45 protein-coding genes, 1 tRNA gene and 1 riboswitch are annotated in these 57671 nt (G+C 47.8%); of the genes, 34 read left to right on the forward strand and 12 right to left on the reverse strand.

The window, feature by feature from the left end:
• The 3 genes from VLX91_08925 to VLX91_08935 all read left to right on the forward strand — a co-directional run.
• Positions 1 to 945 (forward strand): hypothetical protein (locus VLX91_08925; GenBank protein ID HUI30328.1); only part of this gene is annotated, 945 nt, incomplete at its 5' end.
• Positions 946 to 953: 8 nt separating this feature from the next.
• Positions 954 to 1934, forward strand: a complete 981-nt coding sequence (locus tag VLX91_08930; GenBank protein ID HUI30329.1) for a hypothetical protein — start codon at positions 954 to 956, stop codon at positions 1932 to 1934.
• Between the two features lie 144 nt (positions 1935 to 2078).
• Complete coding sequence (locus tag VLX91_08935) at positions 2079 to 2570, forward strand: hypothetical protein (GenBank protein ID HUI30330.1); 492 nt, start codon at positions 2079 to 2081, stop codon at positions 2568 to 2570.
• 147 nt (positions 2571 to 2717) lie between these two features.
• On the opposite strand, the gene VLX91_08940 is transcribed toward VLX91_08935, so the two are convergent.
• Together VLX91_08940 and VLX91_08945 are read right to left on the reverse strand one after the other, a co-directional pair.
• Positions 2718 to 3662 carry a hypothetical protein gene (locus VLX91_08940; protein ID HUI30331.1) on the reverse strand — a complete coding sequence of 315 codons (945 nt, stop codon included), beginning with the start codon at positions 3660 to 3662 and terminating at the stop codon, positions 2718 to 2720.
• Between the two features lie 151 nt (positions 3663 to 3813).
• A complete protein-coding gene (locus VLX91_08945) occupies positions 3814 to 4107 on the reverse strand; it encodes a hypothetical protein (protein HUI30332.1) in 294 nt (97 codons plus the stop codon).
• Between the two features lie 241 nt (positions 4108 to 4348).
• Here VLX91_08945 and VLX91_08950 point away from each other — a divergent pair, with 241 nt between their 5' ends.
• On the forward strand, positions 4349 to 5353 hold the full coding sequence (locus VLX91_08950; GenBank protein ID HUI30333.1) for a methyltransferase: 1005 nt from the start codon (positions 4349 to 4351) through the stop codon (positions 5351 to 5353).
• A gap of 79 nt (positions 5354 to 5432) precedes the next feature.
• On the opposite strand, the gene VLX91_08955 is transcribed toward VLX91_08950, so the two are convergent.
• From VLX91_08955 to VLX91_08970, 4 genes are all read right to left on the reverse strand, one after another.
• The gene (locus VLX91_08955) at positions 5433 to 5723 is read right to left on the reverse strand and encodes a muconolactone Delta-isomerase family protein (GenBank protein HUI30334.1); all 291 of its coding nucleotides are present in this window, start codon (positions 5721 to 5723) and stop codon (positions 5433 to 5435) included.
• 204 nt (positions 5724 to 5927) lie between these two features.
• A complete protein-coding gene (locus VLX91_08960; protein HUI30335.1) occupies positions 5928 to 6488 on the reverse strand; it encodes a hypothetical protein in 561 nt (186 codons plus the stop codon).
• 299 nt (positions 6489 to 6787) lie between these two features.
• Positions 6788 to 7270, reverse strand: a complete 483-nt coding sequence (locus VLX91_08965) for an MgtC/SapB family protein (GenBank protein HUI30336.1) — start codon at positions 7268 to 7270, stop codon at positions 6788 to 6790.
• Between the two features lie 24 nt (positions 7271 to 7294).
• Positions 7295 to 7429, reverse strand: coding sequence for a hypothetical protein (locus VLX91_08970; protein HUI30337.1), 135 nt, complete (start codon positions 7427 to 7429; stop codon positions 7295 to 7297).
• 203 nt (positions 7430 to 7632) lie between these two features.
• Between VLX91_08970 and VLX91_08975 the strand changes: the two genes are divergently transcribed.
• The 6 genes from VLX91_08975 to VLX91_09000 all read left to right on the forward strand — a co-directional run bounded on the left by VLX91_08975 (position 7633) and on the right by VLX91_09000 (position 14945).
• Positions 7633 to 7704 (forward strand) — tRNA-Thr (locus VLX91_08975).
• Between the two features lie 167 nt (positions 7705 to 7871).
• Positions 7872 to 8852 carry a YpdA family putative bacillithiol disulfide reductase gene (locus tag VLX91_08980; GenBank protein HUI30338.1) on the forward strand — a complete coding sequence of 327 codons (981 nt, stop codon included), beginning with the start codon at positions 7872 to 7874 and terminating at the stop codon, positions 8850 to 8852.
• Between the two features lie 82 nt (positions 8853 to 8934).
• On the forward strand, positions 8935 to 10068 hold the full coding sequence (gene rlmN / locus VLX91_08985; protein ID HUI30339.1) for a 23S rRNA (adenine(2503)-C(2))-methyltransferase RlmN: 1134 nt from the start codon (positions 8935 to 8937) through the stop codon (positions 10066 to 10068).
• A gap of 155 nt (positions 10069 to 10223) precedes the next feature.
• Positions 10224 to 10862 (forward strand): adenylate kinase, encoded by a 639-nt coding sequence (locus VLX91_08990; protein ID HUI30340.1) that lies wholly within the window; start codon positions 10224 to 10226, stop codon positions 10860 to 10862.
• A gap of 99 nt (positions 10863 to 10961) precedes the next feature.
• A complete protein-coding gene (locus VLX91_08995) occupies positions 10962 to 11927 on the forward strand; it encodes a DUF6588 family protein (protein ID HUI30341.1) in 966 nt (321 codons plus the stop codon).
• A gap of 108 nt (positions 11928 to 12035) precedes the next feature.
• Complete coding sequence (locus tag VLX91_09000) at positions 12036 to 14945, forward strand: S8 family serine peptidase (GenBank protein HUI30342.1); 2910 nt, start codon at positions 12036 to 12038, stop codon at positions 14943 to 14945.
• Between the two features lie 61 nt (positions 14946 to 15006).
• Here the strand turns inward: VLX91_09000 and VLX91_09005 are convergent, their stop codons facing one another.
• Positions 15007 to 15480 carry a hypothetical protein gene (locus VLX91_09005; protein HUI30343.1) on the reverse strand — a complete coding sequence of 158 codons (474 nt, stop codon included), beginning with the start codon at positions 15478 to 15480 and terminating at the stop codon, positions 15007 to 15009.
• Between the two features lie 150 nt (positions 15481 to 15630).
• Positions 15631 to 15751, forward strand: a riboswitch (SAM riboswitch).
• Positions 15752 to 15856: 105 nt separating this feature from the next.
• Between VLX91_09005 and VLX91_09010 the strand changes: the two genes are divergently transcribed.
• From VLX91_09010 to VLX91_09055, 10 genes are all read left to right on the forward strand, one after another.
• Entirely contained in the window at positions 15857 to 17191 is a 1335-nt protein-coding gene (locus VLX91_09010) for an O-acetylhomoserine aminocarboxypropyltransferase/cysteine synthase (GenBank protein HUI30344.1), read from the forward strand.
• A gap of 15 nt (positions 17192 to 17206) precedes the next feature.
• A complete protein-coding gene (gene metX, locus VLX91_09015) occupies positions 17207 to 18325 on the forward strand; it encodes a homoserine O-acetyltransferase (GenBank protein ID HUI30345.1) in 1119 nt (372 codons plus the stop codon).
• A 149-nt stretch (positions 18326 to 18474) separates the two neighbouring features.
• A complete protein-coding gene (locus VLX91_09020; GenBank protein ID HUI30346.1) occupies positions 18475 to 20016 on the forward strand; it encodes a response regulator in 1542 nt (513 codons plus the stop codon).
• Entirely contained in the window at positions 20016 to 21410 is a 1395-nt protein-coding gene (locus VLX91_09025) for a sigma-54 dependent transcriptional regulator (protein ID HUI30347.1), read from the forward strand. Before VLX91_09020 ends, VLX91_09025 begins: the two co-directional genes overlap by 1 nt.
• Positions 21411 to 21515: 105 nt before the next feature.
• Positions 21516 to 22958, forward strand: coding sequence for a glutamate--tRNA ligase (gene gltX, locus VLX91_09030; protein ID HUI30348.1), 1443 nt, complete (start codon positions 21516 to 21518; stop codon positions 22956 to 22958).
• Between the two features lie 5 nt (positions 22959 to 22963).
• Entirely contained in the window at positions 22964 to 24664 is a 1701-nt protein-coding gene (locus VLX91_09035) for a glutamine--tRNA ligase/YqeY domain fusion protein (GenBank protein ID HUI30349.1), read from the forward strand.
• 92 nt (positions 24665 to 24756) lie between these two features.
• Positions 24757 to 26301, forward strand: a complete 1545-nt coding sequence (locus tag VLX91_09040; protein HUI30350.1) for a YifB family Mg chelatase-like AAA ATPase — start codon at positions 24757 to 24759, stop codon at positions 26299 to 26301.
• A 144-nt stretch (positions 26302 to 26445) separates the two neighbouring features.
• Positions 26446 to 27690 carry an ATP-binding protein gene (locus tag VLX91_09045; protein HUI30351.1) on the forward strand — a complete coding sequence of 415 codons (1245 nt, stop codon included), beginning with the start codon at positions 26446 to 26448 and terminating at the stop codon, positions 27688 to 27690.
• Positions 27687 to 29081 carry a sigma-54 dependent transcriptional regulator gene (locus VLX91_09050; GenBank protein ID HUI30352.1) on the forward strand — a complete coding sequence of 465 codons (1395 nt, stop codon included), beginning with the start codon at positions 27687 to 27689 and terminating at the stop codon, positions 29079 to 29081. The genes VLX91_09045 and VLX91_09050 overlap by 4 nt, the downstream gene beginning before the upstream one ends.
• 484 nt (positions 29082 to 29565) lie before the next feature.
• Positions 29566 to 30501, forward strand: a complete 936-nt coding sequence (locus VLX91_09055; GenBank protein HUI30353.1) for a sigma-54 dependent transcriptional regulator — start codon at positions 29566 to 29568, stop codon at positions 30499 to 30501.
• A 276-nt stretch (positions 30502 to 30777) separates the two neighbouring features.
• On the opposite strand, the gene VLX91_09060 is transcribed toward VLX91_09055, so the two are convergent.
• On the reverse strand, positions 30778 to 32331 hold the full coding sequence (locus tag VLX91_09060; GenBank protein HUI30354.1) for a PqqD family peptide modification chaperone: 1554 nt from the start codon (positions 32329 to 32331) through the stop codon (positions 30778 to 30780).
• 309 nt (positions 32332 to 32640) lie between these two features.
• Positions 32641 to 34476, reverse strand: coding sequence for an ABC transporter ATP-binding protein (locus VLX91_09065; GenBank protein HUI30355.1), 1836 nt, complete (start codon positions 34474 to 34476; stop codon positions 32641 to 32643).
• Between the two features lie 385 nt (positions 34477 to 34861).
• Between VLX91_09065 and VLX91_09070 the strand changes: the two genes are divergently transcribed.
• The 5 genes from VLX91_09070 to VLX91_09090 all read left to right on the forward strand — a co-directional run bounded on the left by VLX91_09070 (position 34862) and on the right by VLX91_09090 (position 44583).
• Complete coding sequence (locus VLX91_09070; GenBank protein ID HUI30356.1) at positions 34862 to 36337, forward strand: ABC transporter permease subunit; 1476 nt, start codon at positions 34862 to 34864, stop codon at positions 36335 to 36337.
• Complete coding sequence (locus tag VLX91_09075; protein HUI30357.1) at positions 36327 to 37118, forward strand: ABC transporter ATP-binding protein; 792 nt, start codon at positions 36327 to 36329, stop codon at positions 37116 to 37118. The genes VLX91_09070 and VLX91_09075 overlap by 11 nt, the downstream gene beginning before the upstream one ends.
• A 138-nt stretch (positions 37119 to 37256) precedes the next feature.
• Entirely contained in the window at positions 37257 to 38735 is a 1479-nt protein-coding gene (locus VLX91_09080) for an NEW3 domain-containing protein (GenBank protein ID HUI30358.1), read from the forward strand.
• A gap of 86 nt (positions 38736 to 38821) precedes the next feature.
• On the forward strand, positions 38822 to 41431 hold the full coding sequence (locus VLX91_09085; GenBank protein HUI30359.1) for a PAS domain S-box protein: 2610 nt from the start codon (positions 38822 to 38824) through the stop codon (positions 41429 to 41431).
• Positions 41432 to 41898: 467 nt separating this feature from the next.
• The gene (locus VLX91_09090; protein HUI30360.1) at positions 41899 to 44583 is read left to right on the forward strand and encodes a C1 family peptidase; all 2685 of its coding nucleotides are present in this window, start codon (positions 41899 to 41901) and stop codon (positions 44581 to 44583) included.
• 117 nt (positions 44584 to 44700) lie between these two features.
• Here the strand turns inward: VLX91_09090 and VLX91_09095 are convergent, their stop codons facing one another.
• Entirely contained in the window at positions 44701 to 45054 is a 354-nt protein-coding gene (locus tag VLX91_09095; protein ID HUI30361.1) for a GIY-YIG nuclease family protein, read from the reverse strand.
• A 142-nt stretch (positions 45055 to 45196) separates the two neighbouring features.
• Here VLX91_09095 and VLX91_09100 point away from each other — a divergent pair, with 142 nt between their 5' ends.
• Positions 45197 to 47227, forward strand: a complete 2031-nt coding sequence (locus VLX91_09100) for an alpha-L-fucosidase (protein ID HUI30362.1) — start codon at positions 45197 to 45199, stop codon at positions 47225 to 47227.
• A gap of 153 nt (positions 47228 to 47380) precedes the next feature.
• On the opposite strand, the gene VLX91_09105 is transcribed toward VLX91_09100, so the two are convergent.
• Together VLX91_09105 and VLX91_09110 are read right to left on the reverse strand one after the other, a co-directional pair.
• A complete protein-coding gene (locus VLX91_09105; GenBank protein HUI30363.1) occupies positions 47381 to 47824 on the reverse strand; it encodes a VOC family protein in 444 nt (147 codons plus the stop codon).
• Positions 47825 to 48095: 271 nt separating this feature from the next.
• Positions 48096 to 49505 carry a M20/M25/M40 family metallo-hydrolase gene (locus tag VLX91_09110; protein HUI30364.1) on the reverse strand — a complete coding sequence of 470 codons (1410 nt, stop codon included), beginning with the start codon at positions 49503 to 49505 and terminating at the stop codon, positions 48096 to 48098.
• Between the two features lie 194 nt (positions 49506 to 49699).
• Between VLX91_09110 and VLX91_09115 the strand changes: the two genes are divergently transcribed.
• The 8 genes from VLX91_09115 (at position 49700) to VLX91_09150 (ending at position 57584) form a co-directional block, all read left to right on the forward strand.
• The gene (locus tag VLX91_09115) at positions 49700 to 51217 is read left to right on the forward strand and encodes an amino acid permease (protein HUI30365.1); all 1518 of its coding nucleotides are present in this window, start codon (positions 49700 to 49702) and stop codon (positions 51215 to 51217) included.
• A gap of 43 nt (positions 51218 to 51260) precedes the next feature.
• Positions 51261 to 52232 (forward strand): isoaspartyl peptidase/L-asparaginase, encoded by a 972-nt coding sequence (locus VLX91_09120; protein ID HUI30366.1) that lies wholly within the window; start codon positions 51261 to 51263, stop codon positions 52230 to 52232.
• Between the two features lie 160 nt (positions 52233 to 52392).
• Positions 52393 to 52890, forward strand: a complete 498-nt coding sequence (locus tag VLX91_09125) for a hypothetical protein (GenBank protein ID HUI30367.1) — start codon at positions 52393 to 52395, stop codon at positions 52888 to 52890.
• A 149-nt stretch (positions 52891 to 53039) separates the two neighbouring features.
• Positions 53040 to 53378 (forward strand): hypothetical protein, encoded by a 339-nt coding sequence (locus VLX91_09130; GenBank protein ID HUI30368.1) that lies wholly within the window; start codon positions 53040 to 53042, stop codon positions 53376 to 53378.
• Positions 53379 to 53581: 203 nt separating this feature from the next.
• Positions 53582 to 54271: a hypothetical protein gene (locus VLX91_09135; protein HUI30369.1), complete on the forward strand. Its 690-nt coding sequence runs from the start codon at positions 53582 to 53584 to the stop codon at positions 54269 to 54271.
• A 167-nt stretch (positions 54272 to 54438) separates the two neighbouring features.
• Positions 54439 to 55005, forward strand: coding sequence for a hypothetical protein (locus VLX91_09140; protein HUI30370.1), 567 nt, complete (start codon positions 54439 to 54441; stop codon positions 55003 to 55005).
• Positions 55006 to 55007: 2 nt separating this feature from the next.
• On the forward strand, positions 55008 to 55385 hold the full coding sequence (locus tag VLX91_09145; protein ID HUI30371.1) for a hypothetical protein: 378 nt from the start codon (positions 55008 to 55010) through the stop codon (positions 55383 to 55385).
• Positions 55386 to 55697: 312 nt separating this feature from the next.
• Complete coding sequence (locus VLX91_09150; GenBank protein HUI30372.1) at positions 55698 to 57584, forward strand: hypothetical protein; 1887 nt, start codon at positions 55698 to 55700, stop codon at positions 57582 to 57584.
• The last annotated feature ends 87 nt before the right edge of the window (positions 57585 to 57671 follow it).

Here is a 57671-nt window from a genome sequence, read left to right on the forward strand (position 1 = left end):
CCTCAGCTGCAATTGAGACAAAACAAATCTGCTAATATAAAGAGCAAGAGTTCTCCGGTGAAATCATCGTCGTCGATAGCGAATTCAGGTAATCGCAAGAAAGTTTCTTTTTATCAGGGCGATTACGGCATCGGATGGGTGGAGATAAAAAATGTGGAAATAAAAGTCACGGCCGCAGACTCAACTTTGACGCCGCTCGGGGACGATGATAATACCGGCAAACCAAATGCGAGAGTTATAGATTGGACAAAGAGGAACACAACCGATGTCACTGTTACTGTGACCGACATCGAGAATAATCCAGTGCCTGACTATCCATTTACACTAAGTGCGTTTGTTCGTCCAAATTCCGGTGGGCATGACCATAACACAAATCGGCCGACAGGAAAGTTCGTAACGCCGAACAATGACACCCTAGCGACTTTTCAAGGAAGTACGAACGGCGACGGGAAAGCGACCTATGCTTATATTTGTAGCGGCTTCGGAGGAGTGGATTCGATTTTCGTAAAGGGGAAAACCGCCAGAGATATTTCAACTGCAACGATTCTGCTGCAGTTCCCGGGTTTGCAAGAACTAACTGAGGGAGATCACTACGTTCTTGTCGGAAGGACTTCTACCCATGAGATAAATCATTACGGAACGTCGACTACGATATCGAGGTTGAAAGAGTTGGCCGATTCTGCGTATGCTGATTCATCCTGGGTCTTGCAGTACAATGATATGAGCTTGATTAACGGGGGACCATTTGATTATAAGGCAAACTGGAACACGCCGCATCAATTTCATAGAGAAGGGAAGAATACTGATATGCGAATAACAAGTACCGACGGCGATCTCATTTCATCACAATGGTTGCGCGATTTCTTTAAAATCAACAAATATGGAACAGTAGTTGACGAAGACAAAACCACTTCCAATCATCATTTTCATTTAACATTTCAGTGAGGTGAGTAATGGATAAGATTAGAATTGTTGGAATTATTTTATGGTTATGCTCGAATGCATCTCCTTTGTTTTCACAGACTTTTGAGCCGGGCAATAAAATCAAAGTAATTGTCACAGCAACGACGCAACGGGATTCCAGCGCTCAATTGCGGTACTCATATATTGTAACCAGTTTGCCACAAAGTCAACAAAAAGTATGGCAGTTCTATATAATTTCAAGAGTTCCAAGGATTAACATCACCCACAGTCACAACCCCGCAAGATGGAAGTTGGGTTTGCCTGAAGAGAATAGTATTGTTGAGTTGCGATGGGGGACCCCGGGTGGAAATGAAATCCTTCCTGGAAAAAGTCTTTCGGGTTTTCAATTCGATGCTAACGGACTCCCCGGGGTTATCGATTATTATTCTGAAGGATATGCTCCTCCACCAGCCTGGCCAGGAGATGTAGAAGAAGAAAGCATCCCCGGCTACGATGACCTCACGCCATACGGACCCGGTATTGTCGGCAAAACAATTGGGCCAGTCAATCCACCGTCGCCATTTGTTCCTCTTGATTTCCTGGACACCCTCATTTCCTACAAGCATCAATCCGTCACACTCGGCTGGCTGAAGGAGGACAAGACTCACAAGCAAGACTGTGACGAAATAATGAACGGCAGAGACTGGTACAAGAAAGGGGACTTCGAAAAGTTTGGCAAATGGAATCCAGCTAATGACTGGGACTTCGACCATGATTGGAATAACGGAATAGTCAGTGTATTGGATAAGAGATTAGGTAAGGCGAGGGATGATCTCGCTAAGAAAGATTCCGTGAAGGCAAGAAGGGATTTGCAGATATTTGTGATGGAAGTAGAACTGTTGAATAGTCTGAGCAAGAAGCTTGAGGATAGGAAACAGAATCCGATCATGACAAGCAAGGCTTATGCGCTGTTGAAGTATAATGCAGAGTATTTAATAGACAAGTTGCCGGAAGGAAGAGGTAAGAAGTAGAAGGTCATAAGTCAAAATCATGAGAGATCTGCTCCGCAAGTTGACAGCGAGGCGGGCAGACATCTCTACCGATCCATCCCCATGACGTTGCGGAGTGTACCAGGAAACCTTATATTAATACATCACCAACAAAAGGAGTGTTCCATGAAAGCAAAGATCATGCAAGCAATTCTTGCGATTACTTTTGCCGCAATCGTTCTCCCATCCACCGGCGCGGCTCAAAGCGTCCCGATCAACATCGCCTTGTTCAATCCGGTCCAGATATTTTCGGAAAGCCATACGGTAACAGGCCTGCGAATAGACCTTATATACGGCAAGAACGCAGGCATCGCCGGACTTGATTGGGGACTGGTCAACGGGGTCGGTTCTGGCGGCGTTTCCGGACTGCAGTGGGGATTCGTAAACTCAAACGACGGAGATTTCTTCGGCCTCCAGGGCGGGTTCATTAACCTGAGCGATGGAGACGTGCACGGGGTGCAATATGGCTTCTATAATTATGGAGGACATGTGAGCGGCCTCCAGCTCGGCTTCATCAACAATGCCGGGAGCATGAAAGGGATTCAGATAGGACTCATAAACATTATCAAGACCGGCGGATTTATGCCGGTGTTCCCGATCATCAATTGGTCGTTCTAAGATTTATTTGTGGTTGTGTCACAGGCCCCGTCATTGGTGCGGGGCTTTTTTATTTTGGCGGATTCCATGATGCCCTCTTTTTCATGAGAGAGATTGGCAGGAATGCTCTCACATAGATTGAGAGGAAGTCAGCCCTGGAAGTCAAATCTACAATGAATAGCCCAGGGTCACTTCGAACAACGCAGGAGCGACAAGCTGGTATCCCGTCACGTGAGTGAACAAGGGGATTCTCAAGTTTGCGTACAACTGTATTCCCTGGAACAGGTTTGCTTCGATACCCGGAGAAATGTAAATCCTGTCATAACCTGTGTTCGCCGGGTCGGCAGACGGCCCGCTGTCCGAGCTGCGAATTGAAGCTTCAAGCTGCAGCATCGGAACGATCCTGTAAGTCTGCTGAAGGTTGTCGTAGTGGACTCCGACGGTTACATCGAAGCTGTCTCCGGGTCTGTATTCATCCCGATAATTGAACGCATGTTCCCAGAGTACCTGGCCGAACCATCCCCACGTGTCGAGCTGTCTCATCTGGTATGCGCCGAGGAGCAGATCGGTGGTCCCGCTTCCGATCTGTGTGTCTCTGTCCAGCAGGGATTGGTTGAAAGGACCGGTTGGAAGCTTCAGTCCAAACTGGATGGCGGTGGACATGTCTTCGGAGATGCCGGTGTACATCCCCATCACGCGAACGTCGGCAGGCGAAATGTGTTTGACGGAAGCCAGGCCTCCTCCGTCGTCTGTTGTTTCAAAGTAGCGGTTCCAAACGGGAGCTTCGATGATGATTCCCCAATCGCGGCTCAACATGTCCTGCACGCCGAGTGTGTAGAAGCCCGATCTGATCAGCCGATCGTCATTTAGATCCGGTGCGACACTATGCCAGCCGTTCCAATTGTCGTATTGATCCATATAGTCGTAAGTCAGGAAAGCCCGAAGTCCCTCGGAAGTTGCCATCATCCATCTCGCTCCAACGGAGAAGACACTGCATCCGCAAGCGCACGCTGACGAGGGTGCGGGAGACAGCAGTGTCACGATCGCGCCGAAAAGGAGGAGACGTCTCAACTCTTGCGGGAGACGGAATGGTTTGGCCAGGGAAATTTTCATTGCATAATTTCTAACAATCGCATTAAGAATAGGTTCCAATGGAAAGTTAAGAGAGATTCATTTACTCAGCTTGTCCTGTCGGGACGGGATTCTCCTTGGGCAACTTAGGCCACTTTAAATTCAGGGATACGCAAAGCGGTGAAGATTGTTTTCACCACGTCCTGTAAATTTCACGGCTTCCCGAAACATACATGTCCTGAAAACCTTCCATCTTCTTCATGGCTTCCTGCATTTCCTTGCTCGGGTTCTTCATTGACTCCATCTCCTTTTCAAATTCGGCCAGGCTTTCGTATTGTGACACCATGATGACACGGTGGTATTGACCGGTCACGTCGGTCATGACGCTTACTGCGTACGGGTTTGGCGCCATGGCCTCTTTGAACATCTTTGCCACTCTGGAAGCGTTACCCGGTTTGCAGACGAAAATATCGTGTACGATGATCATCTCTTTTGTTTCTCCCTGCTTTTTTTGTGAACAGGTGCTTCAATAGTGAACCCTATTTGATCTCCGTGAGTTCAATTTCCAGGAGTAAGCCGAGGTGTCTCTCTGGAAGACGATACGCAATATTTACTGTCAGATCTCTCTGTTCCTGCCGCCGTATTTAGAGTAACGCATACCTGAGAAGGCAAATTGATTTTGCCCAAATGAATCTGTAAGTTGAAAAAAGGATCCGTGTTTTAGAATCATGAAGAAAAATTTTCGTACCACAAAACCTTCCTCTCAGAAAATCACCGATTCTGTCTACGCTTTTCGCGAGGCTCGCGTTCTCCTTACGGCGTATGAGCTCGGCCTCTTTACTATCATCGGTGATGAACCGAGGCCGTCGGAAGAGATCGCAAGACTGGCAGGAACAAATCCAAGAGCGACCGACAGACTTCTGAATGCACTTTGCGCTTCAGGATATCTGCAGAAGAAAGCAGGCTCGTTCTCAAATACTCCGCTTTCGTCCCGTTTCCTCGTTCGCGGAAAGCCCAACTATTTAGGGGGGCTAATGCATCAGGTTCATCTCTGGAATACTTGGAGCCAGCTGACCGGAGTTATTCGTCGTGGTACGCGTGCGGCCGGGCGAGAACCGGCGAGCGGTGCAGAGTGGCTGGAAGCTTTCATAGCGGCGATGCACATGAGGGCGAAACACCAGGCCTCTCCGATTGTGAAGCTGATCGACCTAAAAGGTGTCAGCCACGTCCTCGATGTCGGCGGCGGCTCGGGAGCGTTTTCATTTGCATTCGTCCGCGCAAAGAGAGAGCTCACCGCGACGGTCTTCGATCTGCCCGGTGTAGTACCTCTCACGCGGGGCTACATTGAAATGGAGGATCTCGGGGATTTGGTATCCGTTGTCGCGGGTGATTACACCGTTGACGCTCTCGGGAAGAATTTCGATCTCGTGTTCATGTCGGCGATCATCCACAGCAACTCCGCACGAACGAACAGGGAGCTATTCCACAAGGCGTTCGAAGCGTTGAATGCCGGCGGGAGGCTGGTCGTTTCAGATTACATGATGAACAATGATCGGACGTCACCTGCAGCGGGCGCGTACTTCTCATTGAACATGCTGGTCGGCACGACCGAAGGCGATACTTACACCGAATCGGAGGTGCGCGGATGGATGGAGGAAGCCGGATTCAGGAAGGTGCGTAGAACGAACACTAACATGGGAGCAGACCTGATGATCGGGACGAAGCCATCGTGATTGCGTTCCATCACAAATAATAATCGAAGGTCGTGGTTCGCGCTATTAGGCGTTCGTCTACGCGAGGCATGCAATGTCACTATTGAAAGAGGCGCTGAAATCCCGTATATGCCTTCAGTGGTATAATCTCAAAGTCGATCAGTCCTTCTTTCACTAGGGGTAAAGTTGATAGGATGGATTGAGCTTGATCTGCACTCGCACATTCGAGGATCAGCACGGCTGAAACTCGATCCGTTCGGAAGTACAATTCCCTTATGACTCCCGCTTGATGAAGCTCCCACGCATGTTCAGCTTCCTTTTTCAATAGCTGATCCGTAAATGAACTGTCCGGAATTCCTTCAACTTCCTTTTCGAGAGCCAAAATCTTCATAAGTTTACAAGGCTTGCTTTATTCCTAAGACTGATACTACGTCCGCCAGAGAGAAGTCCCGCCATGCATCTACATTGTTCCCATGAGCGCGGCATAAAGCGAACCATGGTAGCCTGTCCCGATATGCTCCCGATCGGGAAGCGACCTTTTTCCGCATCTTATGCGACCTTCACAACCTATACGGGAAAAGAAATATCAAGGAGATCATGGGTGCGCTTTCTGCTGTTGATTTGGTAAAGCTTGATGAAATAACATTTGACGTGTGGTGTCTGGTTTTGAGCTTGACTGTGATTGCTGCATTGTCGGCGTTTGCTGATACAGTATTATCTCACTTGGTCGGGGTGCTTTGATCCACGCAACCAGGACGGCAAAGAGGGCTACAAGAACACTTGCCACGCCCGATATTTTTACAAACCGACTCGTTCCAATTACAGAGCGACTCACCATTTGTGAAAGGTCTCGTTCTTCATCTTGCCGCTCAGCAAGACCATCATATCCATGACGTTTCGCAAAAACTCTGCCTGCGCCGGTCAATCTATAATTATTTCCATATTTGTGAAGATAGCTGTCTTTGCAGAGCTCTGCAATTGCCGGTTCAACTGCCTGTCGTCCAGCCTCCACGGATCCCAGAGTGGATGGGTCGCCATCTGCAAGTTGATTTGCAAAATGATGAACAAGATCAAAGTCCATTCCCTTCATTGCGGGAGCGCGGTTAAGACAAAACTCGAGTATTTCATTTGAAAGATTGTCTACGTCTGCATTCATTTTCTTACCTCCTAAGCGAATGTCGCATGACCGCTATGATTATGTTTACGTTATTACCTCCAGTGGTGCACAAAAGAAGTATTACACTTTTCATGTGTTATTATGTGCCCATTTGACTTCCAAATTTATTCCCTGTTTTCGAGAAGTGCAAATATGTTGAACGGTGCCTCGGCGTTATTCCTCAGGGATAACTGGGTATTCGGGTTTTCATTGATTACCGGAAAAATGATGAAAGAAAGGACGGTCAGAGAAAGGCAATACCGCAAGCTATCGATCACATCGAAATAGCAGCGGATCTCCTACGTGTGCTCCTTCTCTTTTTCCTCCGCTCTCTCAATCAAAAGCGGGAAGTTCAATCTTCTGAGTATCAATAGAAGAACTACCACTGAACCTGTTGCGATTGCAGCAAATCCCAGGAGCCCGACACCGCAAAGAACCCCGACTGCAGCAACGAACCAAACCGTGGCAGCTGTCGTCACACCGCGCACGTGGACTCCTCGCTTCACTATTATCCCCGCACCGAGAAACCCGATGCCTACGACCACGTTCGCGATGACAGCAAGGAATCCGCTGTTTCTGGCTACCACGTCGGATAGATTGCCTACAGCTACTATGTAAGGCAGCGAAAGCCCGACTATGGAAAATATGGCTGCGCCAGCCGCAACCAGCATGTCGGTTCGCACGCCCGCTTCCTTGCCGATCGATTCACGCTCCAATCCGATGAGGAGACCTAATAGAATGGCCGCTCCGAATCTAATGAGCATCTCACCTAACGTAAGCATAGATCAATTATAAAATTTCAAGGCTCAAATTCCAATAGTAAATCTGTGATAGAGATGAACTTCCATCAGAGATCCGCCTTTGAGAAGTCTCAAGTGGAAATATTTCAGCTCGTTCGTGGTACAGGTCCCAACTGCAGGAGAAGCGAACTGAGATTTCATCTCTGCTACGATCTCGATTCAAAACAGTGTATCCACAATTGATTGCATGATGTACGTCGGTTTTGTATTTTGTTACCGCAATTTAAATCATTCAAAGCTTCCGGTTCTCGAACAGGATCAGGATGATTCCAATTCGGTGAATTTCGCGGCATCGGAAGCGCCCGAAAGACGCCTTACGGTGAGAATGAAATGAATTGACATATGCTGGAGTAGCTCAGCGGTAGAGCAGCGGTTTCGTAAACCGCAGGTCGTGGGTTCGAATCCCACCTTCAGCTCAACAGATAGAAAGAAGAAACAATACGCGTTGAATTCCAAATCCCAAACACTCTCTGACGATTAATAACCAAGGTGCAGAGAGCTTTCGTTTGTGATTTTATGTCCTGAGTTTTGAATCTGTGCGGAATTTCCGGATTAGAATTTAGAGTTTATCATCGGGTGTTAAATGAAGTATGATGTGGTTGTCATCGGTGCAGGACCTGCCGGTCTCTCTGCCGCAATCGAAGCGAAGGGGAAAAATTTTTCCGTCCTCGTTCTTGATAAAGGCGCCATTGTTAATTCGATTCAAAATTTCCCGACAAACATGACCTTCTTTTCGACCGCGGAGCTTCTCGAGATTGGTGGAATCCCGTTCGTGGCGGGCTCGCCGCACCCGACACGCGTCGAGGCGGTGAACTACTATTCCCGGACCGCAAAGTTTTTCGGAATCGAATTCCGGTTTAGCTCGAGAGTTATTTCTATTTGCAGATCGCGTGATGACTCTGCTTGCTTCACAATAGAAATCAAAAATGAAATCTCTTCGCAGCTTAATTTTATTTCGGCGGATAGGATTATCGTGGCGACCGGCTTCTACGACAATCCGAATATGTTAAATGTGCCCGGCGAAAATCTTCCCAGCGTCTCACATTATTACAAAGAGCCTGGCATCCACTTCGGCGAAAAAGTTATCGTAATCGGTGGGAATAATAGCGCGGTGGAGGCAGCTTTGGACCTGCATAGGCATGACGTCAATGTTACGTTGATTCATCGCAGAGAATGGTTCGGCAAGGGTGTGAAGTATTGGGTCTTGCCGGATATCGAGAACCGAATAAAAAGTGGCGTGATCTCAGCGTATTTCAACTCTCGAGTGGCGGAAATAAAGCCTGATAAAATCATTATCGAGCAGGATGGAACGCGGCATGAAATCGCGAGTGATTTCGTGTATGTGTTGACTGGTTATCATCCGGCGGTGAATTTCCTCAGAGAGGTTGGAATTGAAGTGGATGAAAAGACGGGTGTTCCGAATCATGATCCATCCACTTTCGAGTCGAACGTAAAAGGGATCTTCGTCGCAGGCTCGATAGTGGCAGGTTATGATTGCAATAAAATCTTCATTGAGAACGGCAGGGAACACGGAAAAGTGATAGCCAGGAGCTTGATGAAATGATGCTGTGCATAAAAAAGAGTCTGAGCAGAACCGCCGAGCTCCGTAGGTTCCCATGAAATAATGGTTAATGATATTTTCTCCAATGACTAATTTTTCAGGAACAACTCCCTGCGATCTAAGAAAGACAAATCTATTCGGTAAGACTGAAAAAGAGCTCGAAGAATTCTTCACGGGAATTGGCGAGCCGCCATATCGCGGCAGGCAGATTTTTGGCTGGCTTTATAAGAAACAGGTTGAAAGTTTCGACCGGATAACGGATTTTACGAAATCGCTTCGTTCAAAGCTGTCGGAAATCGCCGAAATAAAATATCCGGAGATCATCGGTGCCGAAGAATCCGGACTTGATGGTACAACGAAATTTCTTTTGCGTCTAGCGGATGGAGGTAAAGTTGAGACTGTATTGATTCCGAAGGAAAAATCCCCGGACGACCAGGGTGCCCCCAGACAGACCATTTGTGTTTCAACTCAAGTCGGCTGTGCACTTGATTGTACGTTCTGCGCAACGGGCTCGATGAAGTTCATGAGGAATCTTACTGTCGGCGAAATTATATCGCAGGTGGTCATCGGCCAGCGGCACACGAAAAAGCGAATTACAAATGTTGTTTTCATGGGGATGGGCGAACCGTTGTTGAACCATGAAGCCGTACTGAACGCGATAAGGGTTTTGACCGACGATAGGTCTATGAACATCAGGGCAAAGGGAATCACCGTTTCGACGGCGGGAGTTGTGGACAAAATTCCATTGCTGGCGGCCGAACCGATAAAATTCCGGCTTGCGATTTCACTCCATAGCCTGGTCGACGAGGTCAGAACCTTCTTGATGCCGATAAACAAAAAGTATAAACTCGAGAGACTTCTTTCCGCCGCAAAGGAATTTGCCCGCGCCAGACGCGACAGGATTACTTTTGAATACATACTCTTTGACGGGCTGAACGACACCGATACAGATGCGGAAAGGCTCATCAAACTTTCGCGGGACATTCCGCTGAAGGTAAATCTTCTGCGTTACCATCCGCTCGACCACCTGAGCAGGCTGGGCTTGAAGGTTGATCCCTTATCGCTTAAACTAAGACCAAGCGGTCGTATCGAAGAGTTTGCGAACAGGCTTCGCGAGAACGGGATCACAGCGTTCGTGCGTTCCAACGCCGGCGAAGATATCAACGGCGCGTGCGGTCAGCTCGCTGCGAAGAATATTCGAAGCCACAAAGCGGCTTAGCCGCACCCAAATAAAGCCATAAGTTATGTACTACCTTGAAAGTCCAAGGATCCCTTTGAAGCAACGATTCTCGAAAGATACGATCAGCGAAGCTCTTGGCGATATCGTTTATTTTTATTAAGCATATTCAATTCTGAAAATTTAAGGACAACTACATGAGGATTATTTTGTTCGGACCCCCGGGAGTCGGGAAAGGAACACAGGCAAAAATTCTTTCCAAAGATTTGAAGATCGTCCATATCGCGACCGGGGACATACTTCGAGAAGCTGTTTCCCGCGGCACCGAACTCGGCAAGAAAGCAAAGGCTTTCATGGATCGGGGCGAACTCGTACCGGACGACGTCGTCATCGGGATCATCCACGACAGATTGAGAGAACGCGACGCGAAGAACGGCTTCATACTGGACGGCTTTCCACGGACGCTTCCGCAGGCGGAAGCGCTGGACAAGGTTTTTGATAAAATGAAAATTAAAATCGACAGGGTGATGAGCATGGAAGTCGATAAGGAAGTCCTGATGAACCGCCTGACTTCCCGAAGAGTCTGCAGAAATTGCGGATCGATTTTCAACCTCCTTGTCGATAAACTCAGTGATTCGAAGTGCACGAAATGCGGAGGGGAAATATATCAGCGCGACGACGATAAGCGTGAGACAATCGAAAGACGATTTGAGGTTTATCAAAACCAAACAAGACCCGTTAAAAATTATTATGGCACAAAGAAAATGCTTGTTGAAGTCGACGGCATTGGCGAAATTGAAGAAGTTACGGGTCGCCTCAAACTGGCGATAGGTTGACGGTTTCGGCCTGTAATTGTTGATTTAGTTCACACGAAATTGTTTCTGGATCAGGTTAACTTTTCAAAAAATCGGTCCGTCCATGGACAAGGAGGAAAAATGTGTAAGGCAATTTTATCGGTATTGTTTGTGATTTCAGGGCTTGCTAATGCACAGGATTTAGGCGGCAATCTCGCAAAAGTGTGGCGGCCTTATGGACAGGCGTACGTAACTCCTGTGGTCAATGCGGTCGGGATGGATATGAATTCCGGCCTTTTTCATACGGCAAAGGTCGGCGGGATTCTCCCGTTCGGGCTGAGCTTTTATGTCGGAGTACAGGTCGGCGGTGCTTTGGTGCCAAGCTCGGACAAGTCGTTTAGTATGGGCTTCGATGACTCGGTTTATATCCCGCTACTAGGAATGGTTCCAAGCCATGATACGGTAATAAACGCTCCGACCATCTTTGGAAGCAAAAATGCAGGGACAATTCAAGAAACCTATACTGACCCGGTTCTCCATACCAGGGTCACTCACAGCGATCCGACTATTGGTGGGCTGATCAACACAAGTATTGCTTTGCTGCCGATACCTCAGGTCGGTCTGGGAAGTCTTTTCGGGACGGACGTACTGGTCAGGTATCTTCCCTCAATGAAACTCGCGAGTTACGGCAAGGTGCAGTTGTTCGGGTTCGGATTGAGACACAATGTCAGTCAGTACATACCTTTGATTCCGATCGACATAGCGGTGCAGCTTGGTTTCCAGAACTTCTCGATAAAGGACACGGCAGGGAATAACTTATTTAAACTTTCCACATTTGCTGCAAATGTAGAAGTGAGCAAGACACTGGCGATTCTCACCGTCTACGGCGGACTTCAGTTTGAGAATTCGAAAGTCAATTTGAATTACACTTTCACTCCTCCCGGCCAGACCGCGGAGACGATCCCGATCTCATTTTCGGTGACCGGCAAAAATAAATTCAGAGCACTCATCGGTTTGAACTTAGGTCTCCTGCCTTTCAACATAAATGTGGATTACAGTGTCGGTGCAGTGAGCGCCGTGACGGCAGGACTGGGAATAGCTATTTAAATTCCATTCGTCGCTGCCTGGGCTGTCTGGTCGTTGAACCTTTCAGCCCTTTTCGTTTGTTGAATAGTATCATGGATCGACATGTGACTACATGAAAGGAGAGGTCTCTTGTTTAGAAGATTGCAGTTAGGAAAAATGGGCAGAGGAGTCTTTGTTATTCCTTTCCTCTTAATCGTGGCGATGGCATACAACCATAACGTCTATGCAAGAGCAAAGGCAAGCAATGCAGCGATCAATCGACGGGGGAGCGGCATTTATCCTGAAAAATTAGCTTTGCCGGGAGTGGTTGTCGTCAAATTGAAACCGGGAGTTGTGGCAAGCATCCAGGAATTACTGAAGGTCCCGGAGCTCGAGGGGAAAATATTGAGAGAAGCCAATCCGCAATCCGTGCAATCGCTGGCAAGAGCACCTAGGATAAGATTGGAAAAATCCTCCGAGCCGTTGAGCAACATTTATTTTCTAAATTACTCAGGCACAGTCACACCCGCTATGGTGGCACAATCGCTGTTGAAGAATCCCGATATCATTTACGCCGAGCCGCATTATATTTATAAAGTTACAAAGACTGAAGTCACACCGAATGATTCGCTGCGTTCGCAGCAGTATGCCCTGACCAATATTCAGGCCTACCAAGCGTGGAATATTACGCAGGGCGATCCAACAGTATCGATCGCCATTGTGGATATCGGCGTCAACTGGATGCATCCTGATTTGTATGGAAATATCTGGCATAACCTCAACTGGCAGAGCGATACGTCCGCCGACTCCATCGGTTGGGATTTCGGCGGCAACAACGGGTTTGGTGACAGCAATCCTGCCGAGGATTTCCCTCCGCCCAGCGAACATGGCACACACGTAGCGGGGATAGCCGCCGCCGTCACAAACAACCACATAGGAATTGCAGGCACGGCACCGAAATGCAAAATAATGGCAGTCAAAACATCTCGTGCCGACATGACTGATCCGTCGTCAGGAGATCCATACATAATCTACGGCTTTGAAGGAATAATTTATGCGGCCGACAAGGGGGCCCGGGTGATCAACTGCAGCTGGGGCGGAGTCGGTTATGTGCAATATGAACAAGATGTAATCAATCAAGCCACTCAGGAGGGTGCGCTTGTCGTTGTCGCCGCTGGCAACGACCACTCGGATGAATTCGAGACTCCTGCATATTATGACAATGTTTTGTCCGTTGCGGCAACAGATGAGAACGACAACGCCACCTACTTCACTAATTACAGTTATAATGTTTCCGTGTCAGCCCCGGGACTCGATATCATCTCAACCTGGGGGACAAACTCATACCAGTTGGAAAGCGGAACGTCGATGGCATCTCCGTGTGCCGCAGGCGTGGCGGCACTTGTCGTGAGCCAGCACCCTGAGTACACGCCGCAGCAGGTCATGGAACAGGTACGCGTCAGTGCAGATAACATAGACGCCATCAATTCTACTTATGTTCATCTTTTGGGTTTTGGAAGGGTTAATGCTTATCGGGCATTGACTGTGACTTCGCCGGGCGTCTTATTCAGCGACATCATGCTCAGTGATTCTGCAGGAGGCAATAACGATGGAACTTTGTCCGATGGAGAAACAATTCAGGTCTTTGGAACTCTCACCGATTGGCTTGCCCCGACATCAAATCTGCAGGTGACCTTGACGACCAGCGATCCTTACGTCACAATCGTTAATGGAAGTGCAACGATCGGTGCGCTCGCGACTAAGGGGACTTATGATTTGAGAAACAGCCCATTGAGCTTCAAGATAAAGAACGGCGTGCCCACCGGTCACGTTGCTCAATTCTTGGTACTTATAAATGATGGCAGCTATAGCGACTACAAAGGATTCACGGCATTGTTTGATCCGACGTTTAACCAGCTAACCGTTAACAATATTGCGACAACAATTACTGCTCGCGGAAATATCGGTTTCAATGATTTCCCGAACGATGCTGAAGGCGTTGGATTCATTTATCTGCCGGACAGTGACAGCCTCCTGTTTGAAGGTGCGTTCATGGCCGGCACGTCGGCCACAAAGGAGGTGGATGTTGCTCGCGATTCCTCCGGCCAGGTAGAGTCTGCGGACTTCAATCCGGATGGAATGGTCGAAGTAAAAACACCGGGAGTTACGGCTGATCAGGAAGCCACGACGGCTTTTAACGACAGCGGTGCCGCTTCCAATCGAGTTGGTATAGATGTTTCATTGCATACTTATTCATATAAAAGAGATTCTACAGGAAACTTCATAATCCTGGAATACACTATTCATAATCTGAAATCGGCCGCGATCAATAATTTTTATGCCGGGCTATTTCTCGACTGGGATATAGGACTTGAAGGAGCAAACAACATTGTTAAGTACGATGGAAATTATCAGCTCGGATACGCATATAACATGGATGGCACTCCCAAAACTTACACCGGGTGTGCTCTGATTGACGGAGCGAGTCCGACGTTCACAGCGATCGATAATGCAGATCAGAACACGGGCACTTATGTAGGTTTCAACAAAGCGAGAAAGTGGGATGCACTTTCAGGTCAGACGGGAATCACCTCCGTCGGGCCGGCAGATATTTCCATGGTCGTCTCGGGCGGCCCTGTATCCATACAGCCGAACTCGAATGCGAAATTGGTTTTTGCCCTTGTCGCGGGTGAAGGCTTGCAAGATCTCAGGAAAGCGGTCAATGTCGCGAGAGAACTATATGGGATTCCAGCCAATGTCACTCCAACGCCCGCTGTTCCGAAGTTCACCAGATTGAATCAAAATTATCCTAATCCGTTTAATCCCACGACGAACATTACATTTGATCTTTCCGCTGATTCGAGAGTCACGGTGGACGTTTATAACGTCATCGGCGAGAAAGTTGCAACGTTGACTGACCATGATTATCAAGCAGGATATAATCACGCATTGACATTTTCCGCAAACAGTTTGGCAAGCGGAATTTATTTCGTTCGACTCACCGCGGTGTCGAGAGCGCAAACATACGTCCAGACAAGAAAAATGGTGGTGCTGAAGTAAGAATATTTCCGAAGGCAGGCTTCAGGATTTCCAGTTAAGTAACTGGTGCGGTAAAGCTTGCTTAGACTGAAAATTTTTTCAGAAGAAAATTCTTGAGTGTGCCGAAGTCTTTGAAAATCTCGTCTGCGCAACCGATTATCCAGCTTGGTATATTTTCCACCTTCATGCCGGTTACTAAGTAAACGGGCTTCCCGAATGCGGCAGCAACGGTTAATTCCCCTTTTGTACCGCCACCTTGTTGAGCACTCTCATCGTAATAGCAAATGAGGTAATCGGATCGTAGAATTATTTCGCGGCAGTCAAATCTGACGATCTCCTTCGCTATTCGACGATGCAGCTCGATGTCACCCGACTTTGTACTGCGGAAATCTACTCCGGGATGTCTTGACTTGAGGAAAACTTCGCTTTCTCTCACTGGATTAAACGCACCATGGCCCAACTTGTCGGGAAACCATGCTTCAATTTCAGTTCTCCAATCAGCCCCGTAATTTGCCGCATGTTCCATTCCACCCCACAGATATGCGATGAGCTTCATGAAAAAAGATAACAACAAGATTTTTATGAAAAAAACTTGATATTAAGTCTAAGATTATTATATTGGTTCAAAGAGTTCTTTTGAAAATTTGATATTAATTCATCGAGAATCGCTAATCGCTCACATCGTGTGATATGCGGTTTCCCGGATTTCCTGTCCGGGAAAGGGTGGAGGGATCAGGCCCTATGAAACCCTGGCAACCGTCTCCGTGTTATACGGGGAGCCCGGTGCCAATTCCTGCCCATGATAATCTGAATGGGGAAGATGAGCAAAGAATCAGAACCTCTTCTTGCAATCTTTCTCAGCAGGAAGAGGTTTTTTGTTTTTAGAATAACACTTTAAGAATAATAAATAAAAATACAAGTGAGGAGATAAAATGAGCACCAACGGCAAGGAGAGGAGATATCGTTTTGAGACCCTGCAGCTACATGCAGGTCAGAAACCGGATCCGACAACAAATGCGCGCGCGGTTCCGATTTACCAGACAACGTCATATGTCTTTAATGACACAGGACACGCGGCCGCCCTTTTTGCGCTTAAGCAATTCGGGAATATCTATACGCGAATCATGAATCCGACGACGGATGTCTTCGAGCAGCGTATGGCAGCGTTAGAAGGAGGTGCTGGCGCACTGGCCACGAGCAGCGGACAGGCGGCTCAGTTTCTCACCATATCCACGATAGCACAGGCCGGTGAGAATATTGTTTCGACATCGAATTTATACGGCGGAACTTACAACCAATTTAAAGTTACCTTCCCGCGGCTCGGAATCGATGTGAAGTTCGCTGAAGGAGATGAGGTCTCGGCGTTTGAAAAGTTGATCGACAAAAAGACGAAGGCACTTTATATCGAGACCATCGGGAATCCCAAGTTGAATATCCCCGATTTCGAGGCGCTCGCAAAATTGGCGCATTCGAAGGGGATCCCGTTGATTGTGGACAACACTTTCGGTGCAGGCGGATATATTTGCCGGCCGATTGATTTCGGCGCAGATATCGTGGTACACTCGGCAACGAAGTGGATCGGCGGACACGGCACATCGATCGGCGGAGTTATCGTGGACTCGGGAAAATTCGACTGGGGAAACGGAAACTTCCCGATATTTACCGAGCCAAGTCCGGGTTATCACGGGTTGAAATTTTATGAAGTATTCGGCCCATCGTCGCCGTTTGGAAATATCGCGTTCATCATTCGGGCGAGAGTAGAAGGGCTTCGTGACCTTGGCCCGGCCCTCAGTCCATTCAATTCCTTCCTGTTCACGCAAGGACTTGAGACTCTCTCGCTGCGAGTCGAGCGCCATAACGAAAATGCATTGAAGCTCGCGAAACATTTGAAGAGTCATCCATTGGTCGATTGGATAATTTATCCCGGGCTTGAAGAACATCCGGACCACGGGCGCGCAAAGAAGTATTTCAGGAACGGACTCTTCGGATCAATCATAGTCTTCGGAATCAAAGGCGGATTGGAAGCAGGAAGAAAATTCATAAACAGCCTTAAGCTGACCAGCCATCTTGCAAATGTCGGCGATGCAAAGACACTTGCGATACATCCTGCGACCACTACTCACCAGCAGCTTTCGGAACAGGAGCAATTGCTGTCCGGTGTCACGCCCGATCTGGTCCGCGTGTCCGTCGGGATAGAACACATTGATGACATCGTCTTTGATTTCGACGAAGCTCTTGATGCCGTCAAGCAAGCTATCCACGCGTAGCTGCCCGGGAAAGGCATGATAGAGACTCTGTCGAGAACAATCGTAAAAACTCAGAAGGTTCGGCTTTATACTGAAGCCGAACCTTTCCGTTTTGAAGTCGGCGCAAAACTCGGTCCGATCGATGTCGCCTTTGAAACTTACGGGGAGCTGAACAACGAAGGGACCAACTGCATCCTCGTGTGTCATGCATTGACGGGAAGCGCTCACGCGGCATTTCTTAATTCCGAGAATGACAAGGTGCCCGGATGGTGGGAAGGAATAATCGGGCCGGGGAAAGCTCTGGATACGACAAGATATTTTGTCGTGTGCTCGAATTTCCTTGTCGGGTGTTATGGTACAACTGGGCCTTCGACGATCAATCCACGGACTTTGAAAGAATACGGGACGACCTTTCCCTTGACGACGATACGCGATATGGTCCGCGTACAGAAAAAACTTTTGGAATGGCTTGGCATCGAAAAGGTCCAGCTGATCATCGGCGGGTCGATGGGCGGAATGCAGGCTATCGAATGGGCGGTCATGTATCCTGATTTTGTGGAGCGCGTGGCTCCGATTGCGACTGGCGCGAGCCACACCGCATGGGGAATCGGACTAAATGAAGTGGCGCGTCAGGCAATATTCACGGACCCGGCATACCGCGGCGGCGATTATTACGCTTATGGTCAGCCTTCGCGCGGACTCGCACTCGCGCGCATGATAGCAATGCTCAGCTATCGGAGTCCCGAGTCTTTTACGATGCGATTCCAGCGCGACAGGGTAGGCGAAGAAGGCGGGAAAGGCTTTTTCGATCTGAAAAATATTTTCCAGGTCGAGAGCTATCTCCATTATCAGGGCGTCAAACTGGTCGAACGGTTCGATGCAAATACTTATGTATACATAACTCACGCGATGGATTTCCACGATGTCGCTCATGACAGAGGGAAATTACGTGATGTGCTTGGATCGATAAGATCAAAGGTGCTTTGCATTGGAATTAGTTCCGACGTGCTTTATCCCGCCGTGGAACAACGCGGCCTGTCGGAATTGATTCCCGGCGCCAGGTATGCGGAGATTCAGTCCATCCACGGACACGACGCTTTTCTTATCGAGTTTGAAAAAATGAATCAAATTGTGGAAAATTTTTTGAAAGATTGAAAATCATGGCTGTTATGTTATAAGATAAGCGGGTATCTTGTTAAGTGCGTGTTACGTGTCTTATTTCACCATTCTCAACCTTTGATTTTGCTGTAATTGCAAATCTTCCGAAGGATAGTTAAAATATCCTTCCAATATCTCATTGAATAATGCATATCCTATTAGTCGATGACGAAGTAGAAAATCGCGTGGCTCTCGCGGAAGTTCTGAGGGCTGAAGGGTATTCTGTCGATACTGCATCGGACGGGCTGGAAGCCCTGGAATTGATAAAAAATCTTGAGTTTGACGCAGTCGTGACGGATGCCTTGATGCCCCGAATGGACGGCTTTGTGCTGTGCAGGACTGTAAAGGCCGACGAGGCGCATAAAGATCTTCCGGTAATTATTCTGACCGGTGAATATACTAATTCCCTGGACATCCAGTTTGCGAAAAATCTGGGAGCAATCGATGTCTTAAGGAAAACGGCGGACCCGGACCTTCTCCTCAGACTCCTCTCGACTTTCAAGGAGCCGTCCACGGCACCCGGCGTCCCTGTCCACAAAGAAATCCCCGAAAAAGAATATTTAAAAGAATACAGCGAAGTTCTTGTCAGGAAGCTCGAAGCAAAAATGGCCGAGCTGGAAGCGGTGAATCAGAAGCTTGTCGAGAGAAACGTTCAACTCGAACGCGAGAGAAGAAAGTACCGGCAGCTTTTTATTTCTGCAAACGACGGAATACTCTTGGTGAATCGTTCCGATGGGATCGTGATTGAGTCGAACATCCATGCCAGGAAGATTCTGAAGCTGAGCGAGAAAGGGCTCTCGCAGAAACCGTTGATAGAGCTTAAACCTTTCGGCGAATTGTTGTTCGAAAAAATTTCCCGTGGGGAGGCGGTACAGTTCGAAAGCACCTATGAAAATGAAAAGTCGAAAATTTTCCTCGATATAAGCGGTTCGTCGACCGGCACTGAAGACAATCTTTACATCGTGATTATCAGGAACGTCACAAGGCGAAGAGAGTGGCTCGAGAGATTCATCATGCTTGATAAGTTGCGTGCCGTCGGAAGACTTTCGAGCGGACTCGTCCACGAAATAGGAAATCCGCTGAACGTCATCTCAGTCAATCTGCAGTTTCTTGACAAAAGCCTGGACGAAAAACTCCCGGAAAAAAACTTTACCAAGTCCGCTCTATCGGGGGTGAAATCCATTGAGAAGGTTATGCGCGAAACTATGAATTTCGCTCAACCGCAGGCACCGGCGAAAACAAAACTTCGGTTAGGCTCGCTGCTTTCGGAAATCTCGGGACTCGCAAAAACGTCTCTTCAGAAATCGAAGATAAGCTTAGAAATAGAGCAGAGCGAGACAAACGATACGATAGCCGCCGACAAGTCACAGCTTCTTCATGCAATTCTGAACATTGTCGAGAACTCCATCGAGGCGATGCCCAATGGAGGTAAACTCCTTTTCAGGCTCGAAGATTGCGCTGATGTCAACGAACTCGTTTTGAAGATCGTCGATACCGGTGTGGGGATGGACGAAGATACGGTAAAGCTTGCCGTCGAACCTTTCTACACGACCAAAGACGGAGCAACGGGAATGGGCCTGTCGATATCCCACCGCCTCTTGGAATTGAACGATGCGAGCCTAAGTATCGAAAGCCAGCCCGGGTTCGGGACGACAGTCACGATTCGTTTCAGAAGAGAGAATCAGTAGTGCCAAACAAAATACTGATAGTCGATGACGACGAGCTACTCAATAATTCCCTGAATGCAGTTCTCACGAGAAGCGGATATGAAGTCCTCTCCGTTCTCAAGGGCGAAGAAGCCATCCAGCAAATTTCCGACTTCCAGCCGGATATTGTTCTTCTTGACCTTTATTTAGGCTCGATAACCGGGCTCGATATACTTCAAAGACTTCGCTCCGATAACAACAGCACGCCGGTAATTCTTATTACGGCGTTTTCGGATGTCAACAGTGCGGTACGTGCCATAAAGCTTGGTGCTGAAGATTTTGTCCTCAAGCCTCTCGATCTGGAACAGCTTGAGATTCTCATCAATAAGACTTTAAACCGGAAAAATCTCGAGCGGCGTTATGAGCTTCTCAAAGATGAGATGCAGCAGAAGTTCGGGCCGTACGCGATCGTCGGCAAAAGCGATAACCTTCGGAAGGTCGTCTACACCGCGGAAAGGCTTGCCCGCGCCGACACGACTGTATTGATAGTCGGCGAAAGCGGTTCGGGCAAGGAACTTGTCGCACGCTTGATCCATGAAAAGAGCGATCTGTCCGACGGCCCGTTTATTTCAATCAACTGCGGCGCAATCCCCAAGGAACTTGCCGAGAGCGAGCTCTTCGGTTATGAGAAGGGCGCGTTCACCGGCGCGATGGATAAAATGAGACAGGGGAAATTCGAGCTTGCCAATCGCGGCACGATTCTTCTTGATGAAGTCGGAGAGCTGACGCAGGAACTGCAGGTTAAGCTTCTGCGTGTCCTGGAAACAAAAAGATTTTACAGGCTGGGCGGGGCGAAAGAAATTTCGGTGGATGTGCGGATAATTGCCGCCACAAATAAGAATTTGAAAACTGCCGTCGAAAAAGGTGCATTCCGCGAAGACCTTTTCTACCGGCTCAACATCGCCCAAGTTCATGTCCCGCCGCTTCGTGAGAGAACAGAAGACATTGCGCTTCTCGCGAATACATTTCTTGATGAGTTCAATAAAAAATTCGGGAAGTCCATAAAAGGTTTCACGCCGGACGCGATCAAGGTCCTTGAAAAATACCCGTGGCCGGGAAATGTGCGTGAGCTTAAGAACGCCGTTGAACGAGTTGCGCTGCTCGAAACGGATACGGTAATAAAACGCGAGCACCTCGCCTTTCTCAGCATGCATCCAGGTTTCAACTCCTCGAAGATAATGGACAACAAAGAGATTGTTTCGGTCCCCAGCCATGGCATTAGAATGGACGATATAATGAAAGAGGCTATCTTGCAGACGTTGGATCTCACAGGGGGAAATCAAATCCAGGCCGCAAAAATCCTGGGACTGACAAGATCGCGTTTGCGATACCGAATGCAGCAGCTCAAAATCAAGTACGAACCAAGGAAGAATTAGTTCACAGCTTATAGTTGAATTGATCGTCGAATCCCTCCATGTGTGAATTTATCGGTCGAAATCTGTTTCATCTGCGTCACCATTATGCTATTTTGGTTCGAAGCTATGAATGACGTTCGAGTAAGATTTGCGCCGAGTCCAACCGGTTATTTGCATGTCGGCGGATTAAGAACTGCGCTTTATAATTTTCTTTTCGCGAAAGGATCCGGCGGCAAGTTTGTCCTGCGGGTCGAAGATACGGACAGGTCGCGGTACGTAGATGGGGCGGTTGAAAATTTGATCAATACGCTTTGCTGGGCCGGTCTGGAATATGACGAGGGACCAAACGCCGGTGGAGAATTCGGTCCTTACGTTCAAAGCGAGCGGTTAGACATCTACAAGAACCACGTCAGTACTCTAATCGAAAAGAAAGCGGCATACCGATGCTTTTGCACGCCGGAACGCCTCGAACAAATGCGAAAAGAACTGGAGAAGAAGAAGCTGACGCCGAAGTACGATCGAACGTGCCTTCGCCTTTCAGAAAAAGAGATTGAAGAGAGTCTCGCCTCCGGGAAACCGTATGTTGTTAGAATGAGAGTGCCGGATGACGCGCCCATCAGATTTTCAGATATGGTCAGGGGCGACGTGGAATTCTCTCCCGAACAAATTGACGATCAGGTTTTGTTGAAGTCCGACGGCTATCCGACGTACCATCTCGCTAATGTTGTTGACGATCATCTGATGAAGATCTCCCACGTCATTCGAGGGGAGGAATGGCTGTCGAGCACGCCGAAGCATGTCCTGCTCTACCGGTTCTTCGGGTGGGAGCTGCCGAATTTCGCGCACCTCCCTTTGCTGCTCAATCCGGATCGATCAAAGCTGAGCAAACGTCAAGGCGATGTTGCGGTTGAAGATTACAGGAAGAAAGGATATCTGCCGGAAGCACTCGCGAATTTCGTGGCTCTCCTGGGGTGGAATCCCGGTGACGATAGAGAAATTTTTACTCTAAAGGAACTCGAAAAGGAATTCTCGCTCGAGAAAGTAAACAAAGCCGGTGCAATATTTAATATTGAAAAATTGAATTGGTTGAACTTCCAGCATCTCCGGCGCAAAACTGACGATGAGGTCCTCGCCATGCTGAAAGAATATCTGTCGGCGGCCGGGTATCAGCCATTGGAGGATCAGTATTTGCGCGGAGTGGTGGCCGCGATGCGCGAGAGAGTCACGTTTGTGAAGGATTACGTTGAAAAGAGTCCCTACTTTTTTCAAGCACCGAAGGAATACGATCCAGATGTGATCAAGAAAAGATGGGACCCAAAGTCGCCGGATTATTTAAGAGAACTGGTCTCCGAGTTTTCTAAATTAGAATACCCACGAAAGGAAGATTACGAAGCCGCTTTGAAGCGGTCCGCCGAGTCGATGAAAGTCGGAAACGGGGAGTTGATCCATCCTCTGAGACTTGCGGTTTCTGGAGTTGGAGAAGGGCCGGGAGTTTACGAAATTATTTACATTCTAGGCAAGGAAGAAACCTTAAGACGCCTCAATTCTGCAATCGAAAGAATTAAATAGCAATCATGGAACACGAAGAAACCGAAGAATCTGCGAAAGCACCTGCAGCCGGACATGAAAAAAGAAACTTTATCCGCGACATTATCGATGAAGATCTGAGGTTCGGCAAATACGATACGGTTCATACGCGATTTCCTCCGGAGCCGAACGGCTACCTCCACATAGGCCATGCGAAATCTATCTGCTTGAATTTCGGAACTGCGAAGGACTACAAGGGGCTTTGCAATCTCCGTTTCGACGATACAAATCCGACAAAGGAGGAAGTGGAATATGTTGAATCGATCAAAGAAGATATGCGCTGGCTTGGATTCGATTGGGAAGATAGGGAATTCTACGCCTCGGACTATTTCGATAAACTTTATGAATTTGCGATTAAGCTGATCAAAAAAGGGAAGGCGTACGTGGACGATCTCAGCGCGGATGAGATTCGCGAGCATCGTGGTACGCTTACGGAGCCGGGAAAGGACAGTCCGTGTCGGAATCGATCGGTCGATGAAAACCTGAGTTTGTTCGATCGGATGCGCGCAGGCGAATTTCCCGATGGCTCGAGGACTCTGCGTGCTAAGATAGATATGTCCTCGCCAAATCTTAACATGCGGGACCCGGTGATGTACAGGATTTTGCATGCCGCGCATCACCGCACCGGCGATAAGTGGTGTATTTATCCGATGTACGATTGGGCACACGGGCAGTCCGATTCAATCGAAGGAATTACACATTCGATATGCACTCTGGAATTCGAAGACCACCGTCCGCTTTATAATTGGTTTGTGGAACAGCTCGAGATTTTTCATCCGCGGCAAATTGAATTCGCGCGGCTGAACCTCACGTATACGGTGATGAGTAAGCGGCGACTTCTCCAGCTCGTGCAGGAGAATCATGTCGGCGGATGGAATGATCCGAGGATGCCGACCATTTCTGGGTTGAGGCGGCGCGGATATACTCCGGAATCGATAAGGCTTTTTGCGGAGCGAATCGGAGTTTCAAAAGCAGACAGTGTCATCGACGTGTCGGTGCTCGAGGATTGCCTTCGGTTCGATTTGAACAAACGTGCATCGCGTGCCATGGCTGTGCTGCACCCTCTTAAGCTTGTGATCGATAACTACCCCGACGGGAAAGTCGAGGAGCTCGAAGCGGTCAACAATCCCGAAGACGCGTCGATGGGAACTCGCAAGACTCCGTTTTCGAGAATACTTTACATCGAGCAGGAAGATTTCCGCGAGATTCCGCCGAAGAAGTATTTCAGGCTCTCTCCCGGCGCGGAAGTGAGGTTGCGGTATGCCTACATTGTCAAATGTGTCGATGTTGCGAAAGATCCGAAGACAGGGGCGGTCACCGAAGTGCATTGCACCTACGATCCCGAGACGAAGAGCGGTTCACCCGCGAGTGCGCGGAAAGTGAAGGGAACGATTCATTGGGTTTCGGCGCAGCATGCCGTAGATGTTGAAGCACGTCTTTATGATCGGCTCTTCAACGTTGAAGAACCTGCGGGTGATAATTGGAAGAATTTCATCAATCCGAATTCTCTTGAAGTCATGAAAGGCGGCAAGGCGGAGCCGAGTTTGGCAAATGCAAAACCGCAGGATCGTTTCCAGTTTGAACGCCTCGGATATTTTTGCGTCGACGACGCGTCGAACCCCGGGAGTCTCATTTTCAATCGCACAGTGACGCTTCGCGATACGTGGGCGAAGATAGAAAAATCGTAGCTGACCATGGCGCGATACCATGAAGCATGAACTTTGTTTTGTGGCACATTTTAGCTAAGATATAGCGTCGAAAATAAAAGTCAGGTGGCGTCATGCTTTCCAAACTCGCGAGCGCCGCGACTTACGGCGTGAACGCTTTCATCGTCGAGATCGAAACCAACATCGGCGGCGGCCTGTTCAACTGGTCGATGGTCGGTCTGCCGGATAACGCAGTCAAGGAAAGCCGCGAAAGGGTACAAACGGCCATCAAGAATTCCGATCTAAAATTCCCGTATCATCGTATAATTGTCAACCTTGCTCCGGCAGACGTCAAGAAGGAGGGGAGCGCGTTCGATCTTGCTATTGCAGTTGGAATACTTTCTGCATCTGGAGGAATGGATGCATCGCATCTCGGGAACTTTATCATTATCGGGGAACTTGCTCTTGATGGCACGGTCAGGCCCGTGCACGGCGTTTTGCCGATTGCCGTTGAGGCAAGGGACAGAGGAATACCATCGATTATCCTTCCAAAGGGAAATGCGAAAGAAGCTGCTATGGTTGAAGGAGTAGATGTGTACCCCGTCGAAAATCTTGCGGAAGCCGTCCAACTCCTGAATGGCGAATACAAACTTCTTGAACCTTTTCATGTCAACAAGGAAGAAATATTCGGACAGACTCAGTTGTACCCGATCGACTTTGCCGATGTGAAGGGCCAGGAAAATGTGAAGCGCGCGCTCGAAGTAGCGGCGGCAGGCGGACATAATGTAGTAATGATCGGTCCGCCGGGAAGCGGGAAGACCATGCTCGCGAAGCGCCTCCCGACAATCCTGCCCGATATGACATTCGAGGAAGCGCTTGAGACGACGAAGATACATTCCGTTGCGGGGCTTCTTCCGATTGAAGCCGGCCTGATAGCTACGCGGCCTTTTCGGTCGCCGCATCATACGATTTCGGACAGTGCGCTCGTTGGCGGCGGAACCATCCCCAAGCCGGGAGAAATTTCTCTCGCACACCATGGCGTACTTTTTCTCGACGAGCTCCCTGAATTTGAAAGAAGCGTGCTTGAAGTCCTCCGGCAGCCGCTCGAGGATGGGCACGTCACCATAAGCCGCACGAAACTGTCTCTGGATTATCCATCGAAATTTATGCTCCTTGCCGCGATGAACCCTTGCCCGTGTGGAAATTTCGGCAATCCGAATGCAAGCTGTTCCTGCACTGCAACCACGATACAACGCTATATGTCTAAGATAAGCGGTCCGCTTCTTGACAGAATTGATATACACGTCGAAGTGCCCGCTGTGAAATACTCTGAACTATCGAGTAAGCGGATGGGTGAACAGTCTTGTGCTGTCAGAGCACGGGTCAAGAAGGCACGCGAGACACAACGCGGCAGATTTACCGGCCGGAAAGGACTCTTCAAAAATGCCGATATGCAGAGCAAAGAGATAAGAGAATTCTGTCAGGTAGACAAAGCGGGGGAAGATTTGCTGAAGCAGGCGATCACGAAACTCGGATTGAGCGCGCGAGCATATGATAGAATCTTGAAAGTCGCCAGAACGATTGCCGACCTCGCGGAATGCAAAGATATTTTGACGGAGCACATCGGAGAGGCGATACAATATAGGAGCCTGGATAGGCAGCTGTATTTGGATTCATGAACATAAATATCTGATTGAGGCAGAAGACGTCGGGAGAGCAACCTTCATGAGATTATCCCTTTGTGATTCTCAGAGTCGAAGATTAACTTTAGAAAAATCCGATAGGTGACCATTTTGCGAATCTCGGAAGGTTTACGGAGAGTTATGAGACTCCGGCAGAGGAGTAAAAGGGAAGCCCCACCGCTGCTCACTCCCGAGGAATTTCTGAGGTCGATCACGCTTATCCCGGATATTGATCAACTCCTCGGCAATTTCACCTCGAAGTTCACAGAGATGTTTGCTGCTGATTCGGTTTATTTGGTTCTGTTGGAGCCGGTTACCAGTCGCTATGTCGGTAGGAAGGCAAAAGGCGACGGCAACGGACTGCTGCCAAGATTCAATTTTTCTCAGAAGGATAACCTTATCAAGTGGCTGAATATAAACCGGTGTTCCCTTAATGTGGCACGCCAGGATCAAGTCGTTGGATTTTTGGATAAGGTGGAAAGACAACTTCTGCTTGATGCGTCGATTCAGATTATCCTTCCGCTGATCGTTATAAATCGTTTGACAGGAGCTCTGTTTGTGGGAAAGGATTACAGCAGAAGGAGGTACTCGCCGGAAGAAGAGGGGCTGATGTCAAGTCTGGTATCGCAAAGCGCCCTGGCGATCGAGTATGCCATGATATATCAGTTTCAGGAGGATAAACTGAAGAGACTGTTTCATGCGGACAAGCTCGTGACAGTCGGCGAACTCGCTGCCGGAGCAGCCCACGAAATACGGAACCCTCTTGCCGCCATCAGAAGCACCGTTCAGTACATCAGGAAAGATCTATCGATCGATAAGCAAACTCTGGTAGATGGAATCATTGGAGAAGTGGACCGGATCGACAAAATAATCCAGGGGTTGCTTTCATTCAGCAGGACATCAGAGATACATGTTGATTCGATAGATTTGCATGCCGTATTGGAACAGACACTTTCCCTGTTGGATTCTGAATTGAAGAATCATAATATTGAAATAATCAAGGAGTATCGTCTGAGCGATCCATGTATACGCGGAGATGGTGAACAGTTGAAGCAAGTGTTTCTGAATATTTTTCTTAACAGTGTACAGGCCATCGAGAGGGACGGGAAGATCACTGTAACCACGGCGGTTGCTTCAAATCGTACCGATTTCGTGACGATCTTGTTTTCCGACACGGGGCCAGGCATACCGGCTTCAGTGTTGTCGAGAGTCTTTGACCCGTTCTACACGACGAAAGAAAATGGCACGGGGATCGGCCTGTCTATTTCATACGGAATAGTCAGCAGGCATGGCGGCGAAATCGAGATCAGGAGCACCCGGCAAGGAGAAGATAGAGGGACCAATGTGACGATTAATCTTCCCAGAAATTTGACGGACCATCAATGAATAATCCAATCGATAAAAGAGTTCTCATCGTGGACGATGAAGAACGCATCCGCAACATATTGGCCGCAATATTGAAAGATGAAAACTATGAAGTTGCGACTGCGAACGATGGCACCGAGGCTCTAAACAAAATGGCCGATTTCATGCCTCATGTAGCGATAGTCGATCTCCAGATGCCCCGCATGAACGGTCTGGAGACTATCTCGCAGATGATGCAAATCGACAGCCATATCGTCCCCATAATCCTGACGGCTCACGGCACAATCCAATCGGCAGTACGGGCGACCAAGCATGGTGTCTATGACTACTTGACGAAACCATTCGACAATGAGCAGATGCTTCTGGTTGTCAAGCGCGCTTTGGAGCATTATCAACTTGCCGCAGAAATTACGGAACTCAGGAAGGAACTCAGCAAGCGGCATGGACTCGACTCGATTGTCGGCAATAGTCTCATGATGCAGAAGGTGCGGGAAGAAATCAAACGCATTGCGGAAACCGATGCCGTCATATTGATAGAGGGAGAAAGCGGAACCGGCAAAGAGTTGGCCGCACATGCGATCCACTATGAAAGTGCTAGAAAAAATGGCCCGATGGTAATCGTGGATTGCGGCTCAATACCGATGAGCATAATTGAGAGCGAGTTCTTCGGGCACGAGAAAGGTGCCTTCACAGACGCCCGGGAGCAGAGGATAGGGAAGTTCGAGGAGGCGGACACAGGGACGATTTTTCTCGACGAGATTAGTGAACTCGCGATGGATGCGCAGACGAAGTTGCTTCGGTTTCTGCAGGAGAAGGAATTCGCCCGCGTTGGGGGTGGAAACGCCGTAAAGGTTGACGTGCGGGTGATTGCGGCAACCAATAGAAATCTTGAGGATCTGTTGAAGGCAGGTAGATTCCGCGAGGATTTATATTACAGGTTGAATGTCCTGAGACTTAGAATTCCTTCTTTGCGTGAGCACAAAGAAGATATCCCCCTCTATGCGGCTCACTTCATAGAGAAGCACAAACAGACCGTCAATCGGGGGGAATGCGAAATATCATCGGACGCAATTCAGGTTCTGATGTCGCATGACTGGGGCGGTAATGTTCGGGAGCTCGAAAACGCTATCCAGCGCGCCATGCTCAGCATGAGCGGCCGTCGGATTGAAGCAGCCGATTTGATGTTTCTAGCAAGACAGAGTTCTTCAAACTCTAAACAATATGATGGCGAGGAAAGTCTTGAGAGCTATATCAAATCTCTTGTCGAGTACACGGAGAGAGAAATCATTATCAAGGCTCTTGAGGAGAGTAAATGGAGCAGAACGGAAGCTGCGAAAAAACTGAAGCTGGACCGTAGGACCCTTTTCAACAAGATGAGACAATACTGCATCGAGGAAAAGTCCGAAAACTAATAACGGCGGAGATGGAGAGCCGTTATAACTCTGATCCAGAGGTCCAAATGAATTGTTACCATCAATGATGTCTGGTGGAGAGGAGAGTATGTTCCTAATATTTGGCCATCATTTATGTCCCGGTGGGAATCTTCTTACCCACGTATATGGGCATTACATTTCCCACGTGATGATGATGATCTCCGGATTTCGATGTTCTGACTGCAAAAAGTGTGGCACTCCGCTTGCACCAATAACAGGTTGGCTTCTGGAATGAGCGTTAGGTTTTTGGGAACCACCGTTTCAAATCCCAAACCAAACTCAGATATGCTAAAGTTCGCAGTGAATGTATGAACGAATGATTCGGATACCAGTTTCGTGCAAACTTACTGGACAGAACCGGGAAGGCACCGAAGTTAATGGAGAGCAAGACGGTGTTGGTGTTCGATCATCCCTGAAAGTGAACTAGAATTCAAAATTCAAAAAATTATTATGGATTAATCAAATGGAAAGAGAGCCTAAGGAAGTAGTATTCGGCAGCCAGGAGATGACAGTAATAATGTCGCAGGCTGAAAGGGTCGCGCGTAATGAATTTTCAGTTCTCATAACCGGCGAGAGCGGAGTAGGGAAAGAGGTTGTGTCGCGTTATATTCATCAGCACAGCGCTCGTGCTGCGGAACCGTTTGTCGCGGTAAACTGTGGTGCAATTCCTGAGACCCTTTTTGAAGCCGAGCTTTTCGGCTTCGAGCGGGGTGCCTTTACGAATGCGTTCTCACCGCACAGGGGATACTTCGAGCAGGCAAACCATGGCACTATTTTGCTTGATGAGATCTCGGAACTTCCCCTGACATTGCAGGTTAAACTCCTCCGTGTGCTGGAAGACAAATACATCATGCGAATTGGCGGCGAGAAGGAGATTCAGGTGGACGCACGGGTGATAGCTGCGTGTAATATGAACCTTCAGACGCTGGTGAGAGAGCGGAAATTCCGAAAGGATCTGTATTATCGTCTGGCGGTCTCCGTCATAGCTATTCCACCTCTTCGTGCGCGTAAAGACGATATCGAAACTTTGGCTGGTAGCTTCCTGCGTAAATATTCGCCTGCCAGGAAAATTCTAAACCGCGAAGCACTTATGAAACTCACCCATTATGAATGGCCTGGAAACGTGCGTGAGTTAGAGTATTGTATCATTCGCTCCATCCTAAACAGCGATGGTAAAGAAGTTATCAGGGCCGACGACATTCAGTTCCTGGAGGATGATATCGAACGCAGCGCCGCGATAGAGCGAGGAGCGTTTGAGGAAGCATTGAGAAAAGCTAGAGGAAATGTGAACAGTGTTTCCCGGCTGTTAGGAGTACATAGGAACACCGTTTACAACAAAATTAAAAGATTCAATATTGATCTGTTGCGATACAGGAACGGCCATCCGGTTTTTCAATAGACGCGGAATTTTTAAGAAAGCGTCAGGGGACCTCATCCTTTGCCAACTCCCGGCACTCGTCGGGTGCCGGTCAAGAAATAATCTTCGTTGTTTGATTCACGTGGGAAGAAAGTGCGATTCATTTTCCTATGAATGGAAGATAAGAACGCTCTATTGAATGTCAGGCAAAATGAACCATTGTGAAGTATTGTTTCTCCCTGAGAAACCATTCTTTTCTCTTCTGGATTCGGTATTTCGATTGTCATTTTGTTACAATAATCCTTTCTACTGATTTTTTTAAATTGTGCGAGCATCAGACAAGGTGTAATCGTTTTCTTTTTTGATGTCTTTTCGTTTTTCCTCATAAGCTTTTGCAGCCTGTTCCATTTTATTAAATGGAATCTGCGTATCTGCCCAGAGGCTGTCTATGGCAGATTTTTTCAAGAGAGGGCACATGTCTTTATGATAGGCCTTGATGTCTCCATACATGTTGTAGGCAGCCCCGCGGCAACCGCCTGCACATACGTATTTGACAAAACATTTGCCGCATTGCTTGATTGAATCGACCGTTGTCTCCCGGCATTTCTTCATCACTGCCGACTCTCGATATATCTTTCTTATATCCTCTTCAAGAATGTTCCCTGCCCTAAACTCTTTTTTGTACATCATGGTACACGGGTATATGTCGCCGTTCGACACCATGTGGATATCCCCGTTTGCAGCACCGCACTGATTTTTCCTCGGAGCGTGCTTGACGATGAGTCCGTTGTGCTCATCGACAGCAAGAGGAGGGAATTCGTCACCGCTCAGTTCGAGCCTGAGGCTGGCAGCGACGAGAAATTTATTGTATTCATCGTCGAATATGACAGGGTTGATAGGATTATTGTTTTTGTCCCTGACGACTTCTTTTGACGGAAGAAAAGCACCCATTCTATGCTGGCCGACACCGATTTCCTCAACGAGCAACCTATGAGTTTCGGGCATACTCTTGACATTGACGTTGCAGACGACCGAATTTATCACGAGCCGCTTCGGATTGTAATTCGCCAGCAATCTGACGGCACGCATGGTCCGGTCAAACGATCCTTTACCCCTCAGTGCTTCATGCTCTTCTTTTATATGGCTGTCCAGGCTCACCCACACCAGGTCGAATAATTCTGCAACAGCAGGAGCCAGGTTTTCTGTTATACGTGTACCATTTGTCACCAGCGCGATACGGAATCCCCTGTTCTTGGCGTAACGGGCCACATCAAACAAGTCCGGCCGCATCATAGGTTCGCCGCCGCAAAAGGCAACCGCTGACGCACCAAAATCCCAAAGCTTTTCCAGCGCCTGAACCGTTTCGGCCGTTGTCATTTCTTCCCTGAATTTTCCAAAACGTTTTCTGTTCTCCGCATTGTAGCAGTAAACGCATGAGAGATTGCAGCGCTCGGTGTTTGAAAAGTATACGTTAACTGGGTGTCCACCCTCCGGTGAATCAACAAACTCGCGGGTTACATAGGCATCGAGATGGATGATTCCAGCATCGATCATGCTCCGAATGAAGTCGGCGACCTTCTCTCTGATGCTGTCGGCACTTTGCCTGTAATGCGCGCATAGGCGGTTGATTGCCTCATCGAGGTCGGGAGATGTTTCCAGTGTTTCAATTATTTGCTTCCCGGAGTCGTTTAGGCGGATCCAGACATGGTTATCTGGATCGAAAAAGAGGTGCCAACCTTCTTCATTTGCGAGATGAACCAGTTTGGGTGGAAGGAGGAGTTTCGCCTTGATGAGATCAGATTCGGCCAAGGACCTTCCTTTTGCAATAGTTTTGCTCCCGGGATCTACTTTATCCGGTGTGCCAATTTCCATTGAGAAATTCCGTCCTTTTTATTCTTGACTAGTTGGATCGACGGGGCACCTGAACGTCGGTAATGCCCCGTCTATGATCCAAATGCAATTTGATTTTTTTAAGCCATTGTTTTCATTTAGGGGGTTCGAAATTTATGGCTATCGTAACGGGGTAAGAGCAAAAACAACTACAGCTATCTGGTTGTAATGCTGCTTGCGCCTCTAACGATGAAAGACTCGCGAATCCCAGTGGGTTGAACATGATGTTTTTACCTCCTTCGGTTTTTGTAGTTTGTTTGAGTGAGTTGAGACAAAAGTGTTTGCATGTAACTATATTTCAATCGTAATCATTTTTTGTCCATTGTTGCTCTGGTTCACCGTCATCTTGGAAATGCGTACTCCGTCAGGGAGACCCGATAGACTTCTTTCTTCTTTGCCGGCAAAAAGCTGTTCATCGTAGAGCCGTCGATATGTTCGGTTGCCCAGGTACAGCTCCTGATGTGACCCGATAGCCGCGACCTTGCCTCCGTCAAGAACGATGATCTTGTCGGCCGATAAGACGGTCGAAAACCTATGAGCAATTATAAATGTCGTGCGACCCCTCATCAAATTTGCGAGGGCTTCTTTGACCAAATTTTCAGATTTTGAATCTAGTGAGGACGTTGCCTCATCGAGGATCAGTATCCTCGGATTTTTTAAAATGGCTCTTGCAATTGCAATTCTCTGTTTTTCTCCCCCCGACAACTTCATCCCTCTCTCTCCAACCTGAGTTTGGTATCCGTTCGGAAATCCGACTATGAATTCGTGTGCGTTAGCTCCCTTGGCAGCTTCAACTATTTCCGCTTCAGTTGCGGTCAGATCTCCATATCTTATGTTTTCGAAAATGGTCGTGCTGAATAGGAATGTATCCTGGAGGACGATGCCGAATTGGGATAAGAGGCTTTCTCTTTTTATTCGCCTTATGTCTTGCCCGTCGATTAGTATCTCACCATCATAAGAGTCATAGAAACGAGCAAGCAAATTGAGAAGAGTGCTTTTCCCCGCACCGCTCTCTCCGACTAAGGCAACCATGTTACCGGCCTGCACATCGAGATTAACGTCCCGCAGCACCGAATGATTGGGTTCGTAAGCGAACGAGACGTTTCTGAATTCGACATCGCCACGAAGTTTCACACCTGGTATTTCAAAGTGCCCTTGTTCCGGTGAATCATTATTGTTCATCAACTCAAGAATTCTTTCGGCCGACGCGAGAGAGGTTTGAACGCTCATGTTTGTTCCCATAAGGTTTCTTATCGGTCCAAAAATATTCACCGTATACGCCGAGAATGCCATCAGCTGACCAAGAGTGAGTGTCCCTGTGATTACTTGGTAGCTGCCAAACCAAAGGATAAGGACACCGGCAAACGTTGTACACAACAGAACGGTTGTCGCACTCAGCGCTGTAAGTATGCCCAACTTTATGTTCAGGTTGCGGTTTTCGTCGATGCTTCTTTGAACTTTATCAGCCCGAAACTTCTGCAAGCCGAACGCTTTGATGAGCCGGATGCCCGCGAAACTTTCCTGAATGTCTCCACACACTCGTGATCGCTCTTCCTGAACTTTGCGAGAGACGTCTCTCACATATTTGTTGAACCAATTGACCCCGAATGCAAAAGCCGGCACAACAGAGATAGCTATCAGAGTTAACTTCCAGTTCATGATGGATACTATCGAAATTGTTCCCGCGGCGACGAGCAAATTTATTAGTGCACTTATGATTGTCTCGCCGACAAGTGTGCCCGCGGCTGTCGTGTCCGCAAGTATCCGGCCTGCAAGGTAACCGGTCCCCCTTTCGTCAAATATCGATACCGGAAGATCTTGAACGTTCTCGTATAATTTCCTTTGCATGCACCGGACTACATCTTCGCGGAAGGTAATCAGTAGTTTTCCCTTGACAAAATCGACGAAAGACCGCATGAAGTACAAACCGATAAATGCTAGCCCAAACTTTGCAAGAAGTATCGGATCCTTTCGCGGTATGATATTGTCGATGAGGATCAAGAGGACTAATGGAGCAGCCAGATCTGCAGATGCGCTGATCATTGTCAGCATGCCTGCAACTACATATTTTTTCAGGTGCGGCTTTGCAAAGGGGAACAGACCCTTTGCTACCGCAATAGTGTGCATATCTGCAAACCTCGCAATCTTTTGATCGAAAAGAGGGGGACGTTCTAGGGACCTCGTCCCCCATGGCTAAACGTATTCTTTGGTATATTCGCAATCGGCGTGCCTTATTAAAGTCTCATAGAATATCATGTTTTTGCGGAATCGAGGAGTGATTTGCAATCCTTCTGTGCACTGGGGTTGTGCAGCCGCGACAACTGATAGCGATGCGGATGCTTACTTGCACACAGATTGTTTGTGCATGTCCAATAAGATTTGGGCAATTGCGTTCCCATACAGGTGGGAATCTCCTTTCCCATTGTGGTTTCGTGTCTTTAAGAAATGCACGGAAACTCATTGTTAAGAATGGCATGGGGATTGTCCAATACATACTGTCATAGAAATCTTATTGGCTAAACGTAAACAAGGTCTAAATCCCATGCTGTTGACAATCGTCATCAGGGAAATCTTCGAAAGTATTTACAGCTATCGTTTCCTTTTCTTCCTGATTATCAGCGCCACTCTCATCCCGATCGGGCTTTATGTTAACGAGGTGAGCTACTCCAAGCGGCTGGGTGAGTATGACGAACAGAAACGATTGGAAAACAAAGCCTTGTCTTCTTCTCAGAAGTGGGATCTCATGTCCGGGACTGTTCCTCTAAAAGGTTTTCTAGAGCCATCACCACTCGCTGTCTTTGCTCAAGGACTAGAAGGCTCTCTACCACAATCCTATACGTTCAAGCCAGGCGGGTACGAGAAGGGAGCAGTTCCCTCGGGCAAAGGATCGATCCCATCCGAATTAGGAGAGTTGAATTTTGCCTTCATGGTTCAACTGGTCGTGAGCCTTATAGTTCTGATATTCGGTGCAGATGTCGTGTCAGGCGAAAAAGAATTGGGAACACTGCGAAGCGTGTTATCAAACAGCGTTCCGCGTGATACGGTCTTGTTCGGCAAGCTCATTGGGGGCTATGCGGCCATCTGGTTCCCCTTTGCTCTTGCACTTGTGGCAGGGATTCTGGTCTTAAGCTTCACCCCTTTTCCACTTTATGATAAAGAAATTCTGGTAAGGGTCTTGTTGATCTTCGCGGCCTCGTCAGGATTTATTCTTATTTACTTTTTAATTGGGATAATGATCTCTTCCTGTACAGCCAGAACCCGCACTTCTCTGATTGCGATTGTCGTAGTGTGGACATTTCTGCAATTGATTGTTCCTAAGGTCAGCAACATAGTGGTAGCACTCGCCTATCCCATTAAGACCGAGACGGTTGTATCTGTTGAGAAATCACTCGCCATGAACACCCTTGAAAATGAGAAGTCCAAGGTATTGGGAAAACAATATCAGGAGATTTTCGGAGTGGACACGGCTTCTGCTTCCGGCAATGAACCGTCGGCTAGAGAGCTTCAATGGAGATCATTCAAGGATGAAATTGTACAGACCTATGAAAAAAAAGAGACTGAAGATATTCGTTTCATCGATCAGGATTATGAACGAGAGAAAGCTATCCAGCAACGCATTGAAACAGGGATTTCATTGATTTCCCCGAGCGCCGCTTTTGACTATATAATGACGGACTTATGCAGCACTGGAATCTCTGACAAGGAGAAATACGTCGAAGCAGTTAAAACATATCAGAACACACTAGATCGGGAATTGTTTGATCTTGTTGAGCGTACGACCCTCACGTTCCCGAGCGGACGCACAGCTGCTTTCATGTCAATCGGGAATGTCCAGGATATGAAATCTCTGCCGAGTTTTTCTGTGCCGCGGGCCGGTCTCTCAGAAATTTTCAGAAACAACATGGGAAGTCTCACGTCCCTCACCCTCTGGCTGATTGTTCCGCTGGCCGTAGCCTACAAAAGGTTTTTGAAATATGATGTACGATAAGGAAAAAATAATTGATGAAGCGACCAAGGGGCAGATTGATTCCCGATTCGAGGAATTACGTGATCGATCCATGATTCAGGCAGTTGACCTGACCAAGCGATATGAAGATGGCCTCCTTGCTCTCGACCACTTGAACATAGATATCAAACCGGGGCAAATCTACTGCCTCCTTGGTGCCAACGGAGCGGGGAAAACAACAGTGATCAACCTCTTCTTCAATTTCATCGAGCCTACGAGCGGAAGCGCGAGGATAAACGGCTACGATTGTGCCAGAGAGCCTCTTAAAACGAAAAAGTATGCCGCCTACATCCCGGAAAATGTGATGCTGTATGGCAACTTCAGTGCCCGGCAGAATCTTGATTTTTTTGCGAGACTCACGGGAAGGGATGAATTGAAGAAGGAGGATTACCACATGGTGATGAGGCAGGTCGGGCTTCCAGAATCATCGTTTGAAAAGCGTGTCAAGACATTTTCCAAAGGGATGCGCCAGAAGCTAGGGATCGCGATAGCAATTCTAAAACAAGCGGCGGCATTAATCCTCGACGAACCAACATCGGGCCTCGATCCTAAAGCCGCAGCCGATTTCGTCGAGCAGCTGTTCAAATTGAGAAACGAAGGCAGGGCGATACTAATGTCAACGCATGACATTTTCAGGGCAAAGGAGATAGCTGACGTCGTAGGAATAATGAAAGAGGGCGTTCTTATCACTGAGAAAACGAAGGAAGATATAGATAGAGAAGATCTCGAAAAATCGTACCTCAGATATATGGGGGTCGATTGAAATACCGTTCAGTCCATAAGTCATCCTTTTCATGGTCGGGATCATGCGTCTTGATTCCGATGCCAGAATCTGGGTGCCACAGATTTGAGGATGAAGCCATTAACCCGAGACTTTCAAAGAAATGGAGAGTGGAGTCAGATGTATAGGGCCATCATTATTTTATTTCTTGTACTTCTGCGGTCAGGGTTGTCCCAGATGTTATACAATCCTAACGATGAGAGATTTAAATCTCTGTACCTGGAAAAAGTACAGAGTGATTACAGACTTCAGAAAGAGACCTACGACCGCCAGAGGATTCTTTTTGACAAGGGACTAATTTCCAAGCAGGAGTTTGAGCAATCGGAGGCGGCGTTTAAGACAGCACAGGTTACTTATCAACAGGCAGTCCTTTCTGTCGCGTTCGAACAGCCGCACATAACGATTGACAAAGCCGTCAAGCACCAGTCCCGGAATGGTAAAACTTGGGTAAAACTTACTCTCAGGAATACCACCGGTGGCATTGTGTCGGGCAATGACAGCACGTTTGAGGGTATGGATAATCTTCGCACCGACCGGATCGCTAACGTCTATGTTTCTCTGCTGAATGACGAACACGCTGTCGTCAGTCAGCCATATGAAGCGAAGATCCCTGTGATGAAGTATAACGAGCCGGTTACAGTCGACTTCGTGCTGCTGCAGGATCTGGACTATGTCACCGTAAAGGAAGTTCGAGGCGATAAGTCTGAGGAACGAAAGATACTTCTTCAAATGGATGAAAGTGCGAACCGCGTCCTCATCACTCTCGATCAGTTTTCTCAGGAGGTGGACCTTGGATCCGATGCAACATTTGGATTGACCCTCGCTTTGTTTTCCGATCGAAGCTATGCGTACAGACTTGGAGTAGTGAATCTGCCCAGGCAAATCAGCTGCGATTTCTTTGACACGCAGGCTGGAGGAGGGAGAAATGCCAGGGTCTCACAGGTAAAATTTTGCCAGGACGCAAGCACACGACAGGTCTCCCTTGCCGCATATTTACCCGATAGATATGACAGCACTTCATTTACAGTTGATAAGCCGATTGATTTCTTCGCGGTCGCAATCCCGGAGGGCCCGGGGGCAGAGGATTTTGATCAGACAAGAATGTATGCCGCGTCAGATCTCGATAAGCTCCATATAAGTTACGCTCGATTAGAAATTGTTCCGCGCGGGACCGGAAAAATCTCTGTCCGAACGACCAACTATTATCAGGAAATAAAACCCGGTGACAGAGTAAACATGACTTTGACGGTGCATAATGATGGCACGCGAACCCTTGACAACGTAAGAACCCGGACAGATCTCCCTGCCGAATGGATGGCGACGATCTCCCCAGATTTGATTGAATCCCTCTCGCCGGGAAAAGATCAGACTGTGTCAGTAACACTTATCCCACCTGCGAGGTTGGCGATAGGAGATTACGAAGCGACTATGAAGACCATTGGATTTGCAGGCAACAAGCAGATTGACGGGGAAAACAAAAGCATCCGGATTCATGTCAGCCCAAGCGGAAACGTTTTGGAAACCGCAATGCCTCTTATGTTGATCCTTGGGATTCTGGTAGGCGTTGTCACATTCGGAATACGAATGAGCAGAAGATGAGGAGTGATTTGGAATGGCGTTCGTCCCGATAGCATGTTTGACAATTGCAAACCTGTGGGCATGAGATGGAAATTTCGGAGGTCATGATGTCATATTTAACTAACAATCAGCATAACGCACTTGGTGATAACGGTATCCATGGAGCCTTTTTTGAAGACCACCCGTTGCCAATGTGGATACAGGATATTGATTCTCTCAGGATCATAGGAGTGAATCGGGCCGCAATGAACAAATATGGATATTCCCGTGAAGAATTCTTGGAAAAAACAATTGACGATATTCGGCTGTCAAAGGAAATGGAGCGCATTAACACAGACCTGCGGCCGGGTATTGTATATCCCAATATCCAACAGCATCGATTGAAAAGTGGTGAGATGATTGCGGTGGAAACCACTTCGCGTGTACTGGATTACGACGGACACAGCGCGGTGTTCACGATAATACACGATCTCGCCGATCAGAAACGTGTGGAGGACGATCTAAATGAAGAGGCGAACCGCGACCTTATCGAAGCTATGCCCATCGGTTACTATAGATGCACGCAGAATAGATTTGTAGAAGTAAATCCGGCGTTTGCAAGAATGTTGTGTTACAGCCGTGAAGAGTTGCTGGCCATTGATATCCCTGAAGGGCTTTATTTTAATCCCGCCAAGCTGGATTTGCAGGTGATGGATCGCGGCTTCCGCTCTAAACCGGAAATATGTCAACTCAGAAAAAAAGATGGGACCGAAATATACATCAACGACTTTTCCAGGTACGTCCAGGATCCGGAAGGTGAAATCATTTATCGCGAAGGGATGTGCCGACAAATCTCGGATCACGAAGCTAAGACACCTTTGGAGGTCAATGCAATCGTCGATCAATTACCGGTTGCCGTTGTCGTTCACACTGATTTGAAATTGGTTTACATGAATGCTGCGGCACTGAAATTGGCCGGCGCGCGTTCCTTTGGCCAGCTCCAGGGAAGATCGATGATGGAATTCGTCCATTCGGACTTCCAGTCAGTCATGATGGATCATATTAGCAACATATCGGTCGGCGAGCAAAAAGTCCAAATATCGGAGATCGGGTTCGTCCGGGTCGATGGTTCGATGACGCTGGTTCAAATAACGAGTAATCCCATAACATATTTCGGCAGGCCTTCGATTCAGTCGACCATTCAGGATATTGGTGAACGAAGGAAGATCGAGGAAACTCTGAGTCTTCAAAACACTGCCCTCAGCGCAATCGACAACGCAATCGTGATTACCGATCAGAGAGGAAAAGTAGAATGGGTAAATCCTGCTTTTGAAAAACTCACAGGTTACTCTCCATCTCAGGCTGGGGGCGCGGAGATAGGTAAGCTTGTAAAATCAGGGAAGCAGGATAAGGAATTCTACAAAGACATGTGGGACACCATCCTGTCCGGAAAGACATGGCGCGGACAGCTTGTCAATCGGCGCAACGATGGTACGATTTACGATGAGGGCATGACCATAACGCCAGTCTTAAACGATGAAGGAAAAATTACTCACTTTGTTGCGACAAAGGAAGACGTCAGCGAGAGAAAATATCTCGAAGATGAACTCACTCAGGCACAGAAGCTGGATATGGTTGGAAGGCTTGCCGGCGGTGTCGCCCATGACTACAACAACGTCCTGGGCGTGATCCTCGGCTATGGTGAGCTCATTAAGAGCAAGCTTCGCGATGAAGAGTCTATAAGACGTCAGCTCGATGCTATTATTGCGGCGGCGAAGAGGGGATCCGCTCTGACAAAGCAGCTCCTTTCCTTTGCGCGAAAGGATGTGATATCCCCTAAGATTATCAGCATCAACACGTCGATCGAGTCCATCAAAGAAATGTTGCAGCAGATCATCGGCGAGAATCGTGAGCTGGCTCTCCATTTAGAAAACAATCTATGGAACATAAGAATAGATCCCACTCAACTCGACCAGATACTCGTGAACCTTGCAACGAACGCTAGGGATGCAATCGCGGACGTGGGGACGATAACCATCGAAACGTCGAACATGTTTGTGGATGAAGCATTTGTTCGAGAACATCCCGAATTTTTGCCGGGCGAGTACGTGAGGGTCTCGTTCTCAGACACGGGGAAAGGGATCGATAGGGACACTTTGAAAAGGATATTCGAGCCGTTCTTTACGACGAAGTCCGAGGGGAAAGGGCTGGGGCTTGCAATGGTCCACACGATAGTCAAACAGAACAGCAGCCATGTCGAGGTACAAAGCGAGCCGGGCATCGGAACAAAATTCGATATTTATTTTCCCCGCTCCAATGGAGAACCGGAGAAGGCAAAAGAGCAATCTCCGAGCGAATCGCCGAGAGGGGACGCAACCGTTCTCGTCGTGGAGGACAGGCCCGATCTGTTGGAGCTTGCGAAGAGAGGCTTGGAGCAATACGGATACAAAGTATTGACCGCATTGAATCCCAGAGAAGCCTTGTCGGTGTGCAGAGAGTTTTCAGGAGACATTGATTTGCTCCTCGCCGATGTCGTCATGCCGGGCATGAACGGCGGCGAGCTGAGTCGCAGAATTAGAGACATGAAGCCGGGGATAAGGACGCTCTTCATGTCCGGATACAGCGCAGACGTGATAGCGCCGCAGGACGCGGCAGGAAAAAGGATAGCATTCATCCAGAAGCCATTCACTCCGCAGGCTCTTGCTAAAAAGCTCCAGGAAGTCCTCCGCACAATCTGAGTAAGAGGGCTTCCTGGTCCAGGGGGCGCGGAGGTTTGTTGGGAGGCTGTAGTATGAAATCGGAATCGAAGAGGCTGACATGAACAGAATTGAACTGCAGGAGCGATTTCCAGGAGAAAGGGAGCGAATCGAAAACTTGACGAAAGGAGGAGAATGCAAAAGAAAAAACAGGCGATAGTGATTGCACCACTACCGCCCAGAAAAATTGATAAACAAGCATGTTCTCAGAATCGCGCAGTCGTATTAAGAAAATACGACGCGACAATATTGTTTATCAACGCGCATTCTAAAAAGAATTACAGACAAATTCAACAACAAAGGATTGAAAGGAAACTGCAGTGAAAAGATTATTATATGTTTTGTGTATCGCTGCAATATTCTTCCCTCGGTTTTCCTTTTCACAAGAGAGAAGCATATCTGACTCCGCAAGAGCATTCGCTCAGAGCAGAATCAAGGCGATTAATCAAATGATCAAAGAGAAAGGGTACCAATGGACTCCAGGTATTACGTCGAATTCCTACTTGACCAAAGAAGAAATGGCAGGACGCTGCGGACTCCAAAGAGATACTTCTATGTTGCAGGAAATGCTGCAAGTAGAGGATAGTTTGTACCAGCAGTATAAAGCTGCCGGAATGAAGAGCGGCAAATTGTTCAATACTCTCAGTGTACCAAATTGGATAGGTATGATGGACTCCGTATGGAACCAGGAATGCGAGAATTGCTGGGCATACGCTGCAGCAGCCGTGACGGTCGGTTTGTTGCATAACTATTATGGATCAAACGTTGGAATTCATCTCGATCAAATGGATATAACGAATAATGCAAGTTGCGGAAATTGTGGTGGAACATCATGGTTGCCATGTGGCTTGTCTTACATTTACAGTTCCAAAGTAAGGAGTAAACAAGGTCTGAATCAATTTCCAAATTTTGATCATGGATACTACACGGTCTCGTCTTACTCTGTAAACTCGGTCTCCATTTCTGCTATAAAGTCTGCGCTCCAAACCAGTCCTGTCCTCGCGGGAATGGAAGTTTACGAAGACTTCGCTTATTATTACACGGGAGGTGTTTACCAACATACATTTGGGAATGATCTGGGTGGGCACGCTGTCGTAATAGTAAGCTACGATGACGCTAACTCGTGCTGGATTTGCAAAAATAGCTGGGGAGGGAACTGGGGCGAACGTGAGCCAGGTCAGATTGATAAAGCAGGTGTTAACGGATACTTTAGGATCGCATATGGTCAGTGCGGAATTGATGCGGAGGGAAACGTAACTGCTTCAGTAACATCAAGTGGCTGTCTCGCGAAGATGATTTCCAATTTCCAATCATTGCAGAATGCCGTCAATTTTTCTTTTGTAAGTAATGAGCTGGCTTATGTCCTTACTAGCCAAACGGTCAATGCCGGACAAACGCTGACCGTCCCTTCAGGTGCAAAGATAGTCTTTCAAGCTGGCACCTATCTCGCGGTCAACGGCACGCTCAACGCAAGTAGCGCCACATTTGATCAGAGTGGGTCTTCAAGCTGGATGGGCATAACCTACAACAGCGGTTCCAGCGGGTCGCTCAATAATTGCACCATTCAACATGCGGGTACAGGAGTGACTTGCAACGGTGGTCTGTCCTCGATAAGCAGTTGCACAATACGGTACAACGGGATAGGAATCAGATGCAATAACGTCATGCCTCCCATAACGAATTGCCATATTGATTACAACTCCGGCATGGGAATCTGGCTCAGCAACGTAGGTACGCCGAGTGCGCATATTGCAGGGAATAGTTTCTATAATTACTCCCAGCAGGGTCAGGCAATGGCTTTGTATTATTCATCCCCGCAGATTGATAATTCAGGACCCAATAATCTTACAAATTATATATTCTACAACAATATGGGAATCTTCTGCGTTGGCTCAGCCCCTCAGATTTCTAACAGTGAGATTGATAACTGTGTCAACGGCCTTTATGTGATTGCCAACAGTCACCCGACAATCGGCCCCTACGACAGGATGATTGGTAACCGCACCGCAATTTATGCTGATGGCTCCTACAACGTCTATTCTTACTATACCGACGTTTACCCTTGGAATCCCGGATACATGGCGGTTGTAGCTACGAATTCAGCGCAGGTAATTGCTCAAGCCGATTACTGGGGCCAGTATCCGCCAAATCCGTCAAACTTTTCGGCAACCAATGGGGCTTTGATTTTCTACCAACCGGGTAGCCCGTCCCCCTGGACGGGACCTCTGAGCAGTACCGCCCCAAGCGTAAATCCTGACCCGCGGTCTTCACAAAGCAGGTCGAGCAATCCGAAGACGACGGCTTCCACCTCCGATGGAGGCTATTCATTCGACCAGGAAGTACTCGATGCAGAAAAGATGATTGGGGATGGCAAATATGAAGATGCCATCAAGTTCTATACGACAAAGCTGAAGTCAACTGACAATGTTGCAATGAAGAGATATGTGTTAGGACAATTAGCCGAATGCTATAGGGGAGAAGGGAAAAAAGATTTTTCAGACTTCTTGAATACGGAAGTTCGGCCGCAGTTGTCTAAAGATGACGGACTATATGCTACGACATTAGAACTAGAGAATCTTTTCCTGATCCCGGGACACGACTACAAGAAAGCGATAGAAAATCTCACGACGCTGAAGACTCAGTTTGCGAGCGATGCTACAACGTCTAAGAACGCTCTCTTCGATTTAGGGTATATTCATAATTTCCTCCTCAACGACGCTGTGAAAGGAAAAGGCTACTTCGATGAGCTAAAGTCTAAATACCCAGACGATATGCTTACGTGGCAGGCCAGACTCTTCCTTGGTGAGGTTGACAGCATTCCTGCCTCATCGGGTGTAAAGTCTAAGGGAAGCGTTGCGGAAGGTGTTCTCGGAGACGTTGCCCTTATTGATAATTACCCGAATCCATTCAACCCGACGACGGTTATAAGCTATACCATTCCTAAGGATGGACAGGTTACGTTGAAAATCTTTGATGTCCTCGGCAGAGAAGTGAAAACGCTTGTGAACGAATTCCAGCAAGTCGGAAGATACTCGGTTACACTCGACGGTTCCGGGCTGGCGAGTGGTGTGTATTTCTACAGGCTAGTATCTGGTAATTATGTTTCGACAAAGAAGATGATGCTGATGAAGTAATTCGATTGGGAACCTTGTGAAGGGTCTAAACCTTCGCCGGGTCAGTCTTATTTGGGGTCTGAGTTCATTTCGGAACTCAGACCTCTTTTGTCCTACTTGTTTCCCGGTTAACGGAAGCTATTTCCTCCTATTATATCCCTTTTCTTCATAAGGCTGAAGTTTCTCAAGCCACATCTCTTCGAGGACGGTCAGATCTTCCGTGTAGTCATAGCCCGCCTCTTCCTTCGGCTTGAGATAATCCACAATTTCGAATGCAAAGTTCTTTTCACCCAATTCAGAGTAGTCCTTCTGCAGCTCCGAGTTCATGTGAGCACCATGGTCGAGCTGGAATTTATTGCTGTTAAGTTTCGCCTGCAGGTTCTTCGCGCTGCCGAGAAAGATCTTTCCGTTGATCAGATTTCTTATCTGATAAACACCCATCGGCTGCACGGTCTGTTTATATTGCTTCTTTAGTTCCTTCTTATCGGTCAATCGCATCTCCAGTTCTTCAGGCTACAATTTAATAATTGAAAATGAATTCTCTTTGCTTTAAGCGGCGACTTTAGATAATTTTTTATATAAAGCGAATCTTATATAATGATCTAAGTTTTGTTTCCCAAATTCGGAGATAGCAATGGTCCGTAAAAAGTTCATTTTCCTAATAACCGTTCTCCTCACGAGTGCATCATCCGCTCTTCCTTCCGGAGTCGGACGAGAGTCACAGTCTGTGGGATCATCCCAATCCTCTCCGCTGCAATGGTGGCGTGATGCGAGGTTCGGTATGTTCATCCACTGGGGAATTTATGCTGTGCCTGCAAAGGGAGAATGGTACATGACGACCGCACAGGTGCCGCGAGGAGAGTACGAGAAGTACGCGCTGCAATTTGATCCGACGAAGTTCGATGCAGATCGCTGGGCCGAGATCGCCCATGATGCAGGAATGAAGTATATCGTCATCACGTCGAAGCACCATGACGGCTTCTGTATGTTCAAAACCAAAACGAATCATTACAATGTCGTCGATGCGACACCATGGCACAAGGATCCGCTCAAGGCGCTCAGCGCCGCTTGCCGACGGCATGGGATCAAATTTGCCGTTTATTATTCGATCATGGACTGGCATACTCCGTTTCAAGGAGCGTACAAGCCGGACTCTCTGCATCCTGTTTACAACCCGACTCATTTCAAAGAGGGAGAAAAGGGAGCTTACATCAGTTACATGAAGACCGAGCTGAAAGAGCTTGTCACTCAATATCATCCTGCAATTTTGTGGTTCGACGGACAGTGGATGGATGGCTGGACCGACGAAGACGGCAGGGCGATTTATGATTACCTGCACAAGCTCGATCCCGACATAATCGTCAACAACCGAGTCAGAGGAGCAGGCGATTATGAGACTCCCGAGCAGCAGATTCCCGCGAACGGTTTGCCCGGTCATGATTGGGAAACTTGCATGACGATCAACAACAGCTGGGGATTCAATGCCGCGGATTCCAATTTCAAGTCCGCCGAAGAACTGATTCACAATCTCATAGACATTGCAAGTAAAGGCGGAAATTATCTTCTCAATGTCGGACCGACGGCGAAAGGAGTGATCCCGCAGCCTGAGGTGGACCGTCTCGACTCTATGGGACGCTGGCTGAAAGTCAACGGCGAATCTATCTACGGCACGACAGCCAGTCCTTTCACTGCTCAACTTCCGTGGGGACGCTGCACGCAGAAGCACGGTAAACTTTTCTTGAACGTCTTCGACTGGCCGGCCGACGGGAAACTTGTCGTTCACGGAGTTTATAATAAACCACGACAAGCCTTCCTTCTCGCCGACAAAGAGAGAAGTCTGTTGAATGTAGAGAAAAGCGGTGACTCGTTGTTGATAGAAGTTCCGCCGAAAGCTCCCGATGGAATCAGCAGCGTGGTGGTCCTTGATTTCAATCCGAAGGGTTCTGCTCGGATTGGAAAAGCAGAGATTTACAACCCGCCTTCGATCAAAGCGCAAACAAAAATATTTATCGACACTCTCGACGTGACCATTGATGCGAGCGGAGAAAAGACTGAAGTGCGTTACACATTAGACGGAAGCGGCCCGACAATGAAATCGCCGGTAGCGGTGAATCCGATCAGGATAACAGGGACGACCGTTATCAGTGCGAGGTGTTTTCGTGACAGTGAAGCAGTGAGCGAGACTGCGCAAGCGGCGTTTACGAAAGTGAAACCGGAAGACGCTGCAAGAGTTGACAGCGCGAAGAATGGAATTCATTACGAGTACTTTACAGGAGAATGGGATTCTCTTCCCGATTTTGGAAAACTGAAGGCATCGCATGATGGTACACTAGTGAATTTCCTGCTGCCGCCGCAGAGAGATCTTATCAATTACAGCGTCGTGTATGCGGGATACCTCAAAATCATGACAGACGGCATTTATGATTTTTGCACGGCATCGGATGATGGAAGCAAATTATTTATCGGAGACAGGCTGGTTGTGGATAATGATTATCAACACAGCGTAATTGAGAAGGAAGGAACCATTGCGCTGAAGGAGGGTTATCATCCGATCCGCGTGGAGTTTTTCCAGCGCGGCGGCGCAGACAGTCTCGGTGTTTTCTGGTCGGTTACTGGCGCCATGAAGCAGTCAATACCCGATTCGCAAATTTATACTGGCAAATAAATCGCGACATTGAGGTGTACAGCGCTATACAATGCTATGAAATAAAAATGGCGCCTTCTCCCTTGGCGCCATTTGGATTCTCGTCTCGGTGTTGATCTCCGAAGCCGATATCCGGTGCGAAAGTTTAACCGTCGCACATCAGTCAATTAAAAATTAACGTCGTTTGCCTCTTCTTGCGGTTCTCTTGGGCTTTGCAGCCTTTCTCTTTTTCGCTGAAGCCTTCTTAGGTTTCGGCTCTGGTGGAGGAGTCTGGGGCCCTTTTACCAAACCGATGACATTTCCTTCGGGATCGGCGATCTGCGCAAACGTGACCATCCCTGCATCAGTGAGCGGCACGACTACTCTTCCGCCGAGGCTGACAGCCTTGTCGATATGCGCCTGAACATCCTCGACCTGAACATAAAACGTTACACTTGCGCCTGGTCCCATTGCTTGGCCGATGCCGCCGTTGATTCCCATCTTCACTCCGGTATTCACCATTCCGTAATTCATGCTTGGGTCCATCTCAATTTTCCAGCCGAAGAGGCTGGAGAAAAATTCTCGAACGCGTGCAGCGTCTTTCGCGTTCACCTCAAAATGCGTAACGGGTGCTGCCATTTTTCCTCCTTTTGTTAATGTTTGGTTTATTTATCGTTAGCCACAACAACAACAACTCTCCATGAAAATGACAAATAATGCATTCCGAATTTAAGTCATGAAGATGTATAGGTCAAGTAGGTTGTGACGAAAAACGGATAAAATATTCGGCTCACGAGAAATTTCTTGGAAGTAATTCATCCGCGGCATGTCTCTTCCATTATTGCTTTGTCAGGTGGAGGATTCCCAAATAGTTGAAATTTATCGGAATTCTGCTTGATTTTGCCGGTTTTCACTTCCCGGGTAATGGCGCCTCAGGAACACTCTCAACTCCATTTGTGCCGACAGACGAAAGTCCGAAGATATACTCATCTTTTGACAGGGTCTTTAGATTGTACTCAACCGTCGAATCTATGGACGGGTGTACCATGATATCCCCCGACCAGAATGGCTCCCAGGTTTTGCGGTAATAGATTTTCCAGCCGGCAACACCTTTTTCCTGAGAGGCATTATCCCATTTCAGTCGGGTGCCGTACTCAAGTTTGTCAACTAACATCTCGGCACGCTGCGGCGACTGCGGTGAAATTGACAGGAGAGCAGCCACCAAGGAATTTGTTTTGCAAACGTTCGACAAATAAACGGTGTCGACAAACTTCGGCAGGTCACCGTATTGGACACGGACCAATTTTCCGTTGACGGTATCCGTCCCGACACGCACATCCTGATGCTGGTGGTTGTAGTCCTCGTTCGGCTCGGTAAACCGCACAGCAGCATATCCGTTCTTGTTGAACGACTCCTGATCGCCGCCGCGGAGAAATCGATCCTGTCTGTAGATCAGATCGACTTTAAACTTCGGAGTAAATTTCTTCGCTTCAGTCTGGATATATCTTGCCAGCTCCCGCGACGGGCTGTCATCCTCGTAACCGATCAACCCAGCTCCGATTTTCCTCTTTCCGATCGTAATCTCACCGTATGACTCCGAGAATACTCTCACCGTGTTTCTATCTATTGTACCGTTGCCGCCTTTTACAGCTCCGACGATATCGTTGTTTAAGTCGGCGATCACGTCCATGTTTTTCTTCTTCGCTTCATCGGCAAAATGTGCGCTGCCGTAGAGTCCCTGTTCTTCGCCGTCGAAGCAAATGAAAATAATATTCGCATCCGGCTTGAAATGCATCGATGTAAATACACGTGCCGCTTCGATGACCAAAGATGATCCGCTACCGTCATCATCTGCGCCGGGTGCATCAGAGGTATCGTCCATTCCGTCGGTGCACCTTGAGTCATAGTGTCCAGAGATGACAACGTATCTTCCGTTGATTCCTTCCTTGCCCTGCAGGATTCCGTAGACATTGACGAGCGTTGTCGGTCTTGATATCCGCGGAACGCTGTCGAGTTCGAATCGATCCTCATAAACTTTGAAGTCCGCATCGTGTTGGGCGAACGATTCAAACTTTGACTTTATCCATCTTCTCGCGACTCCTATTCCTCTTGTCAGGCTTACCGTGTCGGACATCGTATGTCTCGTACCGAAGTCGGCGAGAGTGTTGTCGTATGATTTGAGGGAGTCAGGAGAAATTGTCTTGATAATTTTCTCCGCAATTTCAATTGGCCGGGTGTCACGGTTATGAGAAACCGTCTGACCAAATATGATGGCACAGGTGGAAAAGAAGCAGATATTGATTAGGTAAATGGGTTTCATTTTTGATCTCCTCCGCAGAAAAATATGAAGTAACCTGTCGAAAAACAACGAAAGCCACGATGCCGGCCGAACAAAGCCATTTTGCGGCAATAAATTATTGCATTTAAAATCTATCGTCCATAGATTGCAACCTATGGCAGAACGCGATTGCCGGCATCAGATGAAATAAATCCCCGCAACTTAAGGAAGATTAGATGAATCTTTTCCGCACCAAGCAGCTCAACGATATTCTCTCGGAAAGCGAGAAAGCAGAATATACGCTTAAGAAAAGTCTGACTGCAATTGACCTCACCGCGCTTGGCATCGGCGCGATAATCGGCGCAGGAATATTTGCAGTGCTCGGATCGGCCACTTCCGGCGGAGAGGGCATTCCACCCGCGGGGCCGGGCGTTTCAGTGTCCATCATATTGACTGCGGTAGCTTGCGGATTCTGTGCATTGTGTTATGCCGAGTTTGCCAGCCTCGTTCCGATTGCCGGATCCGCATACACATACAGCTATGCCACTCTCGGCGAACTCGTAGCATGGATCATTGGGTGGGACCTGATTCTCGAGTACGCAGTTGGAAATATCGCCGTCGCAATTTCATGGGCCGCATATTTCCGCCAGTTGATGCTCGGCTTCGGAGTCGAAATCCCGGCGTGGATGGCGACGGATTATCGTTCAACAATGTTCGCGGCAAAGTCCGTTGCGGAGTCAGGAGTATCTTCGCTCGGGCCCGAAACGTCGATTGCCTACCAGGCACATTTAAGTCACCCGGTTATTTTCGGAATTCCCGTAATCTGCAACGTGCTTGCGATTGTTATTACGGCCGCCATAACCTGGCTCCTCGTAATAGGCGTGAAAGAATCCGCCCGGTTCAATAATGTGATCGTCGTCCTGAAAGTTTGTACCATCTTGTTCTTCATCGCTGTCGGTGCAACTTATGTTAAACCCGCGAACTGGCATCCGTTTTTCCCGGGCGGGGTAAGCGGAGTCTGGACGGGAGCTTCGCTGATATTTTTCGCTTATATAGGATTCGATGCGATTTCCACCGCGGCGGAAGAATGTAAAGATCCGGCTCGAGACATGCCGCGGGGAATCATCTGGTCGCTTTCGATTTGCACTGTCCTTTATGTCGCATCGGCCATGGTTCTCACCGGAATGATTCCGTTCACAAAGCTGGTCGGCGTTGCCGATCCGCTTTCCGCCGCACTCCACTACGCTCAAGAGGATTGGGCAGCAGGACTTCTCGCGTTCGGTGCCGTAATTGCAATGACGGCAGTTCTCCTCGTGTTCCAGCTTGGACAGCCGAGGATACTTATGGCCATGTCGAGGGACGGACTGCTCGGACCGTGGTTCAGCAAGATTCATCCGAAATTCCGGACGCCGCACGTCACCACGATTCTCACCGGAGTCTTTGTTGCATTCTTTGCCGCTATTGCCAATATAGATGAAATCGTGCAGCTGACTAACATCGGAACTCTGTTCGCGTTCGTTCTCGTCTGCATCGGGATCGTAATTCTCCGCGCACGCGAGCCGGACCGTCCGAGAAAATTCCGCGTCCCGCTGGTGCCGCTGGTGCCGATTCTTGGAGTCGTGAGCTGCGGCATCCTGATGGCCGGACTTCCGGCCTTGACATGGATCAGGTTCGTTCTCTGGCTTGCAATCGGATTATCGATATATTTTTTCTACGGGAGAAAGCACAGCAAATTGGTGAAAAGCCAACAATGAATAGCGAATAGTTGACATGTGGGAGCGACATTTGAGGTAATCTATGAAAAATAATCTCTTCGTGTTCATAGTTTTAACAGCAATGCTTGCAGTGAACGGTGTCTGCAATGCTCAAACGAGAACGGCGAAATACACGATTGTCATTCATGGCGGCGCCGGAACTATCAGCGAGTCGATGCCCGATTCCGTAAAGCAAGAATATTACGCCTCACTCAAAAAAGTTCTTCAAATCGGTAGAGATGTCCTGGCAAACGGCGGAACGAGCCTCGACGCCGTAGAGAAGGTGCTGAGATATTTTGAAGAGGATCCGAAATTCAACGCAGGAATCGGTGCGGTCTACACTTCCGCCGGCACGCATGAACTCGACGCCTCCATAATGGACGGAAGAGATTTGTCATGCGGTGCAGTTGCCGGCGTCGAGCACATTGCCCATCCGATTTCGCTCGCAAGGCTTGTAATGGAGAAATCCCCGCATGTTCTTCTTGCTTACGGCGGTGCGGAGGAGTTTGCAAAGAAAATGGGAATGGAGCTCGTTCCGAACAGCTACTTCGATACTCCGCTTCGCAAGCAGCAGTTGGACGAATACATGAAAAAGGTCAAGGAGGGAAATCACGGCACGTGCGGCTGCGTCGCTCTCGATGAATATGGAAACCTCGCTGCCGGAACTTCAACCGGCGGCATGACCGGGAAGCTGCCCGGAAGGATCGGTGATTCGCCTTTGATCGGCGACGGAACTTACGCAGACAACAGAACATGCGCAGTCTCAGGAACAGGCTGGGGAGAGAAATTCATCAAACATGCGGTGGCGTTCAACATCTCCGCTTTGATGGCGTATAAAAATATGTCTTTGAAAGAGGCGGTTGACACGGTTATCTACAAGATCCTCCAGCCCGACGACGGCGGGGTAATAGCGGTTGACAAGGACGGCAACTACGCAATGGAGTTCAACACAAGCGGAATGTTTCGGGGCGTAGCAACTTCAAGTGGGACGCTTGAAGTGAAGATCTGGAAATAGAGAATTAAGGTGTGAAATGAAACGGGGGAGGTCTGTTTATTTTCTGCTGCTCATAATAATCAGTTCTTCAACAATGCAGTCTTCTTTTGGAAACGTTCATCAACAAGTGCGCAGAGAGTCAACCCGGTCTGACAACATGGAAACGCGATGTATAAACCGCATGAACGAATTTCTAAGGTGGTACGTCCCTTTCTCCATTTCAGATGACAGTGTCCGTCATGTTCTCAAATCTGCGAAATCGCACGGTCAGAAGTTTTATTGCATCGATACGCTTGGAGCGAAGGCAGAGGTTGATCGCTACTACAGGTCTGGTTTTTTCACGGAGTTATGGAAAGAGAATACCATAAGGAATCTGCTCGCCGCAGACAAAATATTGTTCCAATATAAATATGAAGATCTCCATTCTGTCGATCTGAACATGGAAGTTGTCGGCCTGATTGGGGATGCGGCGTTGTCTTTTGTAGACCATGAAAAGAGTTTTGCACCGGGCTTTAAATGGGAAGTAAAGAACTTTAAAGTATTCGCGGAAAACGTCTTTTCAATTAATTTGTTCCTGGATTCCGGCTGGGGGCCCGTGCACGAATGGGCAATTCAGCTTGTGCTCGAACATGGTCAGCTGAAGATCAACGACGTGTCATATCCTATTCTTGTGGACTGAACAGACCTCAACTTCTCGTTTCGAGGAGCGATTCTTGGCAGTGTCTCAATTTGAACATCTAAATAAGTGAGACCTTGTGATGACAGCTAGGATGAAACTGAGACACTATCTGATTTCTTTCTTCTGCGCGAAGTTGTCCTCGGATAGTTTTGATTTGGTCATTTACTGCAGAAAATCTTCTGCGCACTCCGGAAAACATCCCGCGCACTGAGAAAAGTTGCCCGCTGGTTGCGCCGAACGGCCCGCTCGTTCGGAAAAGTTGTCCGCTGGTTGTGCCGGGTAGTCCGCCGATTGTGCAGAGAAGCCCGCTGACTGTGCAGACCCACCCGCTCGTTGTGCAGAAGTGTCCATTTGACCGGAAAACCCATTTGCTTGCCAGGAAGCGCACTTTTCCTCTTGACAAAAAGTCTTTATTGGTTAAATTGAAATGTTCACTTGGAATGGAATGCGGCCCGCTTGCCGCGCAGACGTATGTTCAGGTGGTTTGAGATCGAATATTCAGGCATGAGAACCGATATCTGAGACTTCTCCCGATCCAGCGGGAAAAGTTCTACTGTCAGGGACAAACTGATCTTCCTCTGTCCTTAATGTGATGCTACTCTTTAGAAATGATGATGTGTACCTTCTTCGGCCTCTTGCCGAAGGGGAGAAATAAATTAACAGCATCGAAAACTAAAAGAGAAGAAGGGCCATGGCAAGTACCGTAGGCGAAATCGCTGAAGATGCGGAAACTCTTCAGCTGACAATGCAAACTCATATGGCGGACATGATTGCGAAGGGATTCAAGCAAATCCGCTTTCAAAATTTCGGCGACAAGATCAAAGCCGTTGTCGCGAAAAGTTCGACTCAGAAGGCGGCCCACGAAACGCTATCCCTGAACACGGTAAGTCAGAACGCCGCGATCCAGGAGGGGTTGAACATGGAAACCAAGATCCAGAATGCGGGGAAGTCGGCATTCGGGAAGGACAAGACGAAGCAGAAGGAGTTCAGGATCGGGGCGCCAAAATCAAAAAGCGTAAGCAAGCTCGCCCAGAACCTCGACTACTTGGCCGGGGTCTGCACGAAGTACCACGACGAGCTGATCGAGAACGGTCTGACGGAAGACGATTTCACGGCTCTTTCGACAACCTATGCCAATCTTGTAACTGCGGACGCAGTGCAGGAGCATTCGAAGAAGCTGCGGAACGTTGCGACCGAAACGAGGGACGACGCGGTTGCGGACCTTCAGGAGGAAGTGTTCAAGATCAGGAGCTTTGCCAAGTCGGCATTTGCCGGTAACAAAGCGCTCCTTGAAGAGTTCAAGCCGATCAAGAAGGGTGGAAGGAAGAGTGCCACTCCTCCGCCTCAACCTCCGGCACCGGAGCCGACACAGCAAAAGTAAAGGCGATTCATGAATCGCCTTTACTAGTAGGCAATATGTGGCAGGCGGAAGCCGAGAGGCTTCCGCCGAGATTTCTGAATTCTTGGCAGCTATTCGGGGACATGAAGGACTTCTATACTGATCCGTAATAGCTTTAATCATCGCAATGAAAAGTGAGAGGATACCTTATGGACATTACCATTACAGTAACTGACGCAGAATTAACAGCTGCGGACAAGACCATCATCAAAGAGTGCCTTGGATTAGCGAGTGATGCTACTTTGAATGCCGCCTTGAAGAAGCTTAGCAAAGCGGCATTTATGGAGTATGTAAAAATGTTTAAAGAAAGGGGCCTTCCGACTCGAGCAAATGAGGTGCAACAGGAGCGACTTTTCTTTTTACTCAACCACTATTTCATAGACAGGCTGCCTGGAGAAAATGAAATTTCTTCAATCTTTCAGGTGACACCTTCACAAAGTAAGACATTGTTGAGAAATACGAAATCTAGATTCAGAACAAAGATCGAAAAGTCTATTGACAACACTTTGCTTCAAACATTAAAATCAGCAACCCAGCGAGAAGACGAGGGGCCATATGAATTTGTCTGCACCTCACAATCGACGATAGAAGAATTGAATTCAATCGTTGGCCAAAAAGGACCAACACTGGAGCCAATCAAAAAAATCAAAGACCTTGCAAACAAATACATATGTGCTGTTGATACTTACAATTTACTCATGAAGGAACTGTCATGAACATGAGTGATTTGTTTTCGGCGATAGGAGTTTTGCTTATCTTCTTGACAATGCTCCTCAGCGCAATCGAGAAAGACATCGGCAGGATAATCGAGTTGCGAAAACCGGAACCTGCACAGGAAGTAAAACGAAAGCAATTTACAAGGGAACTGTTGAAGCTACTTCTTCTGAAGACTCTCCCGGTGACAGCAATATTCATCGTGACTTTTTATTCGTTGTTGCCAATAACAATCGAGATTGTGACGACAAGTAGATTCTCGCTTTGGCATTTTGACGAACTGAAAACAATCTTTGTATTTGTCGAACTTGGGATATTCGGCTTGACGATATATGCCATAATAGAATCTGTTCAACTGGTCAAGAAATTGATAGAGAAATGAATTCTTCTCATTTGAATGGGAAGAATAGTTAGTGATGGTTGTTCGTTTTGCCTTTGTAAAGGGAAACATTCCGGGTTCTTGTTTGCACTTGATGGACGGGAGAAATAAATTTTATACACAAGTATGCTCCGCGCAAAGAAGATCCGACTCCTATTTAGGCTGCTAAGAAATTAAAGAGGCAAAATCATGCAAAATCAAGCCTTCGCTTATGCCCTTGTTCAATCGCTCTACGATCAAGGAAAAGATTATATTGATGCCTTCTCGCCATTCTCGGTGGTATCACTGTCCAACCTGAATGGATCATCCACTGAATTGGAAATCCAGCAAAGATTATTATTCGATTTTGGTCTAGATGTTCCCCTATACTCGTTGAGAACAATCCTGACCCGGGCCGGGAGGAACGGTTACGTCGAAAAGATAAAAGGGGAATACAAACTAAAAGAACCAGGAAACCAACTTGCGGTCAGCATAAGTAATGAAATAAACGAGGCAAAGGTCTCCACTGGTTCCCTTTTCGATTTTCTATCGACGTACATGCAATCCAAAGGAATCAAAGTGTCCCCCAAGGGGATTGGGGAGATGCTCTTGGATCTTATCAAAAGTGACCTATTGATGTTTGAAGCTTACTTTGCGAATGGCGGAAATGAGGCACGGTCTGTCATAAAGAACAATGAACAACAATCTGCACGCAGAACTCATGATCAGATCCTCATTGAGGCACTGAGCCATGTTTCAACAAGTGAACCAGATCATAATAAGGTTCTCGAATCTATTGTACGGGGGGCGGTAATATCTTTATCCCTCAAGAGTAATGAGGATGTATCCACCGTGATGCGACGATTCAAGCCTACTGTGCTCTTTCTGGATTCTAATTTTGTGTTTCGGATGCTTGAACTTACACATGCTGATTTGTGTCAACCTGTGAAGGAGTTAGTTGGCCTCCTAAAATCCAGAAAGGAGTTCTCATTAAAGGTTTTTGATTTTACAATCGAGCAAATGACCCTTGTCCTTGCCGCATACCCGGGGCATCAACATCTGTATATAAAAGACGTTGCAGTGAATTCTATCTATTCTTCATTAAGAATGAGAGGATGGAAGACGTCAACCGTCTTAGAATACATAAGAAATCTTGAAGAATTGCTCCTTTCCTACGGCGTCGGAGTAGAGACGACGGGAATAAGACTTCATTCATTTTCTCCAGCAGACTTTTCCTGGCAGGAGGGACTGCGCACTTTCAAAAGCCCGAAGATCCCCAGTGACAATTCTATTAATCATGACTTGGCGGCGATTGAGAGAGTGGCAAGACTCCGTCGACATCCTAAGAAGAGAATAGAGGATTCCGCCTTTTTCTTTCTCAGTTGTGACCATAGATTGGCACAATTCAATCTTCAGTATTGCCAACACCATGCAATGAAAACAATTGCGGAAGTTATCCCTGATAGCGTTCTGACCAATGTACTTTGGTTAAAGGACCCGAAAGAGATAAAGAGATTAGATATTCATCAGGTCATTGGGATGTTCAAGCGCAATAGTCTAATCGATAATGACGTATGGGTTAGATTTTTTGATTTGCTTCATGAACTTAAGGACTCGGGCAAGGTCGATGATGACTTAGCATTTGCGCTGCTATATGATAGTCACTTGCGTGAATATTTGTTTGGATTGGGTGATCCTGCAAAAGAAGCGGTAGTTACGTACGCAGATCTTGAGCCCATGATTGAAAATGCCAAACGGCGGAGGCGAGAGGCTGCGATCCAGCACGAGGCAACTGAGAAGGCCAAGAAACTTGCAGAAGAGAGGGCGAAACATCTTACGGGGAAGGTGGAATTTCTAGAGCCACAGAGTATGGAGTTAATCGAAAAAAACAAGCAACTTATCGAGAACCTGTTGAGCATAAAGGATACTGTAAGAAGAGAATGCGCTGCGAAAGCACGAGCAATATCAATTGAGATCGCAGTGTTGTTTTGGGAGGTTGTGGTGGGTGTTTTTCTTGTGTTAGAATCAAAATATGGGATTCAAAATCTGCCGTCATGGATTATTTCTGTCGGCCTTTTTGCGCTCAACGTAGTGTTCGATCGGAAATGCTTTAAGACTGTTAGAAATTGGTTGCAGGAGAAATTCTATCGAAGTTCAATCAAAAAGTACAAGCTTGAGAATATCTCTGATCAGTTTATGCTGGATTCGAACAACTCTGTTTAGTGTAGGCATTCTTCGTAGCTCTGGTTTCTGCACATTGTATCACTTATTGCAAAATCACCCCCCAATAATTGTTCTCTTGTAGAGAGC

The organism is Candidatus Acidiferrales bacterium (genome assembly GCA_035515795.1).
Classification (GTDB): Bacteria; Bacteroidota; Ignavibacteria; order Kryptoniales; family JAKASW01; genus JAKASW01.

Bases quoted from the DNA above. Each gene is read 5' to 3' on its own strand.
- VLX91_08930 (HUI30329.1), top strand. From the start codon at position 954: ATGGATAAGATTAGAATTGTTGGAATTATTTTATGGTTATGCTCGAAT.
- VLX91_08935 (HUI30330.1), top strand. From the start codon at position 2,079: ATGAAAGCAAAGATCATGCAAGCAATTCTTGCGATTACTTTTGCCGCA.
- VLX91_08940 (HUI30331.1), bottom strand. From the start codon at position 3,662: ATGAAAATTTCCCTGGCCAAACCATTCCGTCTCCCGCAAGAGTTGAGA.
- VLX91_08945 (HUI30332.1), bottom strand. From the start codon at position 4,107: ATGATCATCGTACACGATATTTTCGTCTGCAAACCGGGTAACGCTTCC.
- VLX91_08950 (HUI30333.1), top strand. From the start codon at position 4,349: ATGAAGAAAAATTTTCGTACCACAAAACCTTCCTCTCAGAAAATCACC.
- VLX91_08955 (HUI30334.1), bottom strand. From the start codon at position 5,723: ATGAAGATTTTGGCTCTCGAAAAGGAAGTTGAAGGAATTCCGGACAGT.
- VLX91_08960 (HUI30335.1), bottom strand. From the start codon at position 6,488: ATGAATGCAGACGTAGACAATCTTTCAAATGAAATACTCGAGTTTTGT.
- VLX91_08965 (HUI30336.1), bottom strand. From the start codon at position 7,270: ATGCTTACGTTAGGTGAGATGCTCATTAGATTCGGAGCGGCCATTCTA.
- VLX91_08970 (HUI30337.1), bottom strand. From the start codon at position 7,429: ATGAAATCTCAGTTCGCTTCTCCTGCAGTTGGGACCTGTACCACGAAC.
- VLX91_08980 (HUI30338.1), top strand. From the start codon at position 7,872: ATGAAGTATGATGTGGTTGTCATCGGTGCAGGACCTGCCGGTCTCTCT.
- rlmN (HUI30339.1), top strand. From the start codon at position 8,935: ATGACTAATTTTTCAGGAACAACTCCCTGCGATCTAAGAAAGACAAAT.
- VLX91_08990 (HUI30340.1), top strand. From the start codon at position 10,224: ATGAGGATTATTTTGTTCGGACCCCCGGGAGTCGGGAAAGGAACACAG.
- VLX91_08995 (HUI30341.1), top strand. From the start codon at position 10,962: ATGTGTAAGGCAATTTTATCGGTATTGTTTGTGATTTCAGGGCTTGCT.
- VLX91_09005 (HUI30343.1), bottom strand. From the start codon at position 15,480: ATGAAGCTCATCGCATATCTGTGGGGTGGAATGGAACATGCGGCAAAT.
- VLX91_09010 (HUI30344.1), top strand. From the start codon at position 15,857: ATGAGCACCAACGGCAAGGAGAGGAGATATCGTTTTGAGACCCTGCAG.
- metX (HUI30345.1), top strand. From the start codon at position 17,207: ATGATAGAGACTCTGTCGAGAACAATCGTAAAAACTCAGAAGGTTCGG.
- VLX91_09020 (HUI30346.1), top strand. From the start codon at position 18,475: ATGCATATCCTATTAGTCGATGACGAAGTAGAAAATCGCGTGGCTCTC.
- gltX (HUI30348.1), top strand. From the start codon at position 21,516: ATGAATGACGTTCGAGTAAGATTTGCGCCGAGTCCAACCGGTTATTTG.
- VLX91_09035 (HUI30349.1), top strand. From the start codon at position 22,964: ATGGAACACGAAGAAACCGAAGAATCTGCGAAAGCACCTGCAGCCGGA.
- VLX91_09040 (HUI30350.1), top strand. From the start codon at position 24,757: ATGCTTTCCAAACTCGCGAGCGCCGCGACTTACGGCGTGAACGCTTTC.
- VLX91_09045 (HUI30351.1), top strand. From the start codon at position 26,446: ATGAGACTCCGGCAGAGGAGTAAAAGGGAAGCCCCACCGCTGCTCACT.
- VLX91_09050 (HUI30352.1), top strand. From the start codon at position 27,687: ATGAATAATCCAATCGATAAAAGAGTTCTCATCGTGGACGATGAAGAA.
- VLX91_09055 (HUI30353.1), top strand. From the start codon at position 29,566: ATGGAAAGAGAGCCTAAGGAAGTAGTATTCGGCAGCCAGGAGATGACA.
- VLX91_09060 (HUI30354.1), bottom strand. From the start codon at position 32,331: ATGGAAATTGGCACACCGGATAAAGTAGATCCCGGGAGCAAAACTATT.
- VLX91_09065 (HUI30355.1), bottom strand. From the start codon at position 34,476: ATGCACACTATTGCGGTAGCAAAGGGTCTGTTCCCCTTTGCAAAGCCG.
- VLX91_09075 (HUI30357.1), top strand. From the start codon at position 36,327: ATGTACGATAAGGAAAAAATAATTGATGAAGCGACCAAGGGGCAGATT.
- VLX91_09080 (HUI30358.1), top strand. From the start codon at position 37,257: ATGTATAGGGCCATCATTATTTTATTTCTTGTACTTCTGCGGTCAGGG.
- VLX91_09085 (HUI30359.1), top strand. From the start codon at position 38,822: ATGTCATATTTAACTAACAATCAGCATAACGCACTTGGTGATAACGGT.
- VLX91_09090 (HUI30360.1), top strand. From the start codon at position 41,899: ATGATCAAAGAGAAAGGGTACCAATGGACTCCAGGTATTACGTCGAAT.
- VLX91_09100 (HUI30362.1), top strand. From the start codon at position 45,197: ATGGTCCGTAAAAAGTTCATTTTCCTAATAACCGTTCTCCTCACGAGT.
- VLX91_09105 (HUI30363.1), bottom strand. From the start codon at position 47,824: ATGGCAGCACCCGTTACGCATTTTGAGGTGAACGCGAAAGACGCTGCA.
- VLX91_09110 (HUI30364.1), bottom strand. From the start codon at position 49,505: ATGAAACCCATTTACCTAATCAATATCTGCTTCTTTTCCACCTGTGCC.
- VLX91_09115 (HUI30365.1), top strand. From the start codon at position 49,700: ATGAATCTTTTCCGCACCAAGCAGCTCAACGATATTCTCTCGGAAAGC.
- VLX91_09120 (HUI30366.1), top strand. From the start codon at position 51,261: ATGAAAAATAATCTCTTCGTGTTCATAGTTTTAACAGCAATGCTTGCA.
- VLX91_09125 (HUI30367.1), top strand. From the start codon at position 52,393: ATGAACGAATTTCTAAGGTGGTACGTCCCTTTCTCCATTTCAGATGAC.
- VLX91_09135 (HUI30369.1), top strand. From the start codon at position 53,582: ATGGCAAGTACCGTAGGCGAAATCGCTGAAGATGCGGAAACTCTTCAG.
- VLX91_09140 (HUI30370.1), top strand. From the start codon at position 54,439: ATGGACATTACCATTACAGTAACTGACGCAGAATTAACAGCTGCGGAC.
- VLX91_09145 (HUI30371.1), top strand. From the start codon at position 55,008: ATGAGTGATTTGTTTTCGGCGATAGGAGTTTTGCTTATCTTCTTGACA.